Annotated in this window: 60 protein-coding genes, 2 other RNA genes and 1 pseudogene; 24 read left to right on the top strand and 39 right to left on the bottom strand. The window is 64.6% G+C overall.

Annotated elements, in window-relative coordinates:
* Positions 1–43 precede the first annotated feature (43 nt).
* Positions 44–1,405, bottom strand: coding sequence for a DUF418 domain-containing protein (locus tag ACP7BL_RS13440; RefSeq protein ID WP_341204700.1), 1,362 nt, complete (start codon positions 1,403–1,405; stop codon positions 44–46).
* Positions 1,406–1,503: 98 nt separating this feature from the next.
* Between ACP7BL_RS13440 and ACP7BL_RS13435 the strand changes: the two genes are divergently transcribed.
* A complete protein-coding gene (locus ACP7BL_RS13435) occupies positions 1,504–2,367 on the top strand; it encodes an alpha/beta hydrolase (protein ID WP_426258571.1) in 864 nt (287 codons plus the stop codon).
* Positions 2,364–3,689 (top strand): hypothetical protein, encoded by a 1,326-nt coding sequence (locus ACP7BL_RS13430; protein WP_426258570.1) that lies wholly within the window; start codon positions 2,364–2,366, stop codon positions 3,687–3,689. Before ACP7BL_RS13435 ends, ACP7BL_RS13430 begins: the two co-directional genes overlap by 4 nt.
* An 82-nt stretch (positions 3,690–3,771) precedes the next feature.
* Here the strand turns inward: ACP7BL_RS13430 and rplS are convergent, their stop codons facing one another.
* On the bottom strand, positions 3,772–4,161 hold the full coding sequence (gene rplS / locus ACP7BL_RS13425; RefSeq protein WP_010402880.1) for a 50S ribosomal protein L19: 390 nt from the start codon (positions 4,159–4,161) through the stop codon (positions 3,772–3,774).
* A gap of 1 nt (position 4,162) precedes the next feature.
* Positions 4,163–4,894: a tRNA (guanosine(37)-N1)-methyltransferase TrmD gene (gene trmD / locus ACP7BL_RS13420; protein ID WP_033963810.1), complete on the bottom strand. Its 732-nt coding sequence runs from the start codon at positions 4,892–4,894 to the stop codon at positions 4,163–4,165.
* 39 nt (positions 4,895–4,933) lie between these two features.
* Between trmD and ACP7BL_RS13415 the strand changes: the two genes are divergently transcribed.
* On the top strand, positions 4,934–5,839 hold the full coding sequence (locus ACP7BL_RS13415; protein WP_426258569.1) for an NAD(P)/FAD-dependent oxidoreductase: 906 nt from the start codon (positions 4,934–4,936) through the stop codon (positions 5,837–5,839).
* Here ACP7BL_RS13415 and ACP7BL_RS13410 read toward each other — a convergent pair.
* From ACP7BL_RS13410 to ffh, 5 genes are read right to left on the bottom strand one after another with little or no spacing between them, the layout of a single operon-like run.
* Positions 5,829–6,212, bottom strand: a complete 384-nt coding sequence (locus ACP7BL_RS13410) for a type II toxin-antitoxin system VapC family toxin (RefSeq protein WP_426258568.1) — start codon at positions 6,210–6,212, stop codon at positions 5,829–5,831. The two genes, ACP7BL_RS13415 and ACP7BL_RS13410, sit on opposite strands and share 11 nt — an antisense overlap.
* Positions 6,209–6,484 carry an AbrB/MazE/SpoVT family DNA-binding domain-containing protein gene (locus ACP7BL_RS13405; protein WP_033963866.1) on the bottom strand — a complete coding sequence of 92 codons (276 nt, stop codon included), beginning with the start codon at positions 6,482–6,484 and terminating at the stop codon, positions 6,209–6,211. Before ACP7BL_RS13405 ends, ACP7BL_RS13410 begins: the two co-directional genes overlap by 4 nt.
* A gap of 30 nt (positions 6,485–6,514) precedes the next feature.
* Complete coding sequence (gene rimM, locus ACP7BL_RS13400) at positions 6,515–6,991, bottom strand: ribosome maturation factor RimM (protein ID WP_426258567.1); 477 nt, start codon at positions 6,989–6,991, stop codon at positions 6,515–6,517.
* Positions 6,991–7,506 (bottom strand): 30S ribosomal protein S16, encoded by a 516-nt coding sequence (gene rpsP / locus ACP7BL_RS13395; RefSeq protein ID WP_010402889.1) that lies wholly within the window; start codon positions 7,504–7,506, stop codon positions 6,991–6,993. Before rpsP ends, rimM begins: the two co-directional genes overlap by 1 nt.
* 41 nt (positions 7,507–7,547) lie before the next feature.
* Entirely contained in the window at positions 7,548–9,029 is a 1,482-nt protein-coding gene (ffh, locus tag ACP7BL_RS13390; RefSeq protein ID WP_426258566.1) for a signal recognition particle protein, read from the bottom strand.
* A gap of 233 nt (positions 9,030–9,262) precedes the next feature.
* Between ffh and ACP7BL_RS13385 the strand changes: the two genes are divergently transcribed.
* From ACP7BL_RS13385 to ACP7BL_RS13370, 4 genes are all read left to right on the top strand, one after another.
* Positions 9,263–10,903: a putative bifunctional diguanylate cyclase/phosphodiesterase gene (locus tag ACP7BL_RS13385; protein WP_033963865.1), complete on the top strand. Its 1,641-nt coding sequence runs from the start codon at positions 9,263–9,265 to the stop codon at positions 10,901–10,903.
* Positions 10,904–10,970: 67 nt separating this feature from the next.
* Complete coding sequence (mtaB, locus tag ACP7BL_RS13380; RefSeq protein ID WP_426258565.1) at positions 10,971–12,308, top strand: tRNA (N(6)-L-threonylcarbamoyladenosine(37)-C(2))-methylthiotransferase MtaB; 1,338 nt, start codon at positions 10,971–10,973, stop codon at positions 12,306–12,308.
* Positions 12,305–13,231, top strand: coding sequence for a signal recognition particle-docking protein FtsY (gene ftsY / locus ACP7BL_RS13375; RefSeq protein WP_033963804.1), 927 nt, complete (start codon positions 12,305–12,307; stop codon positions 13,229–13,231). Before mtaB ends, ftsY begins: the two co-directional genes overlap by 4 nt.
* Positions 13,228–13,848 (top strand): inner membrane-spanning protein YciB, encoded by a 621-nt coding sequence (locus ACP7BL_RS13370; protein ID WP_126846287.1) that lies wholly within the window; start codon positions 13,228–13,230, stop codon positions 13,846–13,848. Before ftsY ends, ACP7BL_RS13370 begins: the two co-directional genes overlap by 4 nt.
* A gap of 319 nt (positions 13,849–14,167) precedes the next feature.
* Here ACP7BL_RS13370 and ACP7BL_RS13365 read toward each other — a convergent pair whose 3' ends face one another.
* On the bottom strand, positions 14,168–14,773 hold the full coding sequence (locus ACP7BL_RS13365) for a superoxide dismutase (RefSeq protein ID WP_033963803.1): 606 nt from the start codon (positions 14,771–14,773) through the stop codon (positions 14,168–14,170).
* A 67-nt stretch (positions 14,774–14,840) separates the two neighbouring features.
* A complete protein-coding gene (pspF, locus tag ACP7BL_RS13360) occupies positions 14,841–15,881 on the bottom strand; it encodes a phage shock protein operon transcriptional activator (RefSeq protein ID WP_033963802.1) in 1,041 nt (346 codons plus the stop codon).
* 161 nt (positions 15,882–16,042) lie between these two features.
* Here pspF and ACP7BL_RS13355 point away from each other — a divergent pair, with 161 nt between their 5' ends.
* The 9 genes and pseudogenes from ACP7BL_RS13355 to ACP7BL_RS13315 all read left to right on the top strand — a co-directional run bounded on the left by ACP7BL_RS13355 (position 16,043) and on the right by ACP7BL_RS13315 (position 19,477).
* On the top strand, positions 16,043–16,192 hold the full coding sequence (locus ACP7BL_RS13355; RefSeq protein ID WP_426258564.1) for a hypothetical protein: 150 nt from the start codon (positions 16,043–16,045) through the stop codon (positions 16,190–16,192).
* A 79-nt stretch (positions 16,193–16,271) separates the two neighbouring features.
* Entirely contained in the window at positions 16,272–16,940 is a 669-nt protein-coding gene (pspA, locus tag ACP7BL_RS13350) for a phage shock protein PspA (protein ID WP_426258563.1), read from the top strand.
* A 1-nt stretch (position 16,941) separates the two neighbouring features.
* Entirely contained in the window at positions 16,942–17,217 is a 276-nt protein-coding gene (gene pspB, locus ACP7BL_RS13345) for an envelope stress response membrane protein PspB (RefSeq protein ID WP_339528127.1), read from the top strand.
* 1 nt (position 17,218) lies between these two features.
* Complete coding sequence (gene pspC / locus ACP7BL_RS13340; protein ID WP_426258562.1) at positions 17,219–17,596, top strand: envelope stress response membrane protein PspC; 378 nt, start codon at positions 17,219–17,221, stop codon at positions 17,594–17,596.
* Between the two features lie 35 nt (positions 17,597–17,631).
* Positions 17,632–17,928 (top strand): hypothetical protein, encoded by a 297-nt coding sequence (locus ACP7BL_RS13335; protein ID WP_426258561.1) that lies wholly within the window; start codon positions 17,632–17,634, stop codon positions 17,926–17,928.
* Positions 17,929–17,970: 42 nt separating this feature from the next.
* Positions 17,971–18,247, top strand: a pseudogene (locus ACP7BL_RS13330) (hypothetical protein).
* Between the two features lie 194 nt (positions 18,248–18,441).
* Positions 18,442–18,711: a hypothetical protein gene (locus ACP7BL_RS13325; RefSeq protein WP_426258560.1), complete on the top strand. Its 270-nt coding sequence runs from the start codon at positions 18,442–18,444 to the stop codon at positions 18,709–18,711.
* Positions 18,712–18,737: 26 nt separating this feature from the next.
* Complete coding sequence (locus ACP7BL_RS13320; protein ID WP_426258559.1) at positions 18,738–18,980, top strand: hypothetical protein; 243 nt, start codon at positions 18,738–18,740, stop codon at positions 18,978–18,980.
* Between the two features lie 74 nt (positions 18,981–19,054).
* Complete coding sequence (locus ACP7BL_RS13315; protein WP_081988609.1) at positions 19,055–19,477, top strand: SufE family protein; 423 nt, start codon at positions 19,055–19,057, stop codon at positions 19,475–19,477.
* A gap of 1 nt (position 19,478) precedes the next feature.
* On the opposite strand, the gene ACP7BL_RS13310 is transcribed toward ACP7BL_RS13315, so the two are convergent.
* The 12 genes from ACP7BL_RS13310 to ACP7BL_RS13255 form a co-directional block, all read right to left on the bottom strand.
* A complete protein-coding gene (locus ACP7BL_RS13310; protein ID WP_126846274.1) occupies positions 19,479–20,108 on the bottom strand; it encodes a LysE family translocator in 630 nt (209 codons plus the stop codon).
* A 1-nt stretch (position 20,109) separates the two neighbouring features.
* On the bottom strand, positions 20,110–20,418 hold the full coding sequence (locus tag ACP7BL_RS13305) for a hypothetical protein (protein WP_033963859.1): 309 nt from the start codon (positions 20,416–20,418) through the stop codon (positions 20,110–20,112).
* Positions 20,415–20,960: a J domain-containing protein gene (locus ACP7BL_RS13300; RefSeq protein WP_033963792.1), complete on the bottom strand. Its 546-nt coding sequence runs from the start codon at positions 20,958–20,960 to the stop codon at positions 20,415–20,417. The genes ACP7BL_RS13305 and ACP7BL_RS13300 overlap by 4 nt, the downstream gene beginning before the upstream one ends.
* An 82-nt stretch (positions 20,961–21,042) precedes the next feature.
* Positions 21,043–21,430, bottom strand: an RNA gene (gene rnpB, locus ACP7BL_RS13295) — RNase P RNA component class A.
* Positions 21,431–21,471: 41 nt separating this feature from the next.
* Positions 21,472–22,161, bottom strand: coding sequence for an N-acetylmuramoyl-L-alanine amidase (locus ACP7BL_RS13290; RefSeq protein WP_126846269.1), 690 nt, complete (start codon positions 22,159–22,161; stop codon positions 21,472–21,474).
* Between the two features lie 68 nt (positions 22,162–22,229).
* Complete coding sequence (locus tag ACP7BL_RS13285; protein WP_033963857.1) at positions 22,230–23,024, bottom strand: CheR family methyltransferase; 795 nt, start codon at positions 23,022–23,024, stop codon at positions 22,230–22,232.
* A 65-nt stretch (positions 23,025–23,089) separates the two neighbouring features.
* Positions 23,090–24,130: a chemotaxis protein CheB gene (locus tag ACP7BL_RS13280; protein WP_426258558.1), complete on the bottom strand. Its 1,041-nt coding sequence runs from the start codon at positions 24,128–24,130 to the stop codon at positions 23,090–23,092.
* A gap of 52 nt (positions 24,131–24,182) precedes the next feature.
* Positions 24,183–24,548: a response regulator gene (locus ACP7BL_RS13275; protein WP_010402926.1), complete on the bottom strand. Its 366-nt coding sequence runs from the start codon at positions 24,546–24,548 to the stop codon at positions 24,183–24,185.
* 74 nt (positions 24,549–24,622) lie between these two features.
* Entirely contained in the window at positions 24,623–25,051 is a 429-nt protein-coding gene (locus ACP7BL_RS13270) for a chemotaxis protein CheW (RefSeq protein ID WP_033963788.1), read from the bottom strand.
* Complete coding sequence (locus ACP7BL_RS13265; RefSeq protein ID WP_426258557.1) at positions 25,051–27,339, bottom strand: chemotaxis protein CheA; 2,289 nt, start codon at positions 27,337–27,339, stop codon at positions 25,051–25,053. Before ACP7BL_RS13265 ends, ACP7BL_RS13270 begins: the two co-directional genes overlap by 1 nt.
* A gap of 53 nt (positions 27,340–27,392) precedes the next feature.
* Positions 27,393–28,037 carry a histidine phosphotransferase family protein gene (locus ACP7BL_RS13260; protein ID WP_426258556.1) on the bottom strand — a complete coding sequence of 215 codons (645 nt, stop codon included), beginning with the start codon at positions 28,035–28,037 and terminating at the stop codon, positions 27,393–27,395.
* A gap of 86 nt (positions 28,038–28,123) precedes the next feature.
* Positions 28,124–28,534: a Mov34/MPN/PAD-1 family protein gene (locus ACP7BL_RS13255; protein ID WP_426258555.1), complete on the bottom strand. Its 411-nt coding sequence runs from the start codon at positions 28,532–28,534 to the stop codon at positions 28,124–28,126.
* A 16-nt stretch (positions 28,535–28,550) separates the two neighbouring features.
* Between ACP7BL_RS13255 and ACP7BL_RS13250 the strand changes: the two genes are divergently transcribed.
* From ACP7BL_RS13250 to mtgA, 3 genes are all read left to right on the top strand, one after another.
* Entirely contained in the window at positions 28,551–29,501 is a 951-nt protein-coding gene (locus ACP7BL_RS13250) for an RluA family pseudouridine synthase (RefSeq protein WP_126846261.1), read from the top strand.
* Positions 29,502–29,558: 57 nt separating this feature from the next.
* Positions 29,559–30,464, top strand: coding sequence for an RNA polymerase sigma factor RpoH (gene rpoH, locus ACP7BL_RS13245; protein WP_033963781.1), 906 nt, complete (start codon positions 29,559–29,561; stop codon positions 30,462–30,464).
* A 61-nt stretch (positions 30,465–30,525) separates the two neighbouring features.
* A complete protein-coding gene (gene mtgA / locus ACP7BL_RS13240) occupies positions 30,526–31,287 on the top strand; it encodes a monofunctional biosynthetic peptidoglycan transglycosylase (protein WP_426258554.1) in 762 nt (253 codons plus the stop codon).
* A 3-nt stretch (positions 31,288–31,290) separates the two neighbouring features.
* Here mtgA and ACP7BL_RS13235 read toward each other — a convergent pair whose 3' ends face one another.
* From ACP7BL_RS13235 to ACP7BL_RS13195, 9 genes are all read right to left on the bottom strand, one after another.
* Positions 31,291–31,539 carry a hypothetical protein gene (locus tag ACP7BL_RS13235; protein ID WP_033963780.1) on the bottom strand — a complete coding sequence of 83 codons (249 nt, stop codon included), beginning with the start codon at positions 31,537–31,539 and terminating at the stop codon, positions 31,291–31,293.
* A gap of 70 nt (positions 31,540–31,609) precedes the next feature.
* Positions 31,610–31,933, bottom strand: coding sequence for a YbaB/EbfC family nucleoid-associated protein (locus ACP7BL_RS13230; RefSeq protein WP_033963779.1), 324 nt, complete (start codon positions 31,931–31,933; stop codon positions 31,610–31,612).
* Positions 31,930–33,630, bottom strand: a complete 1,701-nt coding sequence (locus ACP7BL_RS13225; protein WP_137902280.1) for a DNA polymerase III subunit gamma/tau — start codon at positions 33,628–33,630, stop codon at positions 31,930–31,932. The genes ACP7BL_RS13230 and ACP7BL_RS13225 overlap by 4 nt, the downstream gene beginning before the upstream one ends.
* An 825-nt stretch (positions 33,631–34,455) precedes the next feature.
* On the bottom strand, positions 34,456–35,973 hold the full coding sequence (locus ACP7BL_RS13220; RefSeq protein ID WP_426258607.1) for an ABC1 kinase family protein: 1,518 nt from the start codon (positions 35,971–35,973) through the stop codon (positions 34,456–34,458).
* 278 nt (positions 35,974–36,251) lie between these two features.
* Positions 36,252–36,349, bottom strand: an RNA gene (ffs, locus tag ACP7BL_RS13215) — signal recognition particle sRNA small type.
* Positions 36,350–36,411: 62 nt separating this feature from the next.
* Positions 36,412–36,633, bottom strand: coding sequence for a hypothetical protein (locus ACP7BL_RS13210; protein WP_126846252.1), 222 nt, complete (start codon positions 36,631–36,633; stop codon positions 36,412–36,414).
* 46 nt (positions 36,634–36,679) lie between these two features.
* On the bottom strand, positions 36,680–37,012 hold the full coding sequence (locus tag ACP7BL_RS13205; protein ID WP_426258553.1) for a 2Fe-2S iron-sulfur cluster-binding protein: 333 nt from the start codon (positions 37,010–37,012) through the stop codon (positions 36,680–36,682).
* Positions 37,009–38,100, bottom strand: coding sequence for a cysteine desulfurase family protein (locus ACP7BL_RS13200; protein WP_426258552.1), 1,092 nt, complete (start codon positions 38,098–38,100; stop codon positions 37,009–37,011). The genes ACP7BL_RS13205 and ACP7BL_RS13200 overlap by 4 nt, the downstream gene beginning before the upstream one ends.
* Positions 38,097–39,128, bottom strand: coding sequence for a cysteine desulfurase family protein (locus ACP7BL_RS13195; RefSeq protein WP_426258606.1), 1,032 nt, complete (start codon positions 39,126–39,128; stop codon positions 38,097–38,099). Before ACP7BL_RS13195 ends, ACP7BL_RS13200 begins: the two co-directional genes overlap by 4 nt.
* Before the next feature lie 174 nt (positions 39,129–39,302).
* On the opposite strand from ACP7BL_RS13195, the gene ACP7BL_RS13190 reads away from it, so the two are divergent.
* Entirely contained in the window at positions 39,303–39,959 is a 657-nt protein-coding gene (locus ACP7BL_RS13190) for an alpha/beta hydrolase (protein ID WP_010402947.1), read from the top strand.
* Between the two features lie 42 nt (positions 39,960–40,001).
* Here ACP7BL_RS13190 and ACP7BL_RS13185 read toward each other — a convergent pair whose 3' ends face one another.
* On the bottom strand, positions 40,002–40,169 hold the full coding sequence (locus tag ACP7BL_RS13185; RefSeq protein ID WP_185867594.1) for a hypothetical protein: 168 nt from the start codon (positions 40,167–40,169) through the stop codon (positions 40,002–40,004).
* 105 nt (positions 40,170–40,274) lie between these two features.
* Complete coding sequence (locus ACP7BL_RS13180) at positions 40,275–41,243, bottom strand: threonine ammonia-lyase (RefSeq protein WP_249340781.1); 969 nt, start codon at positions 41,241–41,243, stop codon at positions 40,275–40,277.
* 138 nt (positions 41,244–41,381) lie between these two features.
* On the opposite strand from ACP7BL_RS13180, the gene ACP7BL_RS13175 reads away from it, so the two are divergent.
* The 4 genes from ACP7BL_RS13175 (at position 41,382) to ACP7BL_RS13160 (ending at position 45,316) form a co-directional block, all read left to right on the top strand.
* Positions 41,382–42,602 carry a type III PLP-dependent enzyme gene (locus ACP7BL_RS13175; RefSeq protein WP_137902278.1) on the top strand — a complete coding sequence of 407 codons (1,221 nt, stop codon included), beginning with the start codon at positions 41,382–41,384 and terminating at the stop codon, positions 42,600–42,602.
* Between the two features lie 140 nt (positions 42,603–42,742).
* Positions 42,743–43,792, top strand: a complete 1,050-nt coding sequence (locus ACP7BL_RS13170) for a 1,9-bis(guanidino)-5-aza-nonane synthase (protein WP_426258551.1) — start codon at positions 42,743–42,745, stop codon at positions 43,790–43,792.
* A 39-nt stretch (positions 43,793–43,831) separates the two neighbouring features.
* Complete coding sequence (locus tag ACP7BL_RS13165; RefSeq protein WP_426258550.1) at positions 43,832–44,815, top strand: alpha/beta hydrolase; 984 nt, start codon at positions 43,832–43,834, stop codon at positions 44,813–44,815.
* Positions 44,816–44,890: 75 nt separating this feature from the next.
* Entirely contained in the window at positions 44,891–45,316 is a 426-nt protein-coding gene (locus tag ACP7BL_RS13160; protein ID WP_341203413.1) for an MAPEG family protein, read from the top strand.
* A 123-nt stretch (positions 45,317–45,439) separates the two neighbouring features.
* On the opposite strand, the gene ACP7BL_RS13155 is transcribed toward ACP7BL_RS13160, so the two are convergent.
* Genes ACP7BL_RS13155 through ACP7BL_RS13130 form a run of 6 tightly spaced genes read right to left on the bottom strand, consistent with a single transcriptional unit; the run spans position 45,440 to position 53,337 of the window.
* The gene (locus ACP7BL_RS13155; RefSeq protein WP_426258549.1) at positions 45,440–47,329 is read right to left on the bottom strand and encodes an XrtA/PEP-CTERM system amidotransferase; all 1,890 of its coding nucleotides are present in this window, start codon (positions 47,327–47,329) and stop codon (positions 45,440–45,442) included.
* Positions 47,329–48,885, bottom strand: a complete 1,557-nt coding sequence (xrtA, locus tag ACP7BL_RS13150; RefSeq protein ID WP_426258548.1) for an exosortase A — start codon at positions 48,883–48,885, stop codon at positions 47,329–47,331. Before xrtA ends, ACP7BL_RS13155 begins: the two co-directional genes overlap by 1 nt.
* A 10-nt stretch (positions 48,886–48,895) precedes the next feature.
* Positions 48,896–50,107: a TIGR03087 family PEP-CTERM/XrtA system glycosyltransferase gene (locus ACP7BL_RS13145; protein ID WP_426258547.1), complete on the bottom strand. Its 1,212-nt coding sequence runs from the start codon at positions 50,105–50,107 to the stop codon at positions 48,896–48,898.
* Entirely contained in the window at positions 50,107–51,180 is a 1,074-nt protein-coding gene (locus ACP7BL_RS13140; RefSeq protein ID WP_426258546.1) for a FemAB family XrtA/PEP-CTERM system-associated protein, read from the bottom strand. The genes ACP7BL_RS13145 and ACP7BL_RS13140 overlap by 1 nt, the downstream gene beginning before the upstream one ends.
* A complete protein-coding gene (locus tag ACP7BL_RS13135; protein WP_126846230.1) occupies positions 51,177–52,031 on the bottom strand; it encodes an XrtA system polysaccharide deacetylase in 855 nt (284 codons plus the stop codon). The genes ACP7BL_RS13140 and ACP7BL_RS13135 overlap by 4 nt, the downstream gene beginning before the upstream one ends.
* Positions 52,032–52,035: 4 nt before the next feature.
* Entirely contained in the window at positions 52,036–53,337 is a 1,302-nt protein-coding gene (locus ACP7BL_RS13130) for an AAA family ATPase (RefSeq protein WP_426258545.1), read from the bottom strand.
* Positions 53,338–53,498: the final 161 nt, after the last annotated feature.

Here is a 53,498-nt window from a genome sequence, read left to right as displayed (position 1 = left end):
GCAGTCCGGCATGCCCTGCTGGCCACGACGCGATCCGCCTCGCTCAAGCGAGCGCCGGGCTTCCCTCCACCTGCGGCCCCACCCGCGCCCGCTTGCGCCATGGCAGCACGCGGCGCTCCACCAGCGAACGCCACGCCCATTCGACCGGCGCAATGTCGAAATGCCGCACCCACACATTGGCGCCGATCAGCAACGCCGCATTGATGAGGAAGGCCGTTACCATCAGCGGTCCCCATGTCATCTTGCCGTACAGGCCGAGCATGAATGGCGGGTACAGCACCCACAGGCAGATCAGCGTCTGCGCGATATAGATCGACAGCGCCGTCCGCCCGGCCGCGACGAACGGGCGCAACAGCCGCGCCCCGACGGCGCTGCTGACGAGCAGGTTGATCAGCGCGACATGGCCCAGCGTCATCGCCTGCCGCGCAAACTCATAGCTCGCCCAGAAGGTATAGGGACCATTGCCGAATTCCATCTGTTCGGACGCGCCGATGACCCGCAGCGTGATGCCGACGGCATAAGCGATCAGTGCGGTCCAGACGTAAAAGCGCCGCGAGCGCCGCCCCTGCAGGATGCCGAGCTTATAAAGCGCGGCACCGATCAGCATGACGCTCGCCGCTTCCCATACGAACAATATCTCGAGGAACTGCGACTCGATATCGAGGAAGGAGCCCCATTGTGCGTGCGCCCAGGTGATGAAAGTGCCCTTGCGCGCTTTGTCTTCGGCGGCGATGTCGTTGTGCGATTTGGCGCGGGCCTCGGCGCGCTTTTTGTCCCGCTCGGCCTTGTCCTTCAGGACCTTGCGTTCTTCCGCGGTCGGCTTGGTTCCGGCGGCCACCTTGGCCTCGATCGCCGCCACTTGCGCGCGCGTCTGCAGCGTCAGGTAATAGCCGAAATACCCCCCGCCCCCCAATTGGAACAACGCCAGCGTCAGGCCGATCATGATCAGCCATTGCGGGCGCAACCGCCGGAACAGGAACGCGACCAGCGCGGCCAGCCCATAGGTGTGGAGAATGTCCCCGGGCCACAACAGGATGAAGACATGCACCAGCCCGAATGCGAACAGGATGAGATTGCGTACATAATAGCGCCGCATCACCACCCAGCCGCTGGCCTTGTCGGCCACGCGATCGGTCAGGATCACCATCCCCGCGCCGAACAGCATTTCCAGCATGCAGCGGGCGGTGCCATTGGCGAACACTTCGCGCAGCCACCAGGCGATCCGGTCGGTCTGCGACCAGCCGAGATGCCGGATATCGTCGAACGACGCGTAAATCGACTGCCCCATGTCGTTGATGTTCATGAACAGGATGCCGAGGATCGCCACCCCGCGCAGAATATCGAGCACCGCGATGCGCGGCGCGCCATCGGGTTCGGCGGCGGTGGTCATGGTGACGTCGGACATATTTCCCCCCGGAATAGTCGGCAGCCGACCATAGCGAATCGCGGTGTATCGTGCAAACATGACACGTAGGTCGAGAACGGATGCGGGGGGGGTAGCGAATGTGGCGGATCGGGTCGGCGCAAAAGGCCTTCGCGGCACTTGTTTTAACGGTCCTGCTTCTTGCCGGGGCAACCCCGGTGCTGAGCCAGTCGATCCACGACCGTATTTATCCCGCGCCAACCGCACCAATCGCGACCGCAGTCCTCCCTGCAGGGGCCGAGCGCGTCACGGTCCAAACTAGCGACGCGCTGTCGATCACCGGAGCTGCGGTCGCCGCCGCGCCGGGCAAACCGACGCTGCTGGTGTTCCACGGCAATGGCTCCAGCGCGATGAGCACGCTCGACTGGTTCGTGCCCGCCATCGCCAAGGGCTATGGCGTCGTAGCGGCGGAATATCGCGGCTATTCGGGCAACCCAGGTCGCGCCGACGAGCCCGGGCTCGCGCGCGATGCCGACGCCTTTTATGCCGAGGCACGGCGGCGGGCAGGGGGCAGGCGGCTGATCGTCGTTGGCCACAGCCTTGGCGGCGGCGTGGCCTTCGGGCTGGCGTCACGGCAAAAGCTGGATGCGCTGGTGACGATTGGCACCTTCACCAGCCTGACCGCGATGGTACCGAAGATCGGGCGCGCGTTCGTCAGCGACCGCTACGACAATCTTGCCACGGTGCCGACGCTGGACGAGCCCTATTTCCTGATCCACGGCCTCGCCGATCAGACCATCCCAGCTGCGATGGGGCAAGAACTCCACAAGGCCGCACACGCCGCCAAACGCACTGGTTTCAGCGTGGTGATCCAGGGGGCCGACCATCACCCTGATGGCGCGATGATTGCTTCAATCCTGGAAACGATCGTGGCACATCTGGACCACCCCGATGCGGCGGCTTTGCCCCTACCCGACACCGTGAAGATTTATGGCTTCGGTTGAGCCTTGCCGCCACGATATTCGCGCACTCTCTTGACTGGTCTCGCAACATCGTCAGTCTCGATCGCCGAGGTTGGGAGCGGATAATGGTAGGAAAGCGGTTCGTTTTTATAGCCTTGTCCCCATTGCTCCTCGGCGCGCAGAGTCCACCGCAATCGCCCGCTGCCGATGTGGCAGATACCGCTTTGGCTAAGGGGCGCTACCTCGAGGCCAGTGACGCCTTGGCCGCCGCAGCCTTCGGCCCTGACGGCAAAGTCCGTGACGACTTCGCCTTCCAGATGTGGGAACAGATCAGCCCAATGCTCACCAATGAACTCGACCCAGCCGTGCTGGCCCGTGCAGAGCCTGGCTCGCCCCCCGACCCCAGTTGGGCGACGCGCGTGGCGGCGGCCACTCCACACGATGCGATTGAAGAGATCGTCCGGCGCGCGCGCGACACCAGCATCGTTATCTTGAATGAAGCCCATGATAGCCCGCGCGACCGTGCCTTTGCTTTGCAAGTGGCACGTGCGTTAAAACCCCTTGGGTACTCGACCCTGGCCGCAGAGACGTTTGATAGCGAGCCTGCTGAACCCGGCCACGCCTCGATGATCGACAAACTCAGGCAGGACGGTTTTGTCCGGATCAGCACCGGTTATTACACGCGAGACCCGGTATTTGCGGGCTTTGTGCGCGAGGCTTTGGCGTTAGGGTATCGCCCCGTGGGCTATGAAGAAACCAGCAAACAGCGCCCGAAAGAGGGTGGCATTGCTCCGCGAGAGAAAGCGCAAGCCGAGAATTTGGCAGCGGTGCTTGCGGCTCAACCGACCGCGAAAACGCTGGTTTACGTGGGATATAGTCACGTCGCGGAAGCCCCGCTTCAGTCCCATAGCGGCAAGATCGACTGGATGGCGAGCCGCCTGAAACGGCTGACCGGCATCGATCCCCTTACCATTGACCAGACGACCTTAACCGATCTGTCGCCTCGCGAACGCACTGCATACGCCGCTGCCTCAGCGCGCATCGGGAACCGACCGAGCGTCTTCTTGGAAGGCAACAACCCGCTCATTCTCGGGCGCTATGCTGGTGCGGTTGACCTGCAGGTGGTCCATCCGGCCAGAGCGTATCGCTATGGCCGCCCCCAATGGCTGGTTGAAATGGGTGGCACGCCACTCGCAATCCCGAAAGAGCTGCTGCCGACCTCGGGGCGTCGGCTGATCCAGGTTTTTGCCGCAGATGCCCCGCCGGATGCCGTCCCGCTCGACCAAATTGTGGTACAAGCCGGTGCCCCCTTGCCGATGCTGTTCGCACCCGCCGTACCCGTGCGTTTTACCATCGGTTCATAGCAAGCCGCTCTGGCACAAACAAAAAGGGCACGGGGACCAAAGCCCCCGCGCCCTCCTGTTAGCCTCACGGCCAGCCGTCCGATTACTCGGCAGCGCCGCCCTTGGCCGGACGGGTGTCGCGGCGCTCGGCGATACGTGCCGACTTGCCGGTACGACCACGCAGATAATAGAGCTTCGCACGACGCACTGCGCCCTTGCGGACGACTTCGATGCTGTCGACGTTGGGCGAATAGAGCGGGAAAACGCGCTCTACGCCTTCACCGAACGAAATCTTCCGCACGGTGAAGTTCGAGCCCATGCCCTTGTTGGAACGCGCGATGCACACGCCTTCATAATTCTGAACGCGGGTGCGCTCGCCTTCGACCACCTTCACGCCGACCTTCAGCGTATCGCCAGGGCGGAATTCGGGGATCTTCTTGGTCTCGAGAAACTTGGCAATGTTCTCGGCTTCGATCGTCTGGATGAGATTCATCTCATGCGTCCTTGTCTGTCTGTCGCGCGCCAGAGGGCGACTGGACCCGAGCACCCTCATGGCGCTCCCACAGGTCCGGCCGCCTTAGCCGTGTTTCGGTCTCGGCCATCGACTTTCGCCATGCCGAAATCCTCGCATGATCCCCCGATCGCAACACTTCGGGGATCGTGCGCCCTTCCCATTCAAATGGTCGGGTATATTGCGGATATTCGAGAAGCCCCGTTTCGAAGCTCTCGTCCACGCCGCTATAAGCCGCGCCCATTACGCCGGGGAGCAGCCGAATGCAAGCGTCGAGCAGCACCAGCGCCCCCATCTCGCCGCCCGAAAGAATGTAATCCCCGATCGACACTTCCTCGATGTCGCGCGCGGCGAAGATGCGTTCGTCAAACCCCTCGAAGCGGCCACACAGGATGGTGACGCCCGGCCCTTCCGCCAGGCTACGCACGCGCGCCTGGGTAAGCGGGGCGCCGCGCGGCGTCATGGCGAGCAGCGGAAGGCCAGCGGGCACGCTGTCGATTGCCGCCGCCAGCACATCGGCGCGCAACACCATCCCCGCCCCGCCACCCGCGGGCGTTCCGTCGACGGTGCTGTGCTTGTCGGTGGCGAAATCGCGGATGTTGCGCGCGTCGAGGCTCCAGCGCCCCTCGGCCAGCGCGCGACCGGCAAGAGAAATGCCAAGCGGCCCGGGAAACATGTCGGGGTAAAGCGTTAAGACGGTGGCGGCGAACGGCATTGGGCTCCTTCCCCCGCCCGCCTCCGAAAGGCAAGACGCGTGGACGACTGCATCATCATCGGCGCTGGCCCGGCCGGGCTCACCGCCGCCATCTATCTCGCGCGGTTCCATTTGCGCATCCGCATGTTCGATTGCGGCAGCAGCCGAGCCGCGCTGATCCCGCGCACGCACAACCATGCCGGTTATCCCGGCGGGGTGAAAGGCACCGAGTTACTGCGCTTGATGCTGGAGCAAGCCGAGGAATTCGGCGCGACGCGCGAACAGGCGGAAGTCACCGAAATCGTTCCGACGGGCGACACGTTCGACGTGCGCGTGGGCGATCACCGGTATCCGGCCCGCTCGGTCCTGCTGGCTACCGGCGTGGTCAACCACCGACCGGACATGGCGGGGGATGTGCATGACGAAGCGCTGGCGCGCGGGCTGCTGCGCTATTGCCCGATCTGCGACGGCTATGAAGTCACCGACAAGCGCGTCGGCGTGATCGGCACTGGCGACCACGGGATGAAGGAAGCGCTGTTCCTGCGCGGCTTCACCAGCGACGTGACCTTGATTGCGCCCGGTGCCGCGCATGAGCTCGACGCGACCTGCCGCGCCAAACTGGAAGACGCTGGCATCGTTCATGTCGATGGCCCCTGCACACCAATCCGCATTGCCGGGGACGCGATCGAGGTCACCACGCCGGGCGGTGCGCTACGCTTCGACAGCGTCTATCCGGCACTGGGGTCGACGATCCGCTGCAGCCTCGCCGTTGCGGCCGGCGCGCGGGCGACCGCCGATGGCTGCCTCGAAGTCGACGATCATCAACGCACCTCGATCCCGGGCTTGTTCGCCGCGGGCGATGTGGTGAAAGGGCTCGATCAAATCAGCCATGCCATGGGCGAAGCTGGCGTCGCGGCCACCACCATTCGCAACCTGCTCGACGAACGCCGCCCGATCAGGCGCTGACCGACCAGTTCTCGACGCGCAGGCCCGGCACATCGGCGAAATCGGCTTCGTTATTGGTGACGATGGTCGCGCGCAGGCTCAGCGCATGCGCGGCGAGCAAACGGTCGAAACGGGCGCGTTTGAAGGGCAGCCGCGCATATTCGCGCGCCGCAGCGTCGTCGAAGGAAAGAATCGGGATCACCGCGACAAAACTCGCCAGGACTTCCGGTGACGGCGGCTTTCCAACGAAGGTGCCGACGGCGATCTCCGCGAAACTGATCGCGGAGATCGCCACCTCGCCCGGGAAGCACGCCGCCAGGCGATCGTTCACTGCCGAAAATCGCTCCGACATCGTGTAGATCGCCATGTCGGCATCGATGAGATAGCGCGTCACGCGTCGCGCGCTGCAAGCCGCTTTGCGATCGTGCTGGGCCGCTCGTCGAAATCGCCATGCGGAATTAAGCGTGCGCCGGGTGCCTTGCCCGCGAAACCGCTAATGTCGATCGTCCGCCGGGGCGCGTCGACGGGTTCTACGCGAAACGACATCGGCGCCTCCTTGACCATACGCACTTCGGTGCCTTCGGGAATGCCCATCCCCTTGGGCAGCCGCAACGCGACCGAATTGCCCGACTTGAATGTGGTACCCTTATATTCGTCGTCCGGCATCGCAGCCTCCGTATACACGTTACGTATATACTAAACCACGAAGGCAGTGTCAACGACGAGGCGCTCCGCACTCCAATCGGGTACGGCGTCGGCGTTCATCGGCACCATGAAGCGCTTCTTGTCGGGCCGTTCGACTTCAATCACATCGCCCGCGCCGAAATCATCGATCGCGACGACCTGCCCCAGCGCCTCACCTTCCAGCGAGACGACGGGCAAGCCGAGCAGATCGGCATGATAATATTCGCCCGGCTCCAGCGGCGGCAATGCCGAGCGCGGTACGGTCAGTTCGGTGCCGCGCAATGCCTCGGCGGCGTTGCGGTCGGTCACCTCAGCAATGCGGGCGATCGCGCCATTGCTGCCATGGCGCACCGACTTCAGCGTCAGTGCGCCGCCGTTGAAAACCTTATAGCTGCTCAGGTCCTCGGTAAAGACCTTGAGACGGACTTCCCCCGTCACACCATGCGCGCCGATGATGACGGCAAGCGTGACGGGGGAATCGGGTCGCATCAGCCGTTCGCCGGGGTTTCTTCAGCGGTCGCTTCGGCGACGGCTTCGGCTTCCGGGGTCGGGGTTTCGGTTGCGGCTTCTACCTCAGCGGCCATGACAGCTTCGGCTTCAGCAGCTGCGGCAGCGGCCTTGGCCTCTTCCTCAGCGGCAGCAGCGGCGACCTTGGCGGCCTCGGCATCGTCCAGCTTCTTCTGGCGCTCTTCCAGGCGCTCGGTCGCCTTTTCGCCGGGCTTGCCCTTGTTCGGGTTGTTGCGGGCTGCACGCTCGCGCACGCCGGTCACGTCGAGGAAACGCGCAACGCGGTCGGTCGGCTGCGCGCCGACGCCCAGCCAATAGTTCGCACGCTCGGTGTCGAGCACGATGCGCTTCTCGTCGTCCTTGGCGAGCAGTGGGTTGTAGGTGCCGATTTTCTCGATGAACTTGCCGTCGCGCGGGTTGCGCGCATCGGCAACGACGATGCGATAGTAAGGGCGCTTCTTGGAACCACCGCGCGAGAGACGAATGCTGACTGCCATTTTCTGTACCTTCTTCTTTTAATACGTTGATTGGGTTAAACTTATTTCTTCTTGAGCAAATTCTCGAAGCCGGGAGGAAGCTTGGTCTGGCCGCCGCCGAGGCCAGGAAGGCCACCACCGCCGCCGCTGAGCATCTTCGCCGGATCGATCCCGCCGCCCAGCGCACCGCCCAGCCCACCAAGACCGCCGCCACCGCCGAACATCTTGGCCATGCCGGCCAAGCCGCCCATCTTTTTGATCTTCTTCATGGCATTCGCCATTTCCTGATGCATCTTGATGAGCTTGTTGACGTCCTGCACCGTGGTGCCGGAGCCCTTGGCGATACGGATCTTGCGCTTGGCGTTGAGCAGTTCCGGCTTGCGGCGCTCCTTCGGCGTCATCGAGGTGATGATCGCGTCCATCCGCACCAGCACCTTTTCGCCGCCGACCTGGTCGACTTGCGCCTGCGCCTTCTTCATGCCGGGGATCATACCCGCCAGCGCGCCGATGCCGCCCATGCGCTGCATCTGCGCAAGCTGCGCGCGCAGATCGTCCATGTCGAACAAGCCCTTGGCGAGCTTGGCCGCCATCTTCTCGGCATCTTCGACCTGGATCGCTTCGGCCGCACGCTCGACCAGGCCGACCACGTCGCCCATGCCGAGGATCCGCCCGGCAACGCGCTTGGGGTCGAACGCTTCCAGCGCATCGAGCTTTTCGCCCATGCCGGCAAACTTGATCGGCTTGCCGGTGACGGCGCGCATCGACAGCGCCGCACCGCCGCGCGCATCGCCATCCATGCGGGTCAGCACGACACCGGTCAGCGCGACCTGATCGGAGAAGTTCTTGGCGACGTTGACCGCATCCTGCCCGGTCAGCGCATCGACCACGAGCAGGATTTCGGTCGGCTTGGTCACTTCGGCGACCGCGCGCATTTCGTCCATCAGCGCCTGGTCGACATGCAGACGCCCTGCCGTGTCGAGCATCAGCACGTCATAGCCCTGCAGCTTCGCCGCCTGCAGCGCACGCCGGGCGATGTCGACCGGCTGCTGCCCGGCGACGATCGGCAGGGTCGAAACGTCGGCCTGCGTGCCGAGCACCGCCAACTGCTCCTGCGCATTCGGGCGATTGACGTCGAGCGACGCCATCAACACCTTCTTGCCTTGCTTCTTGGCGAGCCGCAGCGCGATCTTCGCGGTCGTCGTCGTCTTGCCCGAGCCTTGCAGACCGACCATCATCACGATCGCGGGCGGCGTCACATCGAGTTCGAGCTCCGACGCTTCGGACCCGAGCATCTCGACCAGCGCGTCGTTGACGATCTTGACGACTTGCTGGCCGGGTGTGACCGAGCGCAGCACGTTCTGGCCGACCGCCTGTTCGGTGACCTTATCGACGAAATCGCGCGCCACCGGCAAAGCGACGTCGGCTTCGAGCAAGGCCACGCGCACTTCGCGCATCGCTGCGCGCACGTCGGCGTCGGTCAGCGCACCGCGCCCCCGCAACCGATCGAACACACCGCCAAGACGGTCGCTCAGGCTCTCGAACATCCGAAAAAACCCTTCTCAAAAGTCGCTTTTGCCCAGTAACGCAAAGAACGCCGGCGGACGAAACCTCGTCGGCCGGCGTAGCCCCGTGGGGCAGCCTTCACGCACCTGAACAGGAGCGATTGAGGTTGCCCCTACCGCAACACAAGCAATTGCGCAACCATCCGGCTTAACACGATCTACACGGGTAGCGTGGGATGGACACGAACCGGGAAAGCGTTGGGGCGAAAGACAGCATGATGGCCGAGTCGAGGGTTGGCGAAACGAGCGAGCAGGGCACACGGGTGCCCGCCGAACGCCACGACATCTTGAACGGCGCGATCACGGTGGCGGCGATTCTGTTGTTCGTCGGCACCGGCAGTGCAGCGCTATCGTCGACGATCCAACGCTATTTCAACGATGGCCCCGGCCCCGACCAGACACTCGTCATCGCCTTGCTGCTCAACGTCGCGCTGATCCTGTTCGGGTGGCGTCGCCACCGCGAGTTGGCGCATGAAGTGGCGATACGGACCGCTGCTGAGGAACGTGCGCAATTGCTCGCCTCCAAGGATCCGCTGACGGGCTTCCTCAACCGCCGCAGCCTGGCCGAGGAAGGGGCGGCCATGTTCGTCCGGGCACAGGCCCGCCATAAAGCGATGGCGTTGCTGATGCTCGACCTCGACCATTTCAAGACCGTCAACGACATGCACGGCCACGCAACGGGCGATGCCCTCCTTCAGCAAGTCGCCGTGCAAATTGCCGAAGCGATGCCCAGCGTTGCGCTGACCGCGCGCTTCGGCGGCGACGAATTCGCCTGCGCCTTCCTATTCGACCCCACCGACCCATCCACCGTCGAACGCATCGCCGAAAAGCTCGTCAGCCGTCTGGCGCAGCCGTTCCAGGCCGGCGGATTGCAGCTGCACATCTCGGTATCGGTGGGCATCGCGCGTTCGGACTTCGATTGCACCAGCATCGATGCGCTGATGCGCGCCGCCGACATCGCGATGTATTCGGCCAAGAATTCCGGGCGCAATCGCTTCGCCTGGTTCGACCAGTCGATGGAGCGCGAGTTGCAGGTCCGCAACGATCTGGAAGTGGGCCTGCGCAGCGCCATCCCGCGCGCTGAAATCGTGCCCTATTTCGAGCAGCAGATTCACCTGGCGACCGGACGACTGAGCGGTTTCGAAGTGCTGGCGCGCTGGGACCATCCGACGCGCGGGCTGATCGGCCCCGACGCCTTTATCCCGATTGCCGAGGAAACCGGCATGATCGCCGATCTGTCGCTGTCGGTGATGCGCCAGGCCTTCCTCGCCGCCAAGGACTGGGACGCCAGCCTGTCGCTGTCGGTGAACATTTCGCCGTGGCAGTTGAAGGATGCGTGGCTCGCACAGAAGATCATCAAGGTGCTGACCGAAACCGGCTTCCCGGCCAGTCGGCTGGAAATCGAGATCACCGAGACGTCATTGTTTCATAACCTCGCGCTGGCGCAATCGATCGTGGGGAGCCTCAAGAACCAGGGCGTGCGCCTCGCACTTGATGATTTCGGCACGGGCTATTCCTCGCTCGCGCATCTGCGCGCGCTGCCCTTCGACCAGATCAAGATCGACAAGAGCTTCATCATGTCGATCAACGAGAATAGCGAAAGCGCGGCGATCGTCACCGCAATCACGCGGCTGGGCGAGAGCCTCAACCTGCCGATCACCGCCGAGGGCATAGAGGATGCGAGCATCGAGGAACGGCTGCGCGCGCTGGGCTGCGCCAAGGGCCAGGGGTATTTCTACGGCCGTCCGACCAGCATCGCCGTTACCCGGCGGCTGTTGGCCGAGCGGCGGCTGTTGCAGGTGGTGACGACCGATCCGGCCTTCCAACCGGCAGAGGAACACCGCCGGGCGAGCTGACGTTGTCACCATCGTCGAGCGGGGCGGTGCATGGACTTCGCCCGCATCCGCTCCTAGATCGCCCGCAATGCCCGGTCCCCAGATCATCAGCCTTGGCTGCCGCCTGAACATCGCCGAGAGCGAAGCGATCCGCGCGCTCACGGCTGGGCGGGACCTGGTCGTCATCAACAGTTGCGCGGTCACCAATACCGCCGTTGCCGAAACGCGCAAAGCGATCCGCCGCGCCCGCGCCGACCGACCGGGTGCCGAGATCGTCGTCACCGGGTGCGCGGCGCAGATCGACCCTACCGCCTTTGCTGCGATGCCCGAGGTCGACCGTGTGCTCGGCAATGCCGAAAAGCTTTCAGGAGACGCCTGGGCCGCGCCAGAACCGGTGCTGGTCGGCGATATTGCACGGGTCCGCGAAACCGCACCCCACCTCGCCCCCGCCTTCAGCGCGCACGCCCGCGCCTTTGTCGAGGTGCAGAATGGCTGCGACCATCGCTGCACCTTCTGCGTGATCCCCCAGGGGCGCGGCAACAGCCGCTCGGTCCCCGCCGGAGCTGCGATCGATCGCATCGCCGCTTTGGCCGAGGCAGGGCATCGCGAAGTGGTGCTGACCGGAATCGACCTCACCAGCTATGGTCCCGATTTGCCCGGTGCGCCCACGCTCGGGCAATTGGTCGAGCGCATCCTGCACCGTGTCCCCGCGCTCGAACGGCTGCGGCTGTCGTCGCTCGACGGGATCGAGATCGACGACCGGCTGTTCGCGCTGCTGACGCAGGAAAAGCGGATGATGCCGCATGTCCACCTCTCGCTCCAGGCGGGCAGCGACCTGATCCTGAAGCGGATGAAGCGCCGCCATAGTCGCGCGCAAAGCGTCGGGCTGGTCGAGCGGTTGAAGGCCGCGCGGCCCGACATTGCGATCGGGGCCGATCTGATCGCGGGTTTCCCGACCGAGGATGATGCGCTGTTCGCCGAGACGCTGGCGTTGATCGACGATTGCGACATCGTCCACGCGCATATTTTTCCCTATTCCGAGCGCGACGGCACACCTGCGGCACGTATGCCCGCCGTGCCGGTGCCGGTCCGCAAGGCCCGGGCGGCGCTGCTGCGCGAGGCAGGCGCGCAGCGCAAGGCGGCGTGGCTGCAGACTTTGGTCGGCAGGAAGCAAGACGTTCTGGTCGAACGGCCCGGCGATCGCGGGCATACGCCCGGCTTTGCCGAGGTGCGCTTCCCCCTCCCCCCCGTTCGCCCTGAGCCTGTCGAAGGGCAGGCTTCACCACAAGCCGCGTTCTCCGCAGCGAGCAGTGCTTCGACAAGCTCAGCACGAACGGTAGAGGGGGCTGCACGAACGGCCGGAAATATATCCGCCATCCATATCCTCGCCACCGACGGCAAAACCCTCACCGGAATCCCCGCATGACATCCTGGCACGAAAAACTCCTCGGCGGATTCAAACGCACCTCGGATCGGCTGATCGGCAACCTTGCCGGACTCGGCACCGGGCCACTCGACAAAGCAACGCTCGACGAGATCGAGGAAGCGCTGATCGCCTCCGATCTCGGCCCCGAAACCGCCGCCCGCATCCGCCAGCGCTTGTCCGTGGGCACCTTCGAGCGCGGCATGGAAGAACTGGGCATTCGCCTGGTCGTCGCCGAGGAAATCGAGAAGGTGCTCGATACCGTCGCCACGCCGCTCGAGATCACCGGCTTCCCGCGTCCGCACGTCATCCTCGTCATCGGGGTCAACGGCTCGGGCAAGACGACGACCATCGCCAAGCTCGCGCATTGGCTGAAGGAGCAGGATTATGGCGTCATGCTAGCGGCGGGCGACACCTTCCGCGCCGCCGCGATCGGCCAGCTCGCCACCTGGGCCGAGCGCGCGGGCGTGCCGATCATCAGCGGCAAGGAAGGCGGCGATGCGGCGGGGATCGTTTATGAAGCGGTCAAGCAAGCCACCGCCACCGGCATCGACGTGCTGATCGTCGACACCGCCGGTCGCCTGCAGAACAAGCGCGAGCTGATGGACGAACTGTCCAAGATCCGCCGCGTGCTCGGCCGCCTCAACGTCGATTCCCCACATGACGTGCTGCTCGTGCTCGACGCCACCACCGGGCAGAATGCGCTCAACCAAATCGAAGTGTTCAAGGAAAGCGCCGGGGTCACCGGCCTCGTCATGACCAAGCTCGACGGCACCGCGCGCGGCGGCATGCTGGTGGCGGCGGCGGAGAAATACGGCCTGCCGATCCACGCGATCGGCGTGGGCGAAGGCATGGGCGATCTGCGCCCGTTCGATGCGAATGAAGTTGCGCGGATCATCGCGGGCGTGGAAGGGGTCCGCAAATGACCGCCACCCCCATCAAAAAAGCCCCGCTCGGCGCGGGCCAGCGCCTCGCCATCGACATTGGCCCGATCGCGATCTTCTTCCTCGTCAATTTCCTGACGCCAGGGCTGGACATGGTCAAACTGATCGCCGGCACCGCAGCCTTCATGATCGCGAGCATCGCCGCCATGATTTATTCCCTGGTCCGCGCCGGACGCATCTCGCCGATGCTTTGGCTGACCGGCACGCTGGTGCTCGTGTTCGGCGGGCTGACGCTGTATTTCCACAATAAGGATTTCATCCAGATCAAGCCGACCGTGATCTATGCGATGCTGTCGGCGATCCTCGTGTTCGGACTGGTAACCGGGCGACCATTGCTGAGTCTGTTCCTTGAGGCCGCCTATCCGGGCCTGACCGAGACCGGCTGGCGGAAGCTGACGATCAACTGGGCGATCTTTTTCGCGTTCCTCGCCGTGCTCAACGAAGTCGTCCGGCACGAATTCAGCTACACCTTCTGGCTTGGTTTCAAGCTGTGGGGCGTCATTCCGCTGACGCTGATTTTTGCATTTGCGAACGTGCCGATGCTGATGAAGCACGGCTTTAGCGTGAACAGCGAACCACCAATCCCGCCACAGGAATAATTGCAACCGCCGTTAGGCGTGCCAATCGCGGGGGAGAGCAGACCCTGCTCAATCCCCCGCACGATCGTGTCGCCGGTGCCGGTCTTTCCGGCGGCCTACCTCTTCCGCGTTTTTGTTCTGATACGGCGCTACGACAGCACGAACGAGTATAGCAGGCGCTCAAACAAAAAAAAGGCCGGTCTCGCGACCGGCCGGGAAAGTTTTAGGAGAGGATGCCTGAAAGGCACCTTCTTTGTGCAGTGCAGCAGACACTTGCGCAACTGCAATATACGATTTTACGATTGCATATTGTGCAATCGCATCATCCGAAACGTGCGATTCAGGCGGCGTCGAACCGCTTGCCCGCTTCGTCCCAGTTTACCACATTCCACCACGCCTTCAGATAGCCGGGGCGATCGTTCTTGTAGGTCAGGTAATAGGCGTGTTCCCACACGTCATTGGCGAGGATCGGCGTGCCCTTGTCCTTGGCATCGTCCATCAGCGGATTGTCCTGATTGGGGGTCGATACGACCTTCAGCGCGCCGCTCGCATCCTTGATCACCCACGCCCAGCCCGAACCGAACTGGCCCGCACCCTTGCCGTTGAAATCTTCCTTGAGCTTGTCGAGGCCGCCATAGGCTTCGATCGCCTCGGCGAGCGCGCCCGACGGCTGGGTGGTGCCGGCCGGGGCCATGATCTTCCAGAAGAAATCATGGTTCCAGAAGCCACCACCATTGTTGCGCACCAGCGGCGGCAGCGTCGAGATGATGTCGAAAATCTCTTCGATCGTCTTGCCTTCAAGCTTCGGATCGGCCGCAACACCCTCGTTCAGCTTCGCGGTATACGCCGCGTGATGCTTGTCGTGGTGATACTTCATCGTCTCTTCGCTGATGGTCGGCTCCAGCGCATCATAAGCGTAGGGCAATGGGGGAAGTTCGAAAGCCATGGGTCTTCTCCTTGAAAAGCTCGCGAGACGCTAACGTCAGGCCCGGCAAATGGGTCCGCGCGGCTCGTTACGCAACCGATTCCGCATTCGCACCTGAAATCAATCCGTGGCGCTTCAGCGCGTGGCGGAGCTGGTCGTAACTGAGCCCCAGCGCGTCGGCAGTCGCACGCTGGTTAAAGCGATTCTCGGCCAGGGCCGATTGCAGCATTTCGCGCTCGAACCGCGCCAGCCGTGCCTTGTAATCCATCGGCGTGTCCGGGTTACTTGGAGGCTGCGGCGCAGCGGGTGGTGGGGTATCGGACACGGGCTCGGCCGGGGGCTGCACCGTCGGCGGGCGATGCGGCGACTGGAACGGGTCGAACTGAATCGCATCGATCGGGCTGTCCTCGTCCCAGCGATACACCGCACGCTCCACCACGTTGCGCAATTCGCGGACATTGCCCGGCCATTGATAGGCGACCAAAGCCGCCTGCGCCGCCTTGGTGAAGCCCGGCCAATCCTCGCGCCCGAGTTCGGAGGCCATGCGCCGCCCGAAATGCTCGGCCAGCACCAGCACGTCGCCGACGCGCGCACGCAGCGGCGGCAGCGTCACCACCTCAAAACTTAGCCGGTCGAGCAGATCGGCGCGGAACTGATGCCGCGCGACCTTGTCGGGCAAATGTTCGTTGGTCGCCGCGACGATCCGCACATCGACGCGCATCGGCCGAGACGATCCGATGCGCGTGACCTCGCCATATTCGACCGCGCGCAGCAGCCGGTCCTGCGCCGCCATCGACAGTGTGCCGAGCTCGTCGAGGAACAGCGTGCCGCGATGCGCCTCTTCGAACCGCCCTGCCCGCGCCTTGGTCGCACCGGTAAAGGCGCCCGCTTCATGGCCGAACAGTTCCGCCTCGATCAGCGTCTCGGGCAACGCCGCGCAATTCATGATGACCAGCGGCTGGTCCCAGCGTGGGCTCAGGCGGTGCAAACGCTCAGCGACCAACTCCTTGCCGGTGCCGCGCTCGCCGATCACCAGCACCGGGCGGTCGAGCGCCGCGGCGCGGCTGGCGAGTTCCAGCGCATCCAGAAAGGCGCCCGATTGGCCGATAACGTGGGTTGTCCGCTCCATTCCCAAGGCTTGGCGTAATTTCCCAAGGCTTGGCAAGCAGGATTTTCGTTCATCTTGCAGAAAGGCGCGGAAATCCGCCATTTCTAAAACTGGCACGGTCCCTGCAGAGCTATTGGCATCGCCCCACCGGGCACCACAATTTACGGTTCAGGAGACACACAATGGACAGCGAATATAAAGCAGGCACCTCCCTCCCCCAGATCCTCGTCGCCCTGGTCGCGACGGTTCTGATCGGATCGGTCGCCCTGGTCGGCACCGTTGGCCCCGCCACCGCCGCCCCCACCCAGATCGCCGCCCAGCCCCACGGGTAAAGCGATGCCGGGGCCGGGCTTTCACCGCCCACCCCGGCAGTTCATTCTCGCAGCGAATACCCCCCGAAGGAGTAACATCATGGGCATCTTCAGCCGAACCCGCGACATCGTCGCCGCCAACTTCACCGACCTGCTCGACAAGGCCGAAGACCCCGCCAAGATGATCCGCATGATCATCCTGGAGATGGAGGAAACGCTGGTCGAAGTTCGCGCCTCCGCCGCGCGCACCATCGCCGACCAGAAGGAAATGCGCCGCCACATCAGCAAGCTCGGCAGCTTGCAGGAGAGCTGGACCGAGAAGGCCGAGCTGGCGCTGTCCAAGGGTCGCGAGGACCTCGCCAAGGCCGCTCTGGTCGAAAAGCAGAAGGCCGCCGACATGGCCGAGCAACTCGGCCGCGAGATCGCCGTACTCGACGAAGCGCTGCATTCGTCGGAAGAGGACATTGCCAAGCTCACCGGCAAGCTCCGCGAAGCGCGCACCCGCCAGAATTCGATCGCGACGCGGCTCGAAAGCGCGCAAAATCGCTTCAAACTGCGCGAAATGTATGCCGGTCCCAAGATCCAGGACGCGTTCAGCCGCTTCGAGATCATGGAACGCCGCGTCGATCTGGCCGAAGGCCGCGCCGATGTGATGGGTATGGGCCAGCCGCCCAAGACGCTCGAGGAGGAAATCGCCGAGCTCAAATCCAGCGACAAGGTGGAAGCCGAACTCGCCGCGATGAAGGCCCGCTTCGGCAAGGACGTCTGAGATGGAAGACATTCTGGTCCCCATCGCCGTCTGCGGCACGCTCTTCATCGGCATGCCCTGGGTGATCCTGCACTATGTCACCAAATGGCGGCAGGCCCCCAAGATCACCAATGAAGACGAGAAGCTGCTCGATGAGCTCTACTCGCTCGCTCGCCGCCTCGAAGATCGCCTTGGCACGGTCGAACGCATCATCGCCGCCGACCACCCCGAATGGCGCGCGAGCATGCCGCTCGCCGAGCCGACACCGCCCAATTACGACATCACCCGGAGGAACTGAAATGTCCGCCAGCCGCACCAAATTCTACCTCGACAAACAGAACAGCAAATGGCTGGGCGTCTGCTCGGGGATCGCCGATTACACCGGCATCGACGTCACCTGGGTCCGCGTGGGCACCGCCCTGCTGACCTTCGCCACCAGCGGATGGACACTGCTCGCTTACATCATCATCGCCTGCGTTGCCGAAAAGAAGCCGGTCGGCCTCTATGACAGCGCCGAGGATGCGAAGTTCTGGCAGGGCGTGCGCACCAACCCGACCCGCTCGACCGCCGAAGTCCGCAGCAAGTTCCGCGACATCGACCGCCGCCTGGCCGACATCGAGATGATGTACACCAGCCGCAACAGCCGCCTCGCCGACGAGATCGACAGCCTGCGCTGATCTGATCCGGGCGTCGTCAAACAGGGGTAATGACAATGAGCAATTCTCTCGGACTTCTCGTCCCGATCGCGGCGATCACCATCGGCCCGATCGCCTGGGTCTTCAACAACTGGGTCCGCGCCAAGCACGGCTATCCGATCGAGACCAAGAAGGGCCAGTTGGTCGGCCGGGACGGCGACCTCACCACCACCCGCCAGACCGAGTTGCTGGTGGCGGAAAATGAGAAGCTGCACGGCCAGATCAGCCGACTGGAGGAGCGCCTCGCCGTCCTCGAGCGCATCGCCACCGACCCCGCCGAGCGTGTCTCGCGCGAAATCGACGCGCTGCGCTGATCGAAACCAACTGATCCCGCCGCTCCAACCGAGGATACCGCTATGGGCTTTCAGTTCGTCTTTCTCATCCCGATCCTCGGGATCTGCGTTGGCCTCGTCGCTGTGATCGGCGGTACGATCGTCCGCCCCTGGCTCGCTCACAAGGAGCGCCGGATGCAGCTTGAAGCCACGATGGTCGCCGAAAAGGCCGCGCAAGCAATATGCCGCGCAGACCGAACGGCTCGAACAGCGCGTCCGCGTGCTGGAACGCATCATCACTGACCGCGGTGTCGATCTCTCACACGAGATCGAACAGCTCCGCGATACACCGCTCAACTGACCGCGCCCCTTCCCTCCCCTCAATCTGACCCGAGGCTATCATGATCATCTTCTTCACCGTGCTCGCCGTCATCACGGCGGGATGTTGCTGGGCGACCGAAAGCATCGACCGCCCGCGCCGCCGCCGCCTTCGCGAAACCTCTACCAGCGCAGGCTGAGGCTTCCGCCACTCAAGAGAAACAGGGAGTTTCTGCCATGAACCCGTTTGAAATGGTCGTCGCGATCATCGTCGTCATCACCATCGGCAAGGTCCTGCGGGCGCGCTACGGCGTGGTCCGCACCAAACATGGCGCGAATGTCCACTTTAGCGACGATACCGCCAACCAGGCCGAGAACCAGCGCCTGCGCGATGAACTCAAGGCGATGAAGGACCGGCTCGCCGTCCTCGAACGCCTCGCCACCGACAACAATGACAGCGGCGCCCGCCTCGATCGCGAGATCGAGAAGCTCCGCGACCGCCCATAATGACCGTCTTTCCAGGAGTAGGGATGATGACCGACCCGACCTTCTACGTCACCATGGCCACCGCCGGGCTCGCCGGCATCGCCATCCTGAGCGGCACGGCGCTGACCGGCTGGCGCGGGTGGCTCGCCTTCAAGCACCAGCAGCTCCACGCCTTTGCCGAGCCCAATGCCGGGCCGACGCTGCCCAATGCCAGCGCGCGCATCGAAATCGCCGATCTGAAGGAACGCATCCGCAAGCTGGAAGCGATTGCTGCGGGCGTGGATCTTTGACCTCAGCCCCCGGGCCTGTCCCGGGGGGGAAGGAAGAGGTGACGAACCCGATTGCGCGAGACTATAGCCCAATTATGCAAAGCCTCGCCGATCTCGAATCCGAATACAGCTTCCTCGAAGCGGATGACCGTTACCGTCTGCTGATCGACCTTGGCCGGGAGTTGGAAGCGATGCCGGATCCGCTCAAGACCGACGCCACCCTGGTGCGTGGCTGTTCGGCTTCGGTTTGGGTCTATCCGACGGTGCAGGGCGACGGCACGCTGCATTTCCTGGCGGATTCGAACGCGGCAATCACCAAGGGCATCATCGCGCTCGTCCTGCTGACGGTGCAGGACCAGCCGCCCGCCAGAATCCTGGCAACGAACATTGCGCAAGCGCTCGCCCCATTCGACCTGAGCAAGCAACTCAGCTCCAACCGCACCCAGGGTATTCCCAACATGATCGCCCTGATCCAGGAGACAGCGGCGCGTTATGCAACCGAGCAGCAAGCCGAGTAGATCAGGACGGCTTCGTTTTCAGCAACGCCAGCCCGAAACCGACGAAGATCACGCCGGTCAGGCAATTGAAGGCGCGCTTGATCGCCGGGCGACCAAGATAGCGCGACAGGGACCGCCCGCCGAGCGCGTAAACGCCATACCAGAACGACTCCACGACCGCGAAAGTCGCCACCAGAATCGCGAATTGCGGAACCTGTGGCTGCGTCGGGGTTACGAACTGCGGCAGAAAGGCCGCCGCAAACAGGATCAGCTTGGGATTGCTGATGCCGATGGCAAAGCCGCCGCGAAATAGCCCTGCGAGCGAGACTATGGGCGGGAGCGTCCCATCCCCGACGTCCAGCGGAGCAACCTCGGTCCGCCACGCCTTGATGCCGAGATAGATGAGATAGGCGACGCCTGCATAACGCAGCACCTCGAACGCACCCGGCAGCGCGAGCAGCAGCGTGGTGAGGCCTGCCGCCGATGCCGAAAGCACCGCCACAACCGCCGTGAGGCATCCCGTCATCGCCGCTACGCTGCGCGCCATCCCCATTTCGACGCTGCGCGAAAGGATGTGGAGCATGTTCGGACCCGGTGTCCCCGACAGCAGAAACACCGCGCCTGCGAACAACCACCAAGTGTGCCAGGTCATATCATCCCCCGTCCGGCCTCAGCCCAAGTTCCTCCACCACGGTCGCGACTGGCACACCTGCGCGCACCAGCGCCCATTCGCCAGGGGCAGCGCCGTTGATTACCGTGACGCTGTCACGCGGGCATATGCCGAGGCACTTCACCTCGACGATGCCAAGCGTACCCTTGCGCCCTTTCCGCACGCCAAGTTCCGAACGCAAAGCCTTGGCCAGCGGCGTCTTCCCCTTGGGGCCGAACCCGCCGCCCAGCTTCTTCGAACATTTCTTGCACACCAGAAGGGTGTTGGCCCAGTCCGAACGGACCGTCTTCAAACGCCCGGCTTCCACGTCCGCGCATCCTCGGCGGCCTTCAGCACGTCATAGGCGGCCTGAATCGCGAGGAAGCGCGCGGCGGCTTCCTTGTCGCCGGGGCGGACATCGGGGTGGTTCGATTTCGCCAATCGCCGCCAAGCCACGCGCACCGTCTCGAAATCGGCATCGACATCGAGTTCCAGCACTTCCAGCGCACGAATCTCGTCGCGCGAACGGCTGCCGTCGCCGGGCCCGGCCCATTGATGGTGGCGCGACGCGGTATAGCCCTCGGCGGTCTGCGTCTCGGCGCGCTCGCGCTCGGCCGCCTCCTCGGCGCTCAGCCCTTCGAAATAGTTCCAGCCACGATTATATTCGCCGGCATGTTCCTGGCAGAAATACCAGCGTTCGGGGCTGTTGGGGGATTTGGGAGCCGGGCAATCGCCCTTTTCGGTGCAACCATGCCGGTCGCACAGCCGCACGGTCGCCGCTTCCATGCTGGCTTCGCCATATGCGCGCCAGCGCGGAAAGCCCCAGTCGGCTGATCGGGAGGAGGAACGCGCCATAGCGGGCCATCTAAGCATCGAAGCGCGATAGCGCCATGACGCTTTTGTGAAACCACCATGAAAAAACGGCGACCCGTAAAAAAACGCCAGAGGGTCTGTAAGCCGGGTTCTGTCCCCCTCTTGCGAGGTTAGGCGACCATTCCTCTAGGACGACGTTTGCACGCCGCCTCAAGCAATCAACCCGGATGACGAGCCGGAACGAGGCCCATATGCCATCCCTATTCGATCTTGCTCCCGGTGGGGTTTGCCATGCCGCCCCTGTTACCAGGCGCGCGGTGCGCTCTTGCCGCACCCTTTCACCCTTGCCTGTTCCTTGCCCGATTTTCATCGAACGAGGACATCGGCGGTCTGCTCTCTGTGGCACTGTCCCTGGGGTCGCCCCCGCCGGGCGTTACCCGGCACCGTCGTTCCGCGGAGCCCGGACTTTCCTCGCGGTGCTTAACGCACCCCGCGGCCGCCCGACCCTCTGGCTGGAGGTGCCCCTAGCGCGAATCTCGCGCGAAAGACAAACTCATTCGTCCCCGGTCGGCTTTGGCAACAGCAGCGCGAGGAGGATGCTGCGGCATTCGCCATCGATCACCCCGTCAAGCAATTCCGGGCGAAAACGGCGCTGAAAGGCAACCACCGCCGCCAATTTGTCGCTGACATCATAGCCGAAGCGTTCGAGTGCGATCAGGAAACCGGCATCGCTCCACAGAGGATCCATCAAATTCTTGGTCGGGCGTGGCAGCGCGAGGCGCAATTTGGCGAGCCGGTTCCAGGGGAACAGTTCGCCCGGATCCTGCTTGCGTGTCGGCGCAATGTCGGAATGGCCCACCACATTGCCGCGCGTGATGCCGTGGCGCTCGGTGATATCGGCCACCAACGGGATCAGCGCATCGATCTGCTCCTCCAGGAACGGACGATAGCCGAATTCATGGCCGGGGTTGACGATCTCGATCCCGATGCTGGCCGAATTGACGTCCTCGATCCCGCGCCAGCGCGACTTGCCGGCGTGCCAAGCGCGCTTGCCCTCCGCCACCATCCGCAGGATCGTGCCATCCTCGGCGATCAGATAGTGCGCCGATACCTTGGCCTCGGGGTCGCGCAACCGGTCAATCGCCGCCTGCGCCGTCTGCATGCCCGTGTAGTGCAACACAATCATCGAGACGGGCAACGTGCGCTCGTCGAAATTGGGCGACGGCGTATCGATGATGGTCATGGTCCCTCCCCGCGAGCCGAAATACCGCTTAAGCACGGACGCAGCGCGTAAGGAACCCCGACCGTCGATTAGCCTTCGCTCACTGCTGGTTCGTACAGGCCGCGATAGCGCGCGCTGGGCCGGAACGCTTCTGTCTGGCCGATCACAGTTTCGCCAGCTCCGAGCACCAGCAACCCGCCTGGTCGCATAACCGTTGCCAGCCGATCGAGAATTTTCCGCCGCAATTCGATCGTGAGATAGAGCAGAACATTGCGACATAGGATTACGTCGAAGCGGCCCACCGGCGGAGGATCACTGACCAGATTGAGGCGTCTGTAGTTGATTCGCCGAACCAGTTCGGTCTTGGCAACCCAGTCGACCCCATCGCCGTCGAACCAGCGCACCATGCGCCGGACCGGCAAGCCACGCTGGATTTCGAATTGCGAATAGCGACCGCAGCGCGCCCGCGACAATGCCGCCTCCGACACGTCGGATGCGATGATTTCCGGCAGCAAATGGTCTACGTCAAGTTCGCGTTCGGCAAACAACATCGCGAGCGATAGCGGCTCCTGCCCAAAGGAGCAGCCCGCCGACCATATCCGCGGGCGTCTGCTCGGCTTGGTCGCGCGGATACTATCGACCGCATCGGCAACCATATCGAACACGGCGGCATCGCGAAAAAAGGAGCTTTCCTGATTGAGCAGCGCATCGGCGACGCGGTCACCGATCGCGGGTGATTGTTGCGCCGCACTGGCGAGCGCGTCGAGCGTCTCCAGGCCGAGATCGCGCAGAACGGGCTTCAACACCGTCTCCACTCGCCATTCGCGATTGGCGGCGAGTTGCTGACCGGTGCGCGCTTCGAGAATCGCGGTCAGCACGCCCATCGCGCCTTTCGAGGAGGCGCGCGGCAGCAGCCCGCGCGGGGTGCCAAGATCGAGGTTGGGCAAGCTCATGCCGGACGCCGCCGCGCGGCAATCAGGCGACCGATTTCCACGGGCGGCAACACCGCGCTGGCACCCCCGGTATTGGCAATCGCCCCCGGCATCCCCCAGACCACCGAACTCTCGCGATCCTGCACCACGATGGTTCCGCCGCGGGTCCGAATGGTCCGTGCGCCATCGCTCCCATCGCGCCCCATACCGCTCAACACGACGCCCAGTACACGCGGACCATAGACCTCCCCCAGGCTTTCAAACATCGGATCGACCGAAGGCATACACCCGCTTTTGGCGGGATCGCTGGTCAAGCGGATTGCACCGCCGTCGCCAGTGCTGACCACCCTGATATGGGCGTTTCCAGGAGCGACGATGATCCGCCCGGGTCGAATCCGCATACAATCGGTCGCGACGTCACACGGGCGATTGGCCAGCACCGCGATCTGGGCTGCGAAATACGGCATGAACGATTCAGGCAAATGCTGCGTAATCAAAATTGGCAGGGTAAGGTCCTTCGGAACCTCGCGCAGCAACAGGCTGAGCGCATGAATGCCGCCGGTCGATGCCCCGATCGCGACAATGTCAAAACCCGGAGCAAGGCCCGCTTCTGCGGCTCCAGCGCCCGACCGAGCGGGCATAGCCTGCGCATCGTCGCTCGCTAACAAGCGGGTCAATTTCTCGTTGATCGCGACCGAGAAACGACCAGCGAACTCACCGATATCGGGCTTGACCAACGTGTCCGCCGCCCCAAGCGCCAGCGCCTCGATCGTCGCCGCAGCTCCTTCGCTGGCCGCAGACGAGACGATCAGCACCTTGGCCCCCTGACCGGCGGCGATCAGCCCCGGCAAGGCTGCCAAGCCGGAGACACCCGGCATTTCAAGATCGAGCACGATGCCGTCGACACGGGTCCGCTTGAGAAACTCCAACGCAACCGCGGCACTCGAAACCGCTCCCGCAACCAGAAAATGCCCGTCAGTCTCGACCGCGCGCGCAATCACCGCGCGGGCCACCGCCGAATCATCGACGATCAGGACCAGCGGGCGTGCGTCGCCCATCCTTGGAGGTTTCGGCTTTAGTTCGGGGCGGGTGCGCATGGGGACAGACCTGTCAGGCCATACCCACGATCTGAAGTTTGCTTTCCAGTGTCTCGCGGTCGAACGGTTTCATGACATACTCGTCCGCTCCGGCTTCGATCGCCGCGCGGATGTGGGCCATGCCGTTCTCGGTGGTGCAGAACACCACCTTGGGCCGCGTCGGGATGGCGCTGTCACGCAATGCACGCAGGAAGTCCATGCCGCTCATGACGGGCATGTTCCAATCGAGCAGGACCACATCGGGTGCCGACACCAGGCACGCGTCCAGCGCTTCGCGCCCGTCGCCCGCTTCGCTGACGCGAAAGTTGAGCGTTTCCAGGATATGGCGCGCGACCTTGCGGATCACTTTCGAATCGTCGACGACGAGGCACGTCTTCATGAATTCACCCTATTAAAGTCCGCTTGGGACGACCCTGCCCGAAATGCGTAAGCGTCGCGTTAATCTGAAGGTTTTCACGCTGCCAGCGCCAGCGCCCCCGGAATTAGCCCATCGAGCGCGATCGCCAGGATCGGCTCGCCCTCGCGTTCGACAATCCCGCGCCCGACCTTCAGCCATCCTTTGTCGAGCAGGATTCCGGCCGATAGCGGGGCGAGTTCGAAGGGGGCGACATCATCGAGCGCATCGACGAGAATTGCGTAATAATGGCCTTCGACGATGGTGATGATCGCGCGGCCCGCATCGACCTCCGCAGCGTCCAACCCCAGCGCGGCGCGCGTGTCGATGACCGTCACGACGCGGCTGCGCAATGCGGCGAGGCCACGCACCTGACGCTCTGCGCGGGGGACCGGAATGACGGTGCCGATGTCGACGACCGACTCCACCTGGCTGGATTCGATCGCCACCGGCCGCCCCGCGATTTGTGCTATCAGGAACAACGCCATTATCGACCTCCCGTCGAGCGCGCGACCGCCGCCAGCAACGCCGGCCGATCATAGCGGAAAATGCTGTCGTCGTCGCCGTCGGCGTCGCGGCGCAGACGGACCACGGGAACCGTCGCGGCACTGCCGGTGGGGTCGTCGCTCATGCGCACCACGACGCGCGGCATCTCGCCCGGTCGCAATGCGGTCGCGACGCGATATCCCGCCCCTTCCAGCACGGGTTTCAGGAACGTTGTCATCCAGGCGGTTTCGGGGCCATCGAACAGGCACAGCGGCGCGTCGCTGACGGTGCCAGCATCGGCGTGGCTCGCAAACAGCCAGTGCAGATCGATCACTTCGATTTGATCGCCATCGATGGCCACGACGCCAGCGATTGGCCCGGCATCATGCGCCGGTACAACGGTTTCGGGCAGTTCGACGATGTCGAGCGCCTCGCCAATGGCATAGCCGATCTCGGCCGATCCATCCCGCAGCCGCACCACCGACACCGTGGGGCGTGCCGCCCATTCGCCCAGTGCAACGAGCGGGATGATTGCCCCCTCCACCGACAACCGCAAACGCCCCGCCGAAAAACGGATCGCCGCCGCCGGAACGGGTTCGACCCGGTCGATCACCGACAGCGGCAGCGCCCGGCGCACACCGTCAAGGTCGTCGAACAACAGCGCCTGCACGCCGGGCACTACGGCTTCGGCCTCGACCTCCTCGACCATCGCCTCACGCCCGAAGACCAGGCCCGCAACATGCGCGATACCAGCGCAATCCAGCATCAGCATCGGCAGGCCGCTGTCGGGCAGAGTCTGCCCCGCATAGACGCCCGTCGCCATGATCGCCGGTGCTGCGGGCTTGATGACGAGTTCCTCATGATCGAGCACCGAGTCAACGGCGAGGGCGTAGCTGCCGCCCGATGCGCTGACGATCACCAACATCAGCGGGGGCCGCGGCCCGAACCCGAGCAGATCGCCAAGATCGATCAGGGGCATGCGCCGGTCGCGAACGGTCGCGCTCAACGTGTCGCCGATGCGGTCGATGCGGATCATATCGCCGCCCACCCGCACGATTTCCTCGATCACCTGGCGCGAAATGGCGAAGCGCTGGTCGCGCACACCCACACCGATGGTGGACATGATCGACAGCGTGAGCGGCACGTGGATGGCGATTCGCAAGCCCCTGCCGGGGGTGTTGCGCAGTTCGATACGGCCACCAATCTGTTCGACATTGGCGCGCACCACGTCCATCCCGACGCCGCGCCCGGATATGGCGGTCGCCATATCCTTGGTCGAAAGACCGGGTTCGAAAATCAAATCGAGCTTTGCCTGCTCGCTCATCGCCCGCAATTGCGCGTCGCTTCGCAACCCCGCGCTCGCGACCTTCGCGACGAGCCGGTCGGTGTCGACGCCCTGGCCATCGTCGGTGATCTCGATGACAATCTGATTGCCCGACTGCCGCGCGGCCACGTTCAGCCAGCCATTTTCGCGCTTGCCCAGGGCGCGGCGCAGCGCCGGCGCTTCGATGCCGTGGTCGATCGAATTGCGGACGATGTGGACGAGCGGATCACGCATCATCTCGATCATCTCGCGGTCGAGTTCGACGTCACTGCCTTCGATATGCAGCGCCACCGATTTACCGAGTTCGGTCGCGGTGTCGCGCACCATCCGCGGCAACGCAGAAAACAACGCGTCGATCTTCTGCATCCGGGTACGCGTCACCGTGTCGCGCATTTCGGCGACAGTCAGCGAAAGCCGCTCGAGCGCAGCCTCGACGACAGGATTGGCACCTCCGTCGCGCACGCGCCGGGCCAGCTCATTGCGCGCCAGCACCATGTCGGACATGCCGCTCATCATCCGGTCGAGCAAATCGACGTTGAGGCGGACGCTGCGGCTGGGGGACCGGGGTGTCACGGCCGACTGCGGCACTGCCATTTCGGCACCCGTATCGAGCGCAGCGATCAGCAGGTCTTCGCCCGAATCGTCCAGCGCATGCCCGGCGTCGATCGCCTCCACGATCTCGCCAATCCGGTCGACGATCGCGAGCACAGCGTTGACGAGGCGGGTGTCCGGCGTGCGCTCGCCCGAACGCACCGCCGCCAGCACATCCTCGGCCGCGTGGCTAAGCCGCGCGAGCCGGGGCAAATCGAGAAAACCGCAACTGCCCTTGACCGTGTGGACGAACCGAAAAATCGCATCCAGCCGGTCGCGATCGTCCGGCGCGGATTCCCATGCGACGATCTCGCCCGAGAGCGCTTCAAGCGTCTCGCGCGTCTCGGCGATGAATTCCTGTAAGAGATCGTCCATGGGCCCCCGCGTAGCGCTACAGCGGTCATGGCCGAACAGTGGTTAAGGCAGAGTTATCCTGCCTTGAAGACCGCGCCGAACAGCAGCACCGAATCCTCAGGATCGGAAACCTGCACGATCCCGCCGCCCTCGGCGACCAAAGCCTGGACAAGATACGCGGCCGCCGCACGCGGGGTGATGACGGCTTCGCCCTGCGTCCCGGTCAAGGCTGCGCGCATTTCGGCGTCGAGCACGATGCGCGGGCCATCGGCTCGCACCACGATCTCGACCTGGCCGTCATTGCTCTCCGCGCCCACATCGAGCTGCCCGCCGCGCACCAGCGCATCGCCGGCGATGAGCGCCAGGTTGAGCAACACCTTGATCGCCAGCTTGGGGAGCGTCGCATCCTCGACCATCCAGCCGAGCTTGACCTTGTGGCCCTCGCCAAACAGCCCCTCAATCGCCGCGCGCGCTTCGCGCGAATCGACCGACTCGCCGAAACCACCCGCTGCGCCGAAGGCGAGACGAAAAAATTTCAGCTTGTTGGCCGACGCCTTGGCGCTGTCGCTCAACAACTCCAGACAGCGGGCCCGCATTTCCGGATCATGCTCATCGGCGAGCAGTTCCAGTCCGTTATTGAGAGCACCCACCGGGCTCAGCAAATCGTGGCAGAGGCGCGAGCACAGCAAGCTTGCGAAATCGGCGGCGCTGATCGTCATTGGTTATTTGGCTTTCGGATCATGACTTGATCGCTCTTCTGGCGATGCACGGCGGAGGAAGCAAGCCACTGTGTCCTTAGTTGGCGTCAGGCTGCCTCGATCCGATAGGGCATGGGGTCGAACCGTCCGACATACGCACCATCGCAAACCGCACGGTAACACGCCACCTGCGGACCCGCGATGATGATCCACAGCGCACCATCGGGCGCGGCGGCCGCCGCGTCGCGGGCGGAGGGAGTTGCGGCCCCATTGGGGTGCGAATGGTAGCATCCGATAATCGTCGGCCCACCGTCGCGCGTGGCCCGATGCGCCGCGATCAACGCCGCAGGATCGATCTCGAAAGCCCGGTCCGGCTCGGCTGCAACATTGCGGCACGGTCGCACCGCATCAAGCCGTTCCGCCGTGCCGAAGAGCAGGCCGCACACCTCCTGTTCGGGCGCATTTGCGGCTTCGTTTAGCAATCGGGCCAGCAGAGTGCTTGAAATCTCCAACGTCATGCCCAGATTCTAGTCCATGAACCGGGGGGTTGCCACTCTTGAAGCACGGGTTTCCGCGACTGCGCAGGGTTTGCGCCTCGACCGCGCGCTGGCCGACGCGCTGCCCGATGTATCGCGCGAACGGCTGAAGGCATTGATCGCAAGCGGTGCCGTCACCGACCCGCGCGGTCATGTTGCCAACGATCCATCGGGCAAGGCGATTGCCGGTGGCCTGTATCTGGTCGCAGTCCCCGCCCCCACGCCATCGCATAACGAAGCGCAGGACATCGCGCTTAACGTCGTCTTTGAAGACGACGAGCTGATCGTGATCGACAAACAGGCCGGGCTGGTCGTCCATCCGGCGGCGGGGAATGCCGACGGCACCTTGGTCAACGCGCTGCTCCACCATTGCGCGGGCAACCTCTCCGGGATTGGCGGCGTCGCCCGGCCCGGGATCGTCCACCGCATCGACAAGGACACGTCGGGCCTGATGGTCGCCGCCAAGACCGATCGCGCGCATGAGGGCTTGGCGAAGCAATTTCACGACCATAGCATCGACCGGCGTTACAAGGCGATCGTGTCGGGGCAGCCTGCTCCGCCCGCGGGCACGGTCGACGCCCCGCTCGCGCGATCGCCCTCCAACCGCAAGAAAATCGCGATCGTCCCCGGCGGCAAGCGCGCGGTGACGCATTTCACCACGATCGAACGCTTAAGGGACGCCGCACTGGTCGAATGCCGACTGGAGACGGGTCGCACGCACCAGGTCCGGGTGCATATGGCCTCGCTCGGGCACCCCTTGCTCGGCGACCCGGTTTACGGTAGAACAAAGCAGGCCCACAAAGCCACTTTGGAAACCTTGGGTTTCCGCCGCCAGGCGTTGCACGCCGCCCGTTTGGGGTTCATTCATCCGGTGACAAGTAACGCTTTGGCGTTCGATAGCGAAATGCCTGCCGACATGCAGGAACTGTTCTATAGACTGTTTGTATAGCTTTCGGCTGGCGTGTGCCTTGGGCATGTTCCAGCTTCGATAAAGGGAGACACGATCATGGCAGCCCGCAGCAACGTCCCCGCGACGATCCCCGCCCTTGGCGGCGAGGCGAGCCTCAATCGCTACCTGTCGGAGATCAAGAAATTTCCGATCCTCGCGCCCGAGCAGGAATATATGCTCGCCAAGCGCTTTGAGGAACATGGCGACACCGACGCCGCCGCGCAGTTGGTCACCTCGCACCTTCGCCTCGTGGCGAAGATCGCGATGGGCTATCGCGGCTATGGCCTGCCGGTGTCCGAGTTGATCTCGGAGGGCAATATCGGCCTGATGCAAGGCGTTAAGAAGTTCGAGGCCGATCGCGGCTTCCGCCTTGCCACGTATGCGATGTGGTGGATCCGCGCCTCGATCCAGGAATTTATCCTGCGCTCGTGGAGCCTGGTAAAAATGGGCACCACCGCCGCGCAGAAGAAGCTGTTCTTCAACCTGCGCCGGATGAAGTCCAAGCTCGACGCGTTCGAGGACGGTGACCTTTCCCCCGAACATCTCGCCAAGATCGCCAAGGATCTCGGCGTGACCGAGGAGGAAGTCACCAGCATGAACCGCCGCATGGCAATGGGCGGCGACACCTCGCTCAACGTGCCGATGCGCGAGGATGGCGAAGGCCAGTGGCAGGATTGGCTTGCCGACGACTCGCCCTTGCAGGACTCCGTGGTCGCCGAGGCGCAGGAAGCCGACGTTCGCCACGAAATGCTGACCGCAGCGATGGACGATCTCAATGAGCGCGAGAAGTTCATCCTGACCGAGCGTCGCCTGACCGACGAGCCCAAGACGCTCGAGGAACTGAGCCAGGTCTATGGCGTCTCGCGCGAGCGGGTTCGCCAGATCGAGGTGCGCGCCTTTGAAAAGCTGCAAAAGGCGATGATGCGCATCGCCGGCGACAATCGGATGCTGGTCGCCGCCTGAGCGCAGCGCGTTCCTTTCCTCGACAATGCTCCCGCGCTACGGAATGCTGCGGGAGCATGTCATGGAGCCGGGGAACGTCAATGTCGGAACGCATGTGCCGCAACCTCAGCTGAACCAGCGTGAGCGCCCTCGCCGGAAACGTGGTCTGGTCGGACGGGTGCTGGGCTGGGCCGTACGCGCCGTTGTCGCGTTTGTGATCCTGTCGGTCTTCATGGTCGTATTGTATCGCTTCGTGCCGCCACCGATTACGCTGACGATGGTTGGCGATGCGCTGGGTGGCCACGGCATCGACAAATCCTGGCGTCCGCTGTCGCAGATCGACCCCAATATGGCGCGCGCCGCGATTGCGGGCGAAGATTCGCGCTTCTGTTTGCACAATGGGTTTGATCTGCAGGCGATCGAAACGGCCTATGCCCGCAATGCCCGCGGCGGGCGCATTCGCGGTGGATCGACGATCAGCCAGCAGACTGCCAAGAACGTCTTCCTGATCCAGGGCGGCGGCTATGCCCGCAAGGCGCTGGAGGCGTATTTCACCGTCCTGATCGAGAACATCTGGGGCAAGCGCCGCATCATGGAAGTGTATCTGAACGTAGCCGAGACCGGCATTGGCACCTATGGCGTCGACGCAGCGTCACGGCGGTATTTCGGCCATGACGCGTCGCATTTGACGCCTGACGAAGCGGGCCGCATCGCCGCCGTCCTGCCGCTGCCCAAGAAACGCGCCGCGATCGCGCCCCGTGGCTTTACCCGCCGCCACGGCAACGCCATCACCCGCCGGGTGGGCGTCGTCCGCAACGACGGACTGGATCGCTGCCTGCGCTAGGCCTTATTTGGTCGCGTCGTCGGCTGCCTTGGAGGCGCTGTCGCCGACCTTCTTCGCGCTGTCGCCGACGTCCTTGGCAGCGCCCGCAATCGCATCGGTACGGGCGTTGTCGTTCTGGCTCTTGTTGAAGAGATAGAAGGCACCGACCGCGACCGCGATCAACAGAACAATGCCGATGAAGATCGCGGCCCCGCCGCCGCTGCGACGTTCGATCACAGTGGTATGGGGCGTCTCGGTTACTTGCTCGCTCATGCTATCCTCCTGCTTTTATCTGCAGGGTTGAACGGGTTGCACGGGCGATCGTTCCGTTATCGCACCGCGATCAGAACGGCAGCTTGAACCCCGGCGGCAGCGGGATGCCGCTGGTCATCTTGGCCATTTCGGCACCCGACGCTGCATCGGCCTTGGCCTTGGCGTCGTTGAACGCGGCGACGACGAGATCCTCGACGATTTGCTTTTCGCTCGGTTGCAACAACGATTCGTCGATGTCGATGCCGATGATCCGCCCCTTGGCCGAGGCGCGCACCTTGACCAAACCACCGCCCGCGACGCCCTCGACCTCGATCTTGTCGAGCCCGTCCTGCGCCTTGGTCAGTTCGGCCTGGACGTTTTGCGCCATCGCCATGATGTCTTCGATGCTTTTCATGCGGTTACACTCCGTTTCGCCGCCAGCAGGCGGTCGATTTCGGTTTCGGGAACTTCGGCGTCGGGAAACGCCTCCAGCGCGGCGGCGATCACCGGCACCGCCAGAATTTCGGCCTTGAACGCCTCGCGCTGCGCCGCCTCGGCCTCGCGCACCGTCGGCGCGCCTGGCGTCGGTGCGGTCGTCACTTTCCAGCCGCGCCCGGTAACGCGCTTCAGCGTGACCGCCAATTCAGCGACCAGATCGGGGGAAATCGGTCGCGCCGAGCTCAACACAAGATCGCTGCCATCGAGGCTGACGATGCTGGCGTGGTGCACCACGCGCGACGCCAGAGCGAGCTCGCCCGCGCCCTCCAGCAAAGCAACGATCTGGCTGATCGAGCGGGGCATGTCCTGATCGGTCACCACCGCTTCGGGAGCAGCCGCCGGAAGCGCCGCCGGTGCTGCAGGGGCCGGAGACGGGGTGCCAAGCGGCACGCCATTGCTGATCATGCGCGCCAGGTCGCCCGGATCGGGCAAGGTCGAGGCATGGACCAGCCGCAGCAGCGCCATTTCGCACGCCTCGATCGGCATCGCCGCGCGTGCGACTTCGTCATGGCCCTTGAGCAGCAATTGCCACAGCCGGTGCAATGCGGCGAAGGACAGCGACGACGCCCAGCCCAGCAACGCCTCGCGCTCCTCGGTCGCTTGCCCGGCTTCCTGTGCCGCGCCGAGCTTGACCAAGGTGGTGGCGTGGACGGTCTCCAGCAACCCGCGCAGCACGCCAAGCGGATCGACCCCAAGGTCATATTGCCGCCTGAGCGCCGCCAGCGCGCCGATCCCGTCGCCCGAAAGCAACAGCGTCATCAAATCGCGGATCGCGCCACGATCGGAGAGCCCCAGCATATCGCGCACCGCGCCCGCGCTCACCGCGCCGCCATCCATATCGGCATGGGCAATCGCTTGGTCGAGGATCGACAGCCCGTCGCGCGCAGACCCTTCCGCCGCGCGCGCGATCAGCCCCAGCGCCTCGGGCTCGGCCTCGACACCCTCGGCCGCGACCACGCGCGCGAAATGTTCGGCCAGCAAATCCGCCGGAATGCGCCGCAAGTCGAAGCGCTGGCAGCGCGACAGCACCGTCACCGGCACCTTGTTCACCTCGGTCGTCGCCAGCACGAACTTCACGCCCTCGGCCGGTTCCTCCAGCGTCTTCAGCAGCGCGTTGAACGCGTTCTTCGACAGCATGTGGACTTCGTCGATGATGTAGATCTTGTAGCGCGCGACGAACGCCGTCATCCGCGAGGCATCGATCACCGCGCGCATGTCGTCGACGCCGGTATGGCTGGCGGCGTCCATCTCGATCACGTCGATATGCCGCCCCTCGGCAATGCCGACGCACGGCTCGCACACGCCGCACGGGTTGATCGTCGGCCCACCCTGCCCGTCCGGCCCAATGCAGTTGAGCGCCTTGGCGAGCAAACGCGCGGTGGAGGTCTTGCCGACCCCACGCACGCCCGTCAGCAGAAAAGCATGCGCCAGCCGCCCGCGCCGGATCGCATTGCCCAGCGTGGTGACCATCGCATCCTGGCCGATCAACTCGGCAAAGGTCTGCGGCCGATATTTGCGCGCGAGCACGCGGTACGCGTCGCTCTTCGCCGGAGCAGGCGGTTCGCCCAGGTCGAAGCCGGGGGTTTCGTCAGCGGGATACAGGGAGTCGGACATTGCTGCCCTATCTAGGGGCAGCGGGGGGAATTGTCGAAGGGTTGGTTGGGGGATGCGGCTTTCAAGGGGGCACCTGTTGAAAGCTGGCGGCTTCCCTCATCAGCACCCGGTTCGATCGAATTAACGGCAAACGATGGAAGCAGAGCGGGCGGCCCCTTCGAGCCGCCCGACCACTTCACATTGCTTTAGGATCAAGACAGCTTAGGCCGCTTTGGCCAAGAACTGCCCCTGCGTAACGTCATAGTCCCTGCGAGCATCTTCGAAATTGAAGAATGAGCGCGCTGAGATGCACAGGACTGATCCCCGATCGCCGGTTAAATACCAGCGCCAGTTATAGTCCATGTCCATATGGAACATGGGATTGACGATGCACATGAGCCATCTCCTCACTCGGATTGGCTGCACAAGACCGGGCGTCGTCTCTGTTCGAAGGTCCAGGGATATAGGCTATGAAAGAGTCTGGGTTCTTATGTTTCCGCCATCAATCAGGGAGTTCAAATCGTCCAGACGCAGGCAGCAGATGATCGCTCAGCCGTCGCGTTATTGATAATAGTGATCGCTGCTAAGTCATATTACCCCCTTCTGCCCTGCGGCGGTGCCGTGAAGCGGCAAAATCAAAACTATCCGATGACCTAAGGGCGGCGAAACGTTTATATTTTAAGATACCGCGAGATGCGCGAAATTCACGACAGCCCGAGTCCTGTTGAAGTAAGGTGTGGCCGTTGTAGTTAGATAAAAAAGATCAAGCAACGCACTTCGCATCTGAAGCGCCCCACCAAAGCGGGTTCTTCGTATCCCCCTGTCCGCCCCCCGCGTCGACCAGCCTCAGCCCACCACCATCGCCACCGCAAGCACCACCGCCGCCGCCAGGATCGCCCCCGCAATCCACCGCGCGCCGGTCACGATTGCGCGAGACGGATCGGCATGCGGCGCGTCCACCGGCTCCTGCTCCAGGCGCCGGATCACCGCGCGCACCAGGCGTGGCGCATCCCCGCCGATCTTGCTCAGCTCCCATGCCAGCGCTTGCAGCACCGGTGCCCAATGGTCGGGCGAAAGCCGCGCCCGCGCCATGCGCAGCGATGCGCGCTGCATCGCGCTCGCCAAATCGAAATCGGGTTCGATCGCCTGCAGCACCCCGTCGATCGTCATCAGCGCCTTGAACATCAGCAACAGGTCGGGCGGCATCGTCATGCCTTCATCGCGCAGCAACGGCAGCAAATCCGCCACGATCGCGCTCAGTTTGATCGGCCCGCCGCCATGCCGCGCGATCAGCCGCTCGGCCGCTGCCTGCATGCGATCCTGCGCGACGCCGCTGCCCGCACTCCACGCGCCGAACACGTCCGCCAATTGCTCGGGATCGGCCGAGGACAAGGACTGCACGAACGCGATCACTTCCTCGCGTCGCCGTGGCGAAACATGCCCGATCATGCCCAGATCGAGCAACGCGATGCGGTTGCCCGGCAGGCACAGCAAATTGCCGGGATGCGGGTCGCCGTGAAAGCGCCCGTTGATCATCACCATGTCGAGCACGACATCGGCCCCGAGCGCAGCGATCACCGCAGGCTCGAGCCCGGCCGCCCGCAAGGTCGCCGCTTCGCGCGGCGGCACGCCCTCGATGAAATCCATCACCAGCAGCGTTTCGGAGGTCCATTGCCAATGGATTTCGGGGATGACGACGCGCGGATCCTGCGCGAAATCGGCGCGCAGGCGATCGGCATTGCGCCCCTCGCTGGTAAAATCGAGCTCCTCCAGCACCGCTTGCGCCAATTGCCGCACCAGTTCGCGCGGACGAAAACGCCGCGCTTCGGCGCTGCTCGTTTCCGCCAGCGCCGCCAGTTCGGCGATCAACCGCAAATCCGCCTCCATGCGCGGACGGATATCGGGGCGGCGGATCTTGAGCACCACCTGCGTCCCGTCGCTCAGTTTCGCCCGGTGGACTTGCGCCATCGAAGCAGCGGCGAGCGGCAGCGGGTCGAAGACGGCGAACGCGGTTTCCGGCGCTTGCCCCAGCACGGCTTCGACGGCGGGCCGCAGCGTCTCGAACGGCAGGGTCGGTGCGCTGCTGTGGAGGTGTTCGAGCTCGGCCACCCATTCGGGCGTCAGCAAATCCCCGCGCGTCGCCAGAATTTGCCCGAGCTTGACGAAGGTCGGCCCCAATTCTTCCAGTGCCTGGCGGGTGCGTCGCGGCAGCGTTTGCGGTTCGTCCGTCAACGCCTCAGCGGCAGTGGCCCGCTCCAGGCCGAAGCGCGCGAGCAGGATGCCAAGGCCGAAGCGCGATGCGATCTGGACGATTTCGCTCAGCCGCTGGCGGTCGCGTCCGGCGACCAGCAAGGTTTTGATCATCATGGCCATGCGAAAGCCTCCACCGACACTATAAAAATCCTCCCCGGCACGGAGTTTTGGGTCGGATCGTCCCCCAGGACGACCCTTGACCATGCGGGGCATGGTCAACCCAAAACTGGGACCCTGAGCATTCAGCGAAGGGTGGAGGGGGGCAGCCAGAAGCGCACCGCTCATAAAAGGAGGGAGCCGCCCCGGCAAAGCCGGGTCGTCGGTCGGGCCTTGCCCGCCGGCCGCGCTGGCGCGTCTTGTGCGCAGCTTTGCTGCGTACATGCGCGCTGCGCGGTGGGAGCCGGAACGACCCGCGGCGAAATCGTTGTGGCTGCTTCCTTCCGGATCTGACCAGGTTGGCGACGACCACGTCCGCCCGACTCCCGCGCTGCCTATGGCGGGGTCGGGCGAAAGGATCAAGCCTGTCTCGACCGAAGTCGAAACCGGCGCTTAGCGGCGCACCGTCCGGCAGGTGCGCATGCGCTGGTGATGACGATAGACCGTGCGGCACACTTTGCGGGTGTGCGGACGCCAGTCACGGTTGCGCTCGGTATGGACAACGGTGCGTTCGACGCGGCGATCATGATGGCGCTCGACCTGCGCGCTCGCGCTGGCGGGGGCCATGGCGGCAGCGGCGATCAGACCGGCCGAGATCAGGGCTGCGAATTTCATGGGATCATCTCCTGTACCGTGCCGAGGTGGCACCACAGGCAAATGATCAACGGCCCTGCATGTTCCGCACTTCGCCGGGAATGCGCACCGTCAACCCGTCGAGATCCGCCCTGAGTACAATCTGGCACGCCAGCCGACTGGTGCGCGTCGCACCCGCGGCGAGATCGAGCATATCCTCCTCGTCCTCGGTCGGCGCTGGCAATTTGTCGAAATCGCCGACGTCGACGATCACATGGCAGGTCGAGCAGGCCATCTGCCCCTCGCACGTGCCTTCCAGCGGCTGGCCATCGGCTTGCGCGACTTCGAGCAGGCGCGCGCCCGGCGCGGCAACTACCTCGCGAATGCTTCCGTCGGTGCCGATGAAGCGGACATGAGTCATGCGGCGATCCTTTGGGCATTGGCGGCAAGCATGAGGCGGTCGATCGCCTCGGTCAATTCGGCTTCCGTGGTATAGCGCCCGAAGCCCAGGCGAACGCTCGAACGGGCCTGCCTCTCGGTGAGGCCGATCGCACGAAGAACATGGCTGGCCCGGCCCGATCCACTGGCACAGGCCGAGCCGGCCGAGAAAGCGACGTCGCGTAAGGCCGACATCAGCCGTGCCACGTCGAGCCCATCGCGCCGGACGTTGAGGTTGCCGCGATAGCGCTGGTCGCTCGAACCGTTGATGGACCAGCCGGGACCGAAGCGTTCGATGGCGAGCGTCCAAAGTCGCTCGACCTGCGCCGCATCCGCGTCGCGCCGCACTGCCATCAGCGCCGCCGCCGTCCCGAACCCGGCGCATAAAGCGGGCGACAGCGTGCCGGACCGACCGAGGGCCTCCTGCCCGCCACCATGCAATAACGGCGCGGGCGCAACCCCGTCGCGCACCCACAAGGCCCCGATGCCCTTGGGCCCGTAAATCTTGTGCCCCGACACCGCGACCAGATCGCATGTCGCCGGTATGTCGACCCGCCCATAGCCCTGCACTGCGTCGCACAGCAGCAATGCGCCTGCGGCATGGGCGATCTCGGCCAGCGCGGCGATTGGCTGGATCACGCCGATTTCGTTATTGACCAGCATCGCCGCGACCAGTTTCGTGCCCGGCACGATCGCCGCGCGCGCCTGATCGAGATCGACCAGCCCGTCCGCCCCGACCGGCAGCACCGTCACCTCCTGTCCGCCCGAGCGCAGCGCCGCCACCGTATCGAGCACGGCGGCATGTTCGCTCGCCAGCGTCACCACCGAGCCGCCCAGCCCTTTGATCGCCCAGTTAAGCGCCTCGGTCGCGCCGCTGGTGAAAGCGAGCGTCCCGCCCGGCGGCAGCAGCGCGGCCACCTGATCGCGCGCCAGCTCCACCACCGCCTTGGCCTTGCGCCCGGCGGCATGCGCCGAATGCGGGTTGGCATGCTGGTCGCGCAGCCATGGCAACATCGCCTCGAGCGCTTCGGGCGCGAGCGGCGTGGTCGCCTGATAATCGAGGTAGATCATGCCGCAAACGCGCGGGCAGAGCGCGCGACATTGCGCCATTCGGTGATGAACCGCTCGACATCCTCCGCGCCGGTATCGCGCCCGAAACTCACGCGAACCACCTCGCGCGACGCTTCCACGCTCCACCCCATCGCCCCCAGCACATGGCTCGGCTTCATGCTGCCCGACGAACACGCGCTGCCCGCCGACACCGCAATCCCCGCCATGTCGAAGCGGATAAGCTGTGTCGCGGCGGCGAGCCCCGGCATCCGGTACGACCCGATCGCCGGGTGGCGCGGCGCGGCCGCAGCGACCACCTCCCCGCCCGAGCGCGCGATCGCATCGTCGAGCCGCGCGCGCAGCGGCACCAGCCGCGCGACTTCTTCAGGCTCGGCCAAAGCCGCCGCGAAGCCAAGCGCGCCCGGCAAATTCTCGGTCCCCGCGCGATACCCGCGTTCCTGCCCGCCCGTCGGCGTCAGCGTCGCCAACTCGCGCACCAGCAAAGCACCGATCCCCGGCGGCCCACCGCGTTTATGCCCGGAAATCGCGAGGAAATCGGCATGGTCCACCACCCCGGCATCGGTGCCCGCTGGCATTTGCGCGGCATCCACCAACAGCAATCCGCCCGACGCGTGAACCCGCTCGGCAATCGCCGCGATCGGCTGCCGCACGCCCGTCTCGCTATTGCACCACTGCACCGCCACGATCGCGCGCGGCCCCGCCAGCAGCGCCACCAGCGCATCAAGATCCAGCAACCCCTGCGCATCCACCGGCACCACGCCCGCATCACCCCCGGCGCGAATCACCGCATCATGCTCCACGGCCGAGATCAGCCGCCGCTCCGTCCCGCTCCTCGACAAGGCGATCGCCAGCGACTCGCTCGCGCCGCTGGTCAGGATCGTCTCGCCCCGCCAGCCATAAGCGGCAGCAATCGCCGCGCGCGCCTGTTCCAGCTTTGCCCGCGCCGCGCGCCCCTCGGCATGCGGCGACGACGGATTGGCCCAGGCCCGCATTCCCGCCTCCACCGCCGCAATGGCGGCGGGCCGCATCGACGTGGTCGCGGCATGGTCGAGATATAGTCGCTGGCGGATCCGGGATTCGGGCAAAATGATGTCAACCTTCGGCAATGATTGCGCGTTGGGGGTGCGAGCCTATATAGCGCGCAATCCATCCTGCCCAAGCCTTGGGCACGGAGCCCTATTCCTTTGCCGTCAGCAGGTCCGATGCCAGAAGTCATTTTTCCCGGCCCCGATGGTCGTCTCGAAGGTCGTTTCGCGCCAGCTCCTCGCCCGCGCGCGCCCGTCGCGATGATCCTCCATCCGCATCCGCAAGCCGGCGGCACGATGAACAACCATATCGTGATGGAACTCTACAAGACCTTCCAGCGCCGCGGTTTCGCGACCCTGCGCTTCAATTTCCGTGGCGTCGGCAAGAGCCAGGGCACCTTCGACAATGGCGTCGGCGAGCTGTCCGATGCCGCCAGCGCGCTCGACTGGGTGCAGAGCTTCCACCCCGAAGCCTCCACCACCTGGATCGCCGGCGTCAGCTTCGGCGCGTGGATCGGCATGCAATTGCTGATGCGCCGCCCGGAAATCCGCGGCTTCATCTCGGTCGCGCCGCCCGCCAACATGTACGACTTCACCTTCCTCGCGCCCTGCCCAGCTTCGGGCATCATCATCCAGGCCGAGAATGACGAAGTCTCCCCCCCGCTCGCGACGCAGAAGCTGGTCGACAAGCTGCGCACGCAGAAGCACATCACCATCCACCACGACACCATCCCCAAGGCGAACCATTTCTTCGAGCATGAAATGCCGCAGCTGATGGGCAGCGTGGACAAATATCTCGATATGCGTCTCGACCCCAACTCGCCGATCAAGTGATTCGCCCCCCGCGCTGCCGTGTCAGGCGGCGCGGGGTCAGCCTTACAGCGTCCAGATCACGACATTGCCCACCAGCACCGCCGCCATTACCAGCATCAGCACGCCTTTTTGCCGGTTCTGGCCCTTGGCGATCAGCGCCACGCCCCCGATGAGGCAGGCGAACGCGGCGAGCATGGCGAGCGCGGGTGCGAGGTTTTCCAGAGCGGTCACAGTGCCTCTCTTTCCGTTCGTGCTGAGCTTGTCGAAGCACTGACATCCACCAGCGCTGCGTGTTTGGCCAGGCCCCTTCGACAGGCTCAGGGCGAACGGATGCTCTCAGTCCTTGCCCGCCAGCACCGCGCCATAAGCCGCCAGATCTACATTCCCGCCCGACAGGATCACCAAAAGTCCCGGCTCAACCGGCACCTTGCCCGCCAGGATCGCCGCCAGGCCGACCGCGCCGCCCGGCTCCACCACCAGCCGCAGCTTCTCCGCCGCCCAGCGCTGCGCTGTGCGGATCTCGGCCTCGCTGACCGCCACCCCGGTCGCCCCCCGGCGGGATAGGACGTCAAAGGTCAGCATAGAGACCCGTAACGTTTGCAACGCATCGCACGCGGTCGGCGGTGGTGACTCGCCGACGGGCTCGATCCAGCCCGCCTCCAGCGAGCGGCGCATGTCGTCCCACCCTTCCGGTTCCACGACCGTGATCGTCGCCTCGGGCAAGGCCAGCGTAAGCCCCGCCGCCAACCCGCCACCACCGCATGGCACGAGCACGCGACTCGGCGTTCCCAAACCGCGTACCGCCATTTGCGCCGCCGCCTCGATCCCAGCGCTGCCTTGCCCCTCGATCACCCAGGGATCGTCGAAGCTCGGTACCAGCACCGCGCCGCGCGCCTCGGCCAGGCGTGCGGCGATCTTCTCGCGGCTCTCGGTCGCGCGGTCATAGCTTACCACCTCCGCTCCGAGCGCGAGCGTTCCCTCGCGCTTGGCCTTGGGTGCATCGGCCGGCATCACGATCGTGGCGGGCATTTCCAGTCGCCGTGCCGCCCATGCGACTCCCTGCGCGTGATTCCCAGAGGAGAAAGCCACCACGCCTTTTCCCCGCTGTGCGGGTTCGATCGCAGTCAATCGGTGCCATGCCCCGCGCAGTTTGAATGCGCCGATCGGCTGCAGGCACTCGGCCTTGAAAGCGACGCTAACACCATGAATTTCCACTACGAAAAGCGGTGTCGGCGGCACCACTGCAGCTACTTTTGCGGCGGCATCGCGCACCCCTGCCCGCGTCGGCTGTCTTAAAATTGTCACCAATTATCTCCGTGGACGCAAAACCGCTTTACAATGCAAAAACGCGACCCTATCTCGCCCATCCGCTGCCCCATGGGACTTCCAACCGCAAGGCAGCTTTTTTCACCGTAGGCGCAAGCCACTTGGAGGTCCCTTGAGTTGCACAAGCATCATCGCGCGCTGGGGTTAGCGACCACCCCTTCGATTACCAACACTGGTATCGACATCGCTAAGCAGCGGCCGGTTCAGCCGGTCACGCTGGTTCGTCCGCATGCGGCATCGCGTGCGGCCCGGTTCTTCGCAGAGAAGTTCCCGGGTCGTTCGATGTATGCCGTGAAGGCGAATCCGTCTCCCGCTCTCCTGCAGATTCTGTGGGATTCGGGCATCACCCATTTCGACGTCGCGTCGATCGCGGAAGTGCGTCTGGTTGCGGAAACGCTGCCGGAAGCGACCTTGTGCTTCATGCACCCGGTCAAGGCCTCCGAAGCGATCCGCTCGGCGTATTTCGACTATGGCGTGAAGACGTTTTCTCTCGACAGCGTGGAAGAGCTGGAGAAGATCGTCGACGCGACCGATCACGCCGAAGACCTGACGCTGTGCGTCCGCCTTCGCGTGTCGTCGGAGCATAGCAAGCTGAGCCTCGCGTCGAAATTCGGCGCGGCCCCCGGCGAGACCAAGGAACTGCTGTTCCGCGCTCGCCAGGCGGCGGATGCCCTTGGCATCTGCTTCCATGTCGGCAGCCAGGCGATGACGCCCGAAGCCTATGCCAATGCGATGGAGCGCGTTCGCGCCGCCATCGTCGATGCAGCGGTCACGGTCGACGTGATCGATGTCGGCGGCGGGTTCCCCTCGTCCTATCCGGGCATGGAACCGCCCCCGCTCGAGCGCTATTTCGAGACGATCCACCGTGCGTTCGAATCGCTGCCGGTCAGCTATTCGTCCGAACTGTGGTGCGAGCCCGGCCGTGCGCTGTGCGCCGAATATAGCTCGATCGTGGTGCGCGTCGAAAAGCGCCGCGGCGATGAGCTGTACATCAACGACGGTGCCTATGGCGCGTTGTTCGATGCGGCGCACATCGGCTGGCGTTTCCCGGTGGAATTGCTGCGCGAGCCGGAAAGCCGCTCGAAGGACATGGCGTTCAGCTTCTATGGCCCGACCTGCGACGACATGGACCATATGGCAGGCCCGTTCTATCTGCCGGCGGACGTGAAGGCAGGCGACTATCTCGAAATCGGGATGCTCGGTGCCTATGGCTCGGCGATGCGCACGGCCTTCAATGGCTTCGGATCGGACGAGACGGTGATCGTCGCCGACGAACCGATGGTCTCGCTCTACGGCGAGGACATGCCAGAGGTCGCCTCGAACGTCGTCACGCTGTAACATTCCTCTTTCATTGCTGCCTTCTTCCACCCCTCCCGCTTGCGGGAGGGGCTGGGGGAGGGAATTCTATTTCGAGGCGCGCAGCACGGCTGCCCTCCCCTAACCCCTCCCGCAAGCGGGAGGGGAATTTGGAGACTATGATGAACGACATCGTGAACACCAACCGTAAGGCCGAGCTGCTCTCGACCACCGTCGAGCATATCGACATCACCAAGTTCGACGCGCGCCCGATCGTCGACGCGATGAAGAAGATGAGCTTCACCAGCCGCGACCTCGGCCGCGCGACCGACATCTACAACCAGATGCTCGCCGATCCCGATTGCTCGATCTTCCTCGTCATCGCCGGTTCGACCTCGGCGGGCGGCTGCATGGATCTCTATGCCGAGCTGCTGCGCAACAACATGATCGACGGCGTCGTCGCGACGGGCGCGTCGATCGTCGACATGGATTTCTTCGAAGGCCTCGGCCACAAACATTATCAGGCGCTGGAAGTGCCTGATGATGACACGCTGCGCTCGCTGCTGATCGACCGCATCTACGATACCTATATCGACGAAGAGCAGCTCCAGGATTGCGACCACACGATCTACGAGATCGCCAACTCGCTTGAGCCGCGCCCGTATTCGAGCCGCGAGTTCATCCGCGAGATGGGCAAGTATCTCGTCGCGAACGGCAAGAAGGAAAACAGCCTGGTCAAGCTCGCCTACGAGCATGACGTGCCGATCTTCTGCCCGGCCTTCGTCGATTCGTCGGCTGGCTTCGGTCTGGTCAAGCACCAGGTCGATCGCGCCAAGGAGGGCAAGCCGTACATGGTGCTCGACGCGATCGCCGATTTCCGCGAACTGACCGACATCAAGATCAAGGCCGGCACCACGGGCTTGCTGATGATCGGCGGCGGCGTGCCGAAGAACTTCATCCAGGACACCGTGGTCTGCGCCGAAATCCTCGGCCATGATGACGTCCAGGTTCACAAATACGCCGTGCAGATCACCGTCGCCGACGTGCGCGACGGCGCCTGCTCGTCCTCGACGCTGCAGGAAGCGGCGTCGTGGGGCAAGGTCAACACCGGCATCGAACAGATGGTGTTCGCCGAAGCCGGTTCGGTCATGCCGCTGCTGGCGTCCGACGCCTATCATCGCGGCCTGTGGAAGACCCGCACCAAGCGTCGCTGGGGTGCCAGCTTCGACTGAAAGCCGCTAACCTCACCGCGAATCCATAGGAGAGCGGCGATGTTGGACAGACGGTTGGTGTTGGCAGGTGCAATTGGGGCGACGCTGGGGATGCCCAGCGTCGCCCTTGCGCAATCAGCGGAACCCGCGGTCGCCCCGTCATGGCCACCGGCGGAGGTCTTTCCGCTGTGGCCCGGCAAAGCGCCGGGCTCTCCCGCAACCCTGCCCGTCCCGGCCCCGAGCTTTGATGGTTATCAGGGCAAGGAATTGTGGCTGCGCGGCGTTGCCGTGCCCACGGTCGGGGTCTTCCGCCCGGAACGGCCGGACGGGCGCGCGGTGCTGTCGATCCCCGGCGGCGGCTATGGCTTCGTATCGGTCAGCAATGAGGGCATCGACGTTGCGCGCGTGCTGAATGCGCGCGGCATTACCGTGTTCGTGCTCGCCTATCGCTTGCCCGGCGAAGGTTGGGCGAAGCGCGAGGATGTGCCGCTGCAGGACGCGCAGCGCGCCATGCGCCTGATCCGCGCCAATGCGACCCGCTATGGCATCGACCCGGCGCGGCTTGGCACGATCGGCTTCTCCGCCGGGGGGCACCTCGCCGGAATGCTCGCTGTCGGCCATGCCGACCCTGTATATGCGCCGGTCGACCATGCCGACCGCTTGTCGGCCCGGCCAGATTTCGCCGGACTGGTGTATGCCGTGACCTCGTTCCAGACCGCCGGGTTCAATCCGGCAGACCCGGTAAACGATTTGATCGGGCCCAAGCCATCTGCCGCTATGCTCGATCGCTACGATCCGGCGCGCCGCCTCGATTCCAGCGCACCACCGCTGTTCCTCGCCCATGCGATGGATGACGGTGTCGTCCCGATCGCGCAATCGCTGCTGATGCTCGACCGCGCCCGGGTCGAACGGGTCCCGGTGGAGGCGCATCTGTTCCAGCATGGCGGACATGGCTTCGGTGCGCTGCATCTGGCCGCAGGATCGCCGGGGCTCGAGTGGCCCGAACTGTTCTCGCGCTGGAGCGCGGCGCTGCCCCGACTTTAAGGGCGCTCCGCATCGCTATCATTGCGAGACCGGACTCTTTCGGGCACGCTCCCAGAAAATAAGGGGAGATGACCGATGCATAGCGAGATCCTGAAGCCCGTCGTCGTGCTCATCGCGTGGACGCTGGTGATGCTGGTATGGATGCTGTCGACGCGTTTGCCAGCCATGCGGGCATCAGGGGTCGACATCACCAAACTTGTCGGCACAAAGGCGGCCGACGCCGACGGTCGCCTGCCACCCAAGATCCAGTGGGTCGCACACAACCACAACCATCTGATGGAGCAGCCGACGCTGTTTTACGCCGTCTGCGGGGTGATTGCGCTGACGGGTACCGGCAACGGGGTCAATGCGTGGATCGCCTGGGCCTATGTGGCACTGCGCATTGCCCACAGCGTGTGGCAGGCAACCGTCAACAAGGTCTCGGTGCGCTTCCTGCTCTTCCTCGGTGCGTCCTTGGCGCTGATCGCGTTGACGCTCCACGCGGCGATGGCGGTGTTCTGACCCAATGGCCGGGGCAGAGAAAATATCTACCCTCCTCCGTTCGCTTCGAGCGAAGTCAAGAAGCAGAAACGATCGCTATGGCCGGTTTCTCGACGACGCTCGAAACGAACGGGTAGAAGTTGCCTAAAACAGCCGCGCCATCGCGCGGTCCAGCATCACCAATTGCCAGAGCGTGCGGCCATGCTCTGCTTTCCCGGCACGATGGTCAGCCGCCAGCCTCGCGATCACGCCGGGATCGAACCAGCCCGAGCCCACCAGCACACGCGATGACGCCAGCGCCGCCGCCTCGTCGCCCAAGGCCCCGCGAAACCAGGCGCTGATCGGCGTGACGAAGCCCATTTTCGGGCGATACAGGATCTCGCGCGGCAGATAGCGCTCCATCGCCTTTTTGAGCAGCCACTTGCCCTGCCCGCCGCGCAACCGCATGTCGGCTGGAAGCTTGGCAGCGAACTCGACCAGGCGATAGTCGAGCAGCGGCTCGCGCGCCTCCAGCCCCACCGCCATGCTGGTGCGATCGGCCTTGGTCAGGATGTCGCCAGGCAACCAATGCTGGAAATCGGCATATTGCGCGCGATCGAGCGCGTCGCGCGCGGGCGCATCGCGCATCGAGCGGACATAACGATCCTCGGCGCGATGCCCGCCGAGCGCAGCGCGGGCGTGATCGGTGAACAGCGCCGCCCGCAAGGCTGGCGTGGTCACCCCGACCGAACGGGCATAGCCCTCCGCCCCATCCTCGGCGAGCGCCAGCAGCGTCGTCTTGGCGCGGAGCGGACGCGGTGCCCAATCGGCCTTGGGATACCAGCGGCCCAGTGTGCCGAACAGGTTCGAGCGGATCGACGCCGGCACCATCGCGCGCACGCGCTCCTCCGCCGCCTGAAACTTGTAGCGGCGGTATCCGGCAAAGGCCTCGTCCGCCCCATCCCCCGACAAAGCCACCGTAACATCCTCGCGCGCCAGTTCGCACACCCGATACGTCGCCAGCGCTGACGCATCGGCAAAGGGTTCGTCAAAGGCATGGACCAGCGTATCGATCAGCGAAAAATTGTCCGCCGCGACCACGCGCTCGCGGTGCCGCGTGGCAAAACGCTCGGCGATCACATCGGCATAGCGGCGCTCGTCGAGGCTGTTCTGGTCAAACCCGATCGTGCAAGTGCGCACCGCGCCGCGCGACGCCTCCGCCATCAACGCGACCACCGCCGAGCTATCGACCCCGCCCGACAGGAACGCGCCCAGCGGCACATCCGACACCATCCGCGAGGTCACCGCATCGCGCAGCAGTGCGACCAACTCCTCCTCCAGCGCCTTGGCGGACCCCGTCGCGCGGCGCGAAAAATCGACGTCCCACCAGCGCGACGGCGCCGGCACTGGCTTGCCGCGCTCGATCAGCAGGCTGTGACCGGCGGGCAGCTTCTTCACCCCCGCAACGAGACAGGTGTCGTCGGGCACATAGCCAAACGCCATATAATCCTCGACCGCGCGAATATCGGGCGAGCGCCGCAGCAGCGGATGCGCGAGCAGCCCCTTCAACTCCGAGGCGAAAGCGACCGCGCCATCGGACAGCTCGACATAATGGAGCGGTTTCACGCCCAGGCGGTCGCGCGCGAGAAACAGACATTGCCGCCGCGCATCGTGCAGCGCGAAGGCGAACATCCCATTCAGCCGGTCGAGCAACGCCGGGCCCCACGCCGCCCAGCCGTGCAGCAGCACCTCGGTATCGCCCGCAGTCGTGAACACCGCACCCCGCCCCTGCAGCTCCGCGCGCAGGGCGGCGAAGTTATAGATCTCGCCATTATAGGTTACGGTCAGCGTACCGTCGGCGCTCGCCATCGGCTGCGGCGATCCGGCAACGTCGATGATCGACAACCTTCGGTGCCCCAGCCCCACCCCAGGCGCGGTCCACACGCCCGATCCATCCGGCCCACGATGCGCTTGTGCATCCGCCATCGCGGCAATCCGCGCGGGATCAACGGGCTTTGGCGTCGCGGGATAATAGAGACCGGCAATCCCGCACATCAGTTGGTCATTCCCGCACTGCGATCGGCCAGCCGTTCGATCGGCCCCAGCGCCGCGACGAACCCCGCCATCGCCGCGCGCGGATCATGGCCGGGGACCGCCTCGGCCGAGACATGCACTGCGACCGCGCGCTGCGGGCCGCCAAGGAGCTTGGCCTTCAGCGTTTCCAGCTTCACGACTGGCCCCTTGTAGGTCAGCGTGTCCCCGACGCGATACCAGGTCACCACTTGCCGCTCGACCGGCCCAGGCGCAGTGATGCGCATCGCCGATCCGCCCGCCAGATCGGGAAGATCGGCAACGCGCAGCCACACATCATCTTCCCGCAATGCCCCGACGCCGAACGCCACCAACTCCTTGCCTTCATGCTGGCTACCATAAACGGCGACGGCCAGATCGACCTGATCGCCCTTCGCATTGCCGTAGCGACCGAGCAGAAAATGGTCTGCGCCAGGATAATTGGGTGACCAAGGCGAACGGGTAGAAAGCTCGACGCGATGCCAGCCCGCCACGTCCGGCAGCGCAATCCGCTCGGGCAGCGTCTGCGCGCGCCCGGCAATCGCCGCCGACCAGGCTGGGAACAGCGCGGCAAGCGCCAGCACCAGCACCGCCGCCAACGGCGCATCGAGCCGATAGCGCGGCACCGTTTGCAGCGTTGCCGGATCGAACAGCGGCGCATCGGGCGCACGGTCGAACCAGCGCCAGCCGAGCGCCAACACCGCTGCCATCACCACCGCGAAGAACAACCAGCCATAGACGATATGATCAAACCCGGTCGCGCGCTCGACCGAGGTGAGATAGGCCGCATAGATTGTACCGAAGGCGCGTACGCCGTTGGCCAGCACGGGCACCACCAGCGCCACCACCAGGAACACCGCGCGCCTGCGCCAGGACACGAAACAGACATTGGCGACGAGGACGCCATACGCGATCATCGCAATCACAAACTTCGCGCCCGAGCACGCCTCGGCCACTTCGAAATAGCCATTGGGGATGGTGATCAGCACCCCATCGACGTGTGCCGGCACGCCGAACAGATGCAGCAACGGCATCGTGATGGCGACCGTCGCGGTTTGAAGCGGCCCCTCCAGCCCTTCGCCAAACGGCACCAGGAACAGCGCATAAGCCAGCGGAAACAGCAGCGCGCGCGCGACATTGGGCCCGAGCAGAGTCACCACTGCCCCCTGCAGCATCAGCACAATGCCAAGATGCCGAGCAAGCGCCACGCCGCCGGCATCGCCCAGCAGCCACCCAACGCCGCCCAGCGCGACCAGCGCCAAGCCCGGTGCCCAGGCGATGGGTGTGATCTCGGCCAGCCCGGCGCGGCGCTGCCAAACAAGCCATGCCACCACGGGCGCAATGAACAGGCAATGCCCAAAGGTCGTGCTGGTCCACCACAGCGTCGCGAGCGCGCGCACATCGGTGGCGAACAGTAAGAGGATCGCGACACTGACGACGCCGATCGCCGCCGTCTGACGTCGCCAAGCCTGCCCCGACCCGGGCCCCGCATGACCATCAACGGCCAGCGGTCCAGGCTGAACGCGCATTCGAAGGGACATCGTCACACGTTCAGGCCGCGCTGCGGCGTGCGGGCGCTTTCACGCGGATCCCGAGGATCGCATCCAGCGGCGCGAGCCGCGCTTCCCAGCTATAGCGCGCCTGCACCTGCGCCCGCGCGTCGCGACCGATCTCCGCACCCCGCACAGGATCGTTCAAGATGGCGATGACTTCCTCGGCAATCTCGCCGACGGTTTCGCCAATGTGGATCGTTCCGGCATGGTCGATCCCTTCCGCTGCCGCTCTGGAGGCGACGACCGGACGTGCCATCGCCATCGCTTCCAGCACTTTGTTCTGGATGCCGCGCGCGAGCTTCAGCGGCGCGACGACGACCGAGGCGGCGGCGATCCAACCGCGCACGTCGGCCACTTCCCCGGTCACGATCACCCCCGGCTGCTTGGCCAACGCCTTGACCGCATCGGTCGGTGTGCGCCCGACAATGGCAAAGCGGGCATGCGGAAACCGCACGCGAATGTGCGGCAGGATCGTCTCGACAAACCAGGTGACGGCTTCGATGTTGGGGCGATAGTCCATTTGCCCGGTAAACACGATCAGCGCATCGGTCGTGTCGATCCGCTTGAACTGCGCGGTCGGATCGAAAAATTCGGTGTCGATGCCGTTCTCCACGACATGGACGCGCTCGGCTCCCGTCCGGTCGCGGAACAGTTGCGCTTCGGCCTCGCTGACGAACAGACTGGCATCCGCACGCTGCGCGACCGCACGCTCATGCTGGAACAGCAGCCGCGCTTCGCGCTTCATGAACCAGCGCGTGATTCCGCCCGAACCCTTGGCATAGGCACCGAACTTCGCCGAATCCATGTCGACAAAATCCATGACCACCTTCTGCCGCGGCCGTGCTGGAAGATACTGCGCCATTTGGCTCGAAAAGACGTAGATCGTGTCAATCGAATGCCGCGACAGCAGATTGTCGACCGCGGTGCGCAACGAGGCGTTGTCAAACGCGGTCAGCGAAACCGGCTTGCGCGCCAACAACGCCTGGAATGCGGACGTTAGCCGCGATTTCGAGCGCCAGATGATCGAGCGATTGCCCGTCAGCTTCGACAGGCCGCTCTTGCGCTTCATGTCCCGCGTGTCGTCGGCAAAGGCGATCAGATGCACGCGCTTGCGCGCCGCCAAATGCTTCAGGATGTGAAAGCCACGGATCTTGTCCCCCCGGTCGGGCGGATACGGCACGCGATGCCCGAGGAAGAGAATGTCACCCATTAACCAAGGCCTTTGGAGATGTGCGGTCCAAGCAGGTTAGCGACCACCAATGGCAGCTTTTTCCACATCGCGACCTTTTTGGCGTAGCGTGGGTTCAAAGGATTGATGTCGCGCGATGGCTCCCCGGTCACCGCGCGTTTACCATACAGCAATGGGACGCCGTCGAAACCCCAGTTCTTTTTATACGCGGCCGGGCCGGTCCCGACCTTGGAGCGCCCAAAGTCGAAATGCGTGCACCCGCGCGCGCGGGCATGGGCCATAAGCGCGAAATACATTCGGTCGTTCGCGCGCAAACCCCGCGCCGCGTGGGTGCCACCGCCCCAATAGGGATAGACCGTTCCATTGAAATAGAGGCTGAGGACGCTTGCCACCGCGCGCCCTTCGGATCGGATTGTAACGATGTCGGCGGCATCTCCGAACTGGTCCAGCACTGAGCGGAACAGCCGCGCCGGGAAAACCGGCGTTCCCAGATTGCGGACCGATTCCGCATAGACCGCGTAGTGCGCGCGCAGGTCGCCCGCCTCGCGCCCGACCGCGACGTCAAGGTCGTTCTCAAGCGCCTTGCGCACCTCGGCGCGTTGCTTGCGCGGAATGGCGGCGAGTTCGGCCGCGTCGCTCTCCGCCAGCGGTCGCACGAAACCGAGATAGCTGTGATCGTCGAAATCCCACGGCCCCTCGGGCATTGCCCCACCGCGCAATTCGAGAGTGGGACAGTGCAAGCGCTGCGCCAGCGACCATCCGGCATCGGCCAGCGCCGCTACCGCCGCAGGGTTATCCGCCAGGATACCGCCGCCAACCGCGAACCCGTTGGACACCAGTGCCTTGCCGAACAACCGCGAGCGCACTTCGGTTAGCGGCAGCAGACCCGCGATTGATCCGTCGGCGCGCTCGGCAACCAAGGTATGGCTGATCTGGCTGCACCCTTGCGCGACTGCCACGCTCCATGCGGGCAGATGGAAGGGCGTTCCCTGCGGATGGCTCCGCACATAGCTGTCGACGCGCTGACGGTCGTCGGCATCCTGCAAATCGACCGATCGTAGCGCGAGCAACGGGGACAAGGGCTGGATCGTCATGCCGCCACGCCAAGGGGGTGGACCGAGGGCAAATCGCGGACGATGGCGTCCATCCGCCCCCAGTCATGCCGAGCAATCAGCCCGCGTATCTTTCCAGCCATCGCCCCAAGGCGGCTGTAATGACGCAGTTTGGACCGCAAAGGAGCATTGGCGACGCGCGGCTGGCCGGGGTCGATTTCCCACGGATGAAAGTAGAAGATCGCCGGCTGCCCCGCCGCCGTAACCTGGCGCACCGCAAGGTCGGTCAGTGCTGCGGGCAGCAGGCGGAAGAAGCCACCGCCGGTCGCCGTCCGACGGTTACCAAACTGGGCGACGGTCACCGGAAGTTCCACCAGATCCGCATCGGCGAGGGGCCGAAAAGCGTAACGCGGGGCTTCCGGCCAGCCATAGTGATCGTGCCGCAACGGAGCGACGCTGGAGGAATAGGCATAGCCCTCCTCCGCCAGGACGCAGTGCGCCCACGGCGTACGCGCATCAATGGAAAAGCTCGGTGCCCGATACCCGGTGACAGCAACGCCACCCGCATCTTCCAGCGTGCCCCGCGCGCGGGCGAGATCGGCGCGAAATTTCGCGGCATCCATCGTGAACACGCGGTCGTGCGCCCAACCGTGACTCGCCAGTTCATGACCTGCATCGACGATCCGGCGGATCAGCCCGGGATAGCGGGCGGCGACCCAACCCAGCGTAAAAAAGGTCGCCTTCACCCCACTCTCGGCAAACAGTGCGAGGACCGCGTCGGTATTGCCCTCAACGCGCGGAAGGAGCGTATCCCAGTCGGCACGGTCAATCACGGCTTCAAAGGCTCCGACCTGGAACCAGTCTTCGACATCGACCGAAAGGGCATGACGCATTGGCTCAGTCCCTCGACGTGTGGAGATGTGGCGCAGGCATATGCTCTCCCTCGGCCCAGTCGACCAACAGCTTGAGAACGCGGCGAAGCGCGACATCCTGCTCATCAACCCGCGCCTCAAGCATCGCGACGCGGGCCACAAGATCGGCATCGGTGGGGAGCGCAGGCTCGGGTGCGTCTGCAACCACCGGCTCCGGCGCAACAGCGGCCGGTTGCGGTGCGGCGACCTCCGCCGCCTCCTCTCGCAGTGCACGGATCGGGCGCGGATCCGCTGTGGGTTGGGCGTTTAAGATCGGAAGCGGGCGTGCCTCGGGAACGGGCTCATCCAGCGGCGGGGGGCTGGCAACGGGCTCCTCCGGCGCGGGCACCTCCCGGGTGGGCTCCTCCGGCGCGGGCATCTCCGGGGTGGGCTCCTCCGGCGCGGGCATCTCAATCACCGGAGCCACCGGCGCAGCCGCAGGCGGCTCCGGCACAACGATCGGCTTCACCCCCGGCATGTCGCCTGCGATATCCGCCACCACTGCCGCCACCGCGTGCGCATCGATCGTATCGAGCTGTTCGATCGCGCCGTACAGCATTACGCGTCCGGCCAATTGGTTCAGGCGGCGCGGTACGCCATCCGAACCGCTATAGAGCGCGGCAAACGCATCGGGCGTAAAATGCGGGCGTCCCTGCCAGCCGACCACCGACAGACGATGGCGCATATAGGGCTCGACCTCTTGGGGTTCCATCGGATCGAGATGGTGCATCGCGATCACGCGCTGGCGCAATTGCTCAAGCCGGTCAGACCCATGCAGCCGCTCGCGAAATTCGGGTTGCCCGAGCAGGAAGATCTGCAGCAGCGCGTGCCCGCCGGTCTGGAAATTCGAGAGCATGCGCAATTCTTCGAGGCTCGACACCGGGAGCGCCTGCGCTTCGTCCACGATCAGCAAGGTGCGTCGCCCGGCGCGTGCGGTCGCATGCAGCCCGCGCTCGATCGCCACCAGCAATTGCGCCTTGGTCAGCCCCGTACTGTCAACCTCGAGCCCGGTTGCGACCATCCGCAACAAATCATCGGCTTCGATCTGGGTCGAAACGATCTTGATGACGTGTAGCCGCGTTGGATCGATCGTATCCATCAAATGGCCGACAAGCGTGGTCTTGCCCGCGCCGACATCGCCGGTGATGACGATGAACCCCTCGCCCTGGGCAAGACCATAGCCCAGATACGCCATCGCCTTGCGATGCGTGGCCGTATCGAACCAGAAACGCGGGTCAGGCGTCAACTGAAACGGGCGGCCGGTCAAACCATAATGATCGTCGTACATAATGTCGTCCTCGCAATCGGCATAGCCGCCGATGCGTTTCAGTGTAGATTTCCGCTGAGAAGTGACCCGGTATTTCCATCGAGAATTGACCCGGGTGAAGGTATGTCCCGCAGAGCGGGTTTTGGGTCAAGCTGGTGATTTTTCCTTTCGTGGTTTTGGTG

The sequence above is a fragment of the Sphingomonas sp. DC1600-2 genome, from assembly GCF_049897605.1.
Classification (GTDB): Bacteria; Pseudomonadota; Alphaproteobacteria; order Sphingomonadales; family Sphingomonadaceae; genus Sphingomonas.
This window is presented reverse-complemented; position numbering and strand designations above follow the sequence as displayed.

What these genes read in the sequence shown, in the direction of transcription:
- ACP7BL_RS13285 (WP_033963857.1), bottom strand. Translation starts at nt 23,024, where the DNA reads ATGGGCGTGCTGACCGCGATTCTCGAAGCGCGCACCGGTCAGCAACTC.
- ACP7BL_RS13270 (WP_033963788.1), bottom strand. Translation starts at nt 25,051, where the DNA reads ATGGCGTTGTTCCTGATAGCACAAATCGCGGGGCGGCCGGTGGCGATC.
- ACP7BL_RS13165 (WP_426258550.1), top strand. Translation starts at nt 43,832, where the DNA reads ATGTTGGACAGACGGTTGGTGTTGGCAGGTGCAATTGGGGCGACGCTG.
- ACP7BL_RS13210 (WP_126846252.1), bottom strand. Translation starts at nt 36,633, where the DNA reads ATGAAATTCGCAGCCCTGATCTCGGCCGGTCTGATCGCCGCTGCCGCC.
- mtaB (WP_426258565.1), top strand. Translation starts at nt 10,971, where the DNA reads ATGCCCGGTCCCCAGATCATCAGCCTTGGCTGCCGCCTGAACATCGCC.
- ACP7BL_RS13300 (WP_033963792.1), bottom strand. Translation starts at nt 20,960, where the DNA reads ATGGCGCGTTCCTCCTCCCGATCAGCCGACTGGGGCTTTCCGCGCTGG.
- ACP7BL_RS13335 (WP_426258561.1), top strand. Translation starts at nt 17,632, where the DNA reads ATGAGCAATTCTCTCGGACTTCTCGTCCCGATCGCGGCGATCACCATC.
- ffh (WP_426258566.1), bottom strand. Translation starts at nt 9,029, where the DNA reads ATGTTCGAGAGCCTGAGCGACCGTCTTGGCGGTGTGTTCGATCGGTTG.
- ACP7BL_RS13265 (WP_426258557.1), bottom strand. Translation starts at nt 27,339, where the DNA reads ATGGACGATCTCTTACAGGAATTCATCGCCGAGACGCGCGAGACGCTT.
- pspA (WP_426258563.1), top strand. Translation starts at nt 16,272, where the DNA reads ATGGGCATCTTCAGCCGAACCCGCGACATCGTCGCCGCCAACTTCACC.
- rplS (WP_010402880.1), bottom strand. Translation starts at nt 4,161, where the DNA reads ATGAATCTCATCCAGACGATCGAAGCCGAGAACATTGCCAAGTTTCTC.
- xrtA (WP_426258548.1), bottom strand. Translation starts at nt 48,885, where the DNA reads ATGTCCCTTCGAATGCGCGTTCAGCCTGGACCGCTGGCCGTTGATGGT.
- ACP7BL_RS13235 (WP_033963780.1), bottom strand. Translation starts at nt 31,539, where the DNA reads ATGAGCGAGCAAGTAACCGAGACGCCCCATACCACTGTGATCGAACGT.
- ACP7BL_RS13405 (WP_033963866.1), bottom strand. Translation starts at nt 6,484, where the DNA reads ATGCCGGACGACGAATATAAGGGTACCACATTCAAGTCGGGCAATTCG.
- rpoH (WP_033963781.1), top strand. Translation starts at nt 29,559, where the DNA reads ATGGCAGCCCGCAGCAACGTCCCCGCGACGATCCCCGCCCTTGGCGGC.
- ACP7BL_RS13365 (WP_033963803.1), bottom strand. Translation starts at nt 14,773, where the DNA reads ATGGCTTTCGAACTTCCCCCATTGCCCTACGCTTATGATGCGCTGGAG.
- ACP7BL_RS13310 (WP_126846274.1), bottom strand. Translation starts at nt 20,108, where the DNA reads ATGACCTGGCACACTTGGTGGTTGTTCGCAGGCGCGGTGTTTCTGCTG.
- ACP7BL_RS13220 (WP_426258607.1), bottom strand. Translation starts at nt 35,973, where the DNA reads ATGATCAAAACCTTGCTGGTCGCCGGACGCGACCGCCAGCGGCTGAGC.
- ACP7BL_RS13275 (WP_010402926.1), bottom strand. Translation starts at nt 24,548, where the DNA reads ATGAAGACGTGCCTCGTCGTCGACGATTCGAAAGTGATCCGCAAGGTC.
- ACP7BL_RS13320 (WP_426258559.1), top strand. Translation starts at nt 18,738, where the DNA reads ATGACCGACCCGACCTTCTACGTCACCATGGCCACCGCCGGGCTCGCC.
- ACP7BL_RS13225 (WP_137902280.1), bottom strand. Translation starts at nt 33,630, where the DNA reads ATGTCCGACTCCCTGTATCCCGCTGACGAAACCCCCGGCTTCGACCTG.
- ACP7BL_RS13190 (WP_010402947.1), top strand. Translation starts at nt 39,303, where the DNA reads ATGCCAGAAGTCATTTTTCCCGGCCCCGATGGTCGTCTCGAAGGTCGT.
- ACP7BL_RS13440 (WP_341204700.1), bottom strand. Translation starts at nt 1,405, where the DNA reads ATGTCCGACGTCACCATGACCACCGCCGCCGAACCCGATGGCGCGCCG.
- ACP7BL_RS13435 (WP_426258571.1), top strand. Translation starts at nt 1,504, where the DNA reads ATGTGGCGGATCGGGTCGGCGCAAAAGGCCTTCGCGGCACTTGTTTTA.
- ACP7BL_RS13205 (WP_426258553.1), bottom strand. Translation starts at nt 37,012, where the DNA reads ATGACTCATGTCCGCTTCATCGGCACCGACGGAAGCATTCGCGAGGTA.
- ACP7BL_RS13315 (WP_081988609.1), top strand. Translation starts at nt 19,055, where the DNA reads ATGCAAAGCCTCGCCGATCTCGAATCCGAATACAGCTTCCTCGAAGCG.
- ACP7BL_RS13170 (WP_426258551.1), top strand. Translation starts at nt 42,743, where the DNA reads ATGAACGACATCGTGAACACCAACCGTAAGGCCGAGCTGCTCTCGACC.
- ACP7BL_RS13370 (WP_126846287.1), top strand. Translation starts at nt 13,228, where the DNA reads ATGACCGCCACCCCCATCAAAAAAGCCCCGCTCGGCGCGGGCCAGCGC.
- ACP7BL_RS13355 (WP_426258564.1), top strand. Translation starts at nt 16,043, where the DNA reads ATGGACAGCGAATATAAAGCAGGCACCTCCCTCCCCCAGATCCTCGTC.
- pspC (WP_426258562.1), top strand. Translation starts at nt 17,219, where the DNA reads ATGTCCGCCAGCCGCACCAAATTCTACCTCGACAAACAGAACAGCAAA.
- ACP7BL_RS13290 (WP_126846269.1), bottom strand. Translation starts at nt 22,161, where the DNA reads ATGACCATCATCGATACGCCGTCGCCCAATTTCGACGAGCGCACGTTG.
- ACP7BL_RS13130 (WP_426258545.1), bottom strand. Translation starts at nt 53,337, where the DNA reads ATGTACGACGATCATTATGGTTTGACCGGCCGCCCGTTTCAGTTGACG.
- ACP7BL_RS13250 (WP_126846261.1), top strand. Translation starts at nt 28,551, where the DNA reads ATGAACCGGGGGGTTGCCACTCTTGAAGCACGGGTTTCCGCGACTGCG.
- ACP7BL_RS13230 (WP_033963779.1), bottom strand. Translation starts at nt 31,933, where the DNA reads ATGAAAAGCATCGAAGACATCATGGCGATGGCGCAAAACGTCCAGGCC.
- pspB (WP_339528127.1), top strand. Translation starts at nt 16,942, where the DNA reads ATGGAAGACATTCTGGTCCCCATCGCCGTCTGCGGCACGCTCTTCATC.
- ACP7BL_RS13160 (WP_341203413.1), top strand. Translation starts at nt 44,891, where the DNA reads ATGCATAGCGAGATCCTGAAGCCCGTCGTCGTGCTCATCGCGTGGACG.
- ACP7BL_RS13385 (WP_033963865.1), top strand. Translation starts at nt 9,263, where the DNA reads ATGATGGCCGAGTCGAGGGTTGGCGAAACGAGCGAGCAGGGCACACGG.
- ftsY (WP_033963804.1), top strand. Translation starts at nt 12,305, where the DNA reads ATGACATCCTGGCACGAAAAACTCCTCGGCGGATTCAAACGCACCTCG.
- ACP7BL_RS13145 (WP_426258547.1), bottom strand. Translation starts at nt 50,107, where the DNA reads ATGGGTGACATTCTCTTCCTCGGGCATCGCGTGCCGTATCCGCCCGAC.
- ACP7BL_RS13255 (WP_426258555.1), bottom strand. Translation starts at nt 28,534, where the DNA reads ATGACGTTGGAGATTTCAAGCACTCTGCTGGCCCGATTGCTAAACGAA.
- ACP7BL_RS13200 (WP_426258552.1), bottom strand. Translation starts at nt 38,100, where the DNA reads ATGATCTACCTCGATTATCAGGCGACCACGCCGCTCGCGCCCGAAGCG.
- mtgA (WP_426258554.1), top strand. Translation starts at nt 30,526, where the DNA reads ATGGAGCCGGGGAACGTCAATGTCGGAACGCATGTGCCGCAACCTCAG.
- ACP7BL_RS13140 (WP_426258546.1), bottom strand. Translation starts at nt 51,180, where the DNA reads ATGACGATCCAGCCCTTGTCCCCGTTGCTCGCGCTACGATCGGTCGAT.
- ACP7BL_RS13325 (WP_426258560.1), top strand. Translation starts at nt 18,442, where the DNA reads ATGAACCCGTTTGAAATGGTCGTCGCGATCATCGTCGTCATCACCATC.
- ACP7BL_RS13260 (WP_426258556.1), bottom strand. Translation starts at nt 28,037, where the DNA reads ATGACGATCAGCGCCGCCGATTTCGCAAGCTTGCTGTGCTCGCGCCTC.
- rimM (WP_426258567.1), bottom strand. Translation starts at nt 6,991, where the DNA reads ATGCGACCCGATTCCCCCGTCACGCTTGCCGTCATCATCGGCGCGCAT.
- trmD (WP_033963810.1), bottom strand. Translation starts at nt 4,894, where the DNA reads ATGCCGTTCGCCGCCACCGTCTTAACGCTTTACCCCGACATGTTTCCC.
- pspF (WP_033963802.1), bottom strand. Translation starts at nt 15,881, where the DNA reads ATGGAGCGGACAACCCACGTTATCGGCCAATCGGGCGCCTTTCTGGAT.
- ACP7BL_RS13280 (WP_426258558.1), bottom strand. Translation starts at nt 24,130, where the DNA reads ATGGGCGACGCACGCCCGCTGGTCCTGATCGTCGATGATTCGGCGGTG.
- ACP7BL_RS13155 (WP_426258549.1), bottom strand. Translation starts at nt 47,329, where the DNA reads ATGTGCGGGATTGCCGGTCTCTATTATCCCGCGACGCCAAAGCCCGTT.
- ACP7BL_RS13195 (WP_426258606.1), bottom strand. Translation starts at nt 39,128, where the DNA reads ATGCGGCCCGCCGCCATTGCGGCGGTGGAGGCGGGAATGCGGGCCTGG.
- ACP7BL_RS13135 (WP_126846230.1), bottom strand. Translation starts at nt 52,031, where the DNA reads ATGCGTCATGCCCTTTCGGTCGATGTCGAAGACTGGTTCCAGGTCGGA.
- rpsP (WP_010402889.1), bottom strand. Translation starts at nt 7,506, where the DNA reads ATGGCAGTCAGCATTCGTCTCTCGCGCGGTGGTTCCAAGAAGCGCCCT.